General features: G+C 69.1%; 56 protein-coding genes and 2 pseudogenes (1 of these 58 cut by a window edge). 24 read left to right on the forward strand and 34 right to left on the reverse strand.

What is annotated here, in order from left to right; genetic code table 11:
• Positions 1–46 precede the first annotated feature (46 nt).
• Positions 47–1117 (forward strand): 3-hydroxy-9,10-secoandrosta-1,3,5(10)-triene-9,17-dione monooxygenase oxygenase subunit, encoded by a 1071-nt coding sequence (gene hsaA, locus ACIBTU_RS20230; RefSeq protein ID WP_399127727.1) that lies wholly within the window; start codon positions 47–49, stop codon positions 1115–1117.
• 470 nt (positions 1118–1587) lie between these two features.
• Positions 1588–2142, forward strand: coding sequence for a transposase (locus ACIBTU_RS20235; RefSeq protein ID WP_399127644.1), 555 nt, complete (start codon positions 1588–1590; stop codon positions 2140–2142).
• 336 nt (positions 2143–2478) lie between these two features.
• Here the strand turns inward: ACIBTU_RS20235 and ACIBTU_RS20240 are convergent, their stop codons facing one another.
• Entirely contained in the window at positions 2479–3000 is a 522-nt protein-coding gene (locus ACIBTU_RS20240; RefSeq protein ID WP_399127728.1) for a DUF6069 family protein, read from the reverse strand.
• 388 nt (positions 3001–3388) lie between these two features.
• On the opposite strand from ACIBTU_RS20240, the gene ACIBTU_RS20245 reads away from it, so the two are divergent.
• Entirely contained in the window at positions 3389–3988 is a 600-nt protein-coding gene (locus ACIBTU_RS20245; RefSeq protein ID WP_399127645.1) for a chaplin, read from the forward strand.
• Positions 3989–4278: 290 nt separating this feature from the next.
• Here ACIBTU_RS20245 and ACIBTU_RS20250 read toward each other — a convergent pair whose 3' ends face one another.
• Positions 4279–4455 carry a hypothetical protein gene (locus tag ACIBTU_RS20250; RefSeq protein WP_399127646.1) on the reverse strand — a complete coding sequence of 59 codons (177 nt, stop codon included), beginning with the start codon at positions 4453–4455 and terminating at the stop codon, positions 4279–4281.
• A gap of 754 nt (positions 4456–5209) precedes the next feature.
• On the opposite strand from ACIBTU_RS20250, the gene ACIBTU_RS20255 reads away from it, so the two are divergent.
• The 3 genes from ACIBTU_RS20255 to zwf all read left to right on the forward strand — a co-directional run bounded on the left by ACIBTU_RS20255 (position 5210) and on the right by zwf (position 9256).
• Positions 5210–5359, forward strand: coding sequence for a pyridoxamine 5'-phosphate oxidase family protein (locus ACIBTU_RS20255; RefSeq protein WP_399127729.1), 150 nt, complete (start codon positions 5210–5212; stop codon positions 5357–5359).
• Positions 5360–6295: 936 nt separating this feature from the next.
• Entirely contained in the window at positions 6296–7762 is a 1467-nt protein-coding gene (locus ACIBTU_RS20260) for a sugar porter family MFS transporter (RefSeq protein ID WP_399127647.1), read from the forward strand.
• Positions 7763–7801: 39 nt separating this feature from the next.
• Complete coding sequence (zwf, locus tag ACIBTU_RS20265) at positions 7802–9256, forward strand: glucose-6-phosphate dehydrogenase (RefSeq protein WP_399127648.1); 1455 nt, start codon at positions 7802–7804, stop codon at positions 9254–9256.
• A gap of 28 nt (positions 9257–9284) precedes the next feature.
• Here the strand turns inward: zwf and ACIBTU_RS20270 are convergent, their stop codons facing one another.
• Positions 9285–10241, reverse strand: coding sequence for an aldose 1-epimerase family protein (locus tag ACIBTU_RS20270; RefSeq protein WP_399127730.1), 957 nt, complete (start codon positions 10239–10241; stop codon positions 9285–9287).
• Between the two features lie 87 nt (positions 10242–10328).
• On the opposite strand from ACIBTU_RS20270, the gene ACIBTU_RS20275 reads away from it, so the two are divergent.
• Together ACIBTU_RS20275 and ACIBTU_RS20280 are read left to right on the forward strand one after the other, a co-directional pair.
• Complete coding sequence (locus ACIBTU_RS20275) at positions 10329–11432, forward strand: aromatic acid exporter family protein (RefSeq protein WP_399127649.1); 1104 nt, start codon at positions 10329–10331, stop codon at positions 11430–11432.
• Positions 11433–11753: 321 nt separating this feature from the next.
• Positions 11754–12590: a L,D-transpeptidase gene (locus tag ACIBTU_RS20280; protein ID WP_399127650.1), complete on the forward strand. Its 837-nt coding sequence runs from the start codon at positions 11754–11756 to the stop codon at positions 12588–12590.
• A 79-nt stretch (positions 12591–12669) separates the two neighbouring features.
• On the opposite strand, the gene ACIBTU_RS20285 is transcribed toward ACIBTU_RS20280, so the two are convergent.
• The gene (locus ACIBTU_RS20285) at positions 12670–13905 is read right to left on the reverse strand and encodes a choice-of-anchor P family protein (protein WP_399127651.1); all 1236 of its coding nucleotides are present in this window, start codon (positions 13903–13905) and stop codon (positions 12670–12672) included.
• 913 nt (positions 13906–14818) lie between these two features.
• The gene (locus tag ACIBTU_RS20290) at positions 14819–15322 is read right to left on the reverse strand and encodes a hypothetical protein (RefSeq protein WP_399127652.1); all 504 of its coding nucleotides are present in this window, start codon (positions 15320–15322) and stop codon (positions 14819–14821) included.
• Positions 15323–15802: 480 nt separating this feature from the next.
• Between ACIBTU_RS20290 and ACIBTU_RS20295 the strand changes: the two are divergent.
• Positions 15803–16538 (forward strand): annotated as a pseudogene (locus tag ACIBTU_RS20295) (DUF2637 domain-containing protein); the annotation flags it as partial.
• Between the two features lie 1433 nt (positions 16539–17971).
• Positions 17972–18415 (forward strand): hypothetical protein, encoded by a 444-nt coding sequence (locus ACIBTU_RS20300; RefSeq protein ID WP_399127653.1) that lies wholly within the window; start codon positions 17972–17974, stop codon positions 18413–18415.
• 1 nt (position 18416) lies between these two features.
• Here ACIBTU_RS20300 and ACIBTU_RS20305 read toward each other — a convergent pair whose 3' ends face one another.
• The 12 genes from ACIBTU_RS20305 to ACIBTU_RS20360 all read right to left on the reverse strand — a co-directional run bounded on the left by ACIBTU_RS20305 (position 18417) and on the right by ACIBTU_RS20360 (position 28668).
• Complete coding sequence (locus ACIBTU_RS20305; protein ID WP_399127654.1) at positions 18417–20402, reverse strand: hypothetical protein; 1986 nt, start codon at positions 20400–20402, stop codon at positions 18417–18419.
• 65 nt (positions 20403–20467) lie between these two features.
• Positions 20468–21883, reverse strand: coding sequence for a hypothetical protein (locus ACIBTU_RS20310; RefSeq protein ID WP_399127655.1), 1416 nt, complete (start codon positions 21881–21883; stop codon positions 20468–20470).
• A gap of 83 nt (positions 21884–21966) precedes the next feature.
• Positions 21967–22365, reverse strand: coding sequence for a hypothetical protein (locus ACIBTU_RS20315; RefSeq protein WP_399127656.1), 399 nt, complete (start codon positions 22363–22365; stop codon positions 21967–21969).
• Positions 22366–22427: 62 nt separating this feature from the next.
• Entirely contained in the window at positions 22428–22889 is a 462-nt protein-coding gene (locus ACIBTU_RS20320) for a TadE/TadG family type IV pilus assembly protein (RefSeq protein WP_399127657.1), read from the reverse strand.
• On the reverse strand, positions 22886–23284 hold the full coding sequence (locus tag ACIBTU_RS20325; protein WP_399127658.1) for a TadE family protein: 399 nt from the start codon (positions 23282–23284) through the stop codon (positions 22886–22888). The genes ACIBTU_RS20320 and ACIBTU_RS20325 overlap by 4 nt, the downstream gene beginning before the upstream one ends.
• A 3-nt stretch (positions 23285–23287) precedes the next feature.
• Complete coding sequence (locus ACIBTU_RS20330) at positions 23288–23527, reverse strand: hypothetical protein (RefSeq protein WP_399127659.1); 240 nt, start codon at positions 23525–23527, stop codon at positions 23288–23290.
• Positions 23528–23559: 32 nt separating this feature from the next.
• Positions 23560–24450, reverse strand: coding sequence for a hypothetical protein (locus tag ACIBTU_RS20335; RefSeq protein WP_399127660.1), 891 nt, complete (start codon positions 24448–24450; stop codon positions 23560–23562).
• A complete protein-coding gene (locus tag ACIBTU_RS20340) occupies positions 24447–25361 on the reverse strand; it encodes a type II secretion system F family protein (protein ID WP_399127661.1) in 915 nt (304 codons plus the stop codon). Before ACIBTU_RS20340 ends, ACIBTU_RS20335 begins: the two co-directional genes overlap by 4 nt.
• Positions 25358–26833 (reverse strand): CpaF family protein, encoded by a 1476-nt coding sequence (locus tag ACIBTU_RS20345; protein ID WP_399127662.1) that lies wholly within the window; start codon positions 26831–26833, stop codon positions 25358–25360. Before ACIBTU_RS20345 ends, ACIBTU_RS20340 begins: the two co-directional genes overlap by 4 nt.
• 49 nt (positions 26834–26882) lie before the next feature.
• Complete coding sequence (locus ACIBTU_RS20350; protein WP_399127663.1) at positions 26883–27734, reverse strand: hypothetical protein; 852 nt, start codon at positions 27732–27734, stop codon at positions 26883–26885.
• On the reverse strand, positions 27734–28420 hold the full coding sequence (locus ACIBTU_RS20355; protein WP_399127664.1) for an SAF domain-containing protein: 687 nt from the start codon (positions 28418–28420) through the stop codon (positions 27734–27736). Before ACIBTU_RS20355 ends, ACIBTU_RS20350 begins: the two co-directional genes overlap by 1 nt.
• A gap of 35 nt (positions 28421–28455) precedes the next feature.
• Positions 28456–28668 (reverse strand): hypothetical protein, encoded by a 213-nt coding sequence (locus ACIBTU_RS20360; protein WP_399127665.1) that lies wholly within the window; start codon positions 28666–28668, stop codon positions 28456–28458.
• Positions 28669–28687: 19 nt separating this feature from the next.
• Here ACIBTU_RS20360 and ACIBTU_RS20365 point away from each other — a divergent pair, with 19 nt between their 5' ends.
• Positions 28688–28912: a hypothetical protein gene (locus tag ACIBTU_RS20365; RefSeq protein WP_399127666.1), complete on the forward strand. Its 225-nt coding sequence runs from the start codon at positions 28688–28690 to the stop codon at positions 28910–28912.
• 358 nt (positions 28913–29270) lie between these two features.
• Here ACIBTU_RS20365 and ACIBTU_RS20370 read toward each other — a convergent pair whose 3' ends face one another.
• From ACIBTU_RS20370 to ACIBTU_RS20415, 10 genes are all read right to left on the reverse strand, one after another.
• Positions 29271–29912, reverse strand: a complete 642-nt coding sequence (locus ACIBTU_RS20370) for a hypothetical protein (protein WP_399127667.1) — start codon at positions 29910–29912, stop codon at positions 29271–29273.
• Positions 29913–30214: 302 nt separating this feature from the next.
• Positions 30215–32848 carry an ATP/GTP-binding protein gene (locus tag ACIBTU_RS20375; RefSeq protein ID WP_399127668.1) on the reverse strand — a complete coding sequence of 878 codons (2634 nt, stop codon included), beginning with the start codon at positions 32846–32848 and terminating at the stop codon, positions 30215–30217.
• Positions 32818–33501, reverse strand: a complete 684-nt coding sequence (locus tag ACIBTU_RS20380; RefSeq protein WP_399127669.1) for a hypothetical protein — start codon at positions 33499–33501, stop codon at positions 32818–32820. The genes ACIBTU_RS20375 and ACIBTU_RS20380 overlap by 31 nt, the downstream gene beginning before the upstream one ends.
• A complete protein-coding gene (locus tag ACIBTU_RS20385) occupies positions 33498–34589 on the reverse strand; it encodes an NlpC/P60 family protein (protein ID WP_399127670.1) in 1092 nt (363 codons plus the stop codon). Before ACIBTU_RS20385 ends, ACIBTU_RS20380 begins: the two co-directional genes overlap by 4 nt.
• 86 nt (positions 34590–34675) lie before the next feature.
• Positions 34676–37486 (reverse strand): hypothetical protein, encoded by a 2811-nt coding sequence (locus ACIBTU_RS20390; protein ID WP_399127671.1) that lies wholly within the window; start codon positions 37484–37486, stop codon positions 34676–34678.
• Positions 37486–37884 carry a hypothetical protein gene (locus ACIBTU_RS20395; protein WP_399127672.1) on the reverse strand — a complete coding sequence of 133 codons (399 nt, stop codon included), beginning with the start codon at positions 37882–37884 and terminating at the stop codon, positions 37486–37488. Before ACIBTU_RS20395 ends, ACIBTU_RS20390 begins: the two co-directional genes overlap by 1 nt.
• The gene (locus ACIBTU_RS20400; RefSeq protein WP_399127673.1) at positions 37881–40592 is read right to left on the reverse strand and encodes an ATP-binding protein; all 2712 of its coding nucleotides are present in this window, start codon (positions 40590–40592) and stop codon (positions 37881–37883) included. Before ACIBTU_RS20400 ends, ACIBTU_RS20395 begins: the two co-directional genes overlap by 4 nt.
• Complete coding sequence (locus ACIBTU_RS20405) at positions 40592–41227, reverse strand: hypothetical protein (RefSeq protein ID WP_399127674.1); 636 nt, start codon at positions 41225–41227, stop codon at positions 40592–40594. Before ACIBTU_RS20405 ends, ACIBTU_RS20400 begins: the two co-directional genes overlap by 1 nt.
• Entirely contained in the window at positions 41224–41559 is a 336-nt protein-coding gene (locus ACIBTU_RS20410) for a hypothetical protein (RefSeq protein WP_399127675.1), read from the reverse strand. Before ACIBTU_RS20410 ends, ACIBTU_RS20405 begins: the two co-directional genes overlap by 4 nt.
• Positions 41559–42473: a conjugal transfer protein gene (locus ACIBTU_RS20415; RefSeq protein WP_399127676.1), complete on the reverse strand. Its 915-nt coding sequence runs from the start codon at positions 42471–42473 to the stop codon at positions 41559–41561. The genes ACIBTU_RS20410 and ACIBTU_RS20415 overlap by 1 nt, the downstream gene beginning before the upstream one ends.
• 1231 nt (positions 42474–43704) lie before the next feature.
• Between ACIBTU_RS20415 and ACIBTU_RS20420 the strand changes: the two genes are divergently transcribed.
• The 4 genes and pseudogenes from ACIBTU_RS20420 to ACIBTU_RS20435 form a co-directional block, all read left to right on the forward strand.
• Positions 43705–44796, forward strand: a complete 1092-nt coding sequence (locus tag ACIBTU_RS20420) for a hypothetical protein (RefSeq protein WP_399127677.1) — start codon at positions 43705–43707, stop codon at positions 44794–44796.
• A gap of 212 nt (positions 44797–45008) precedes the next feature.
• Positions 45009–45572 (forward strand): prepilin peptidase, encoded by a 564-nt coding sequence (locus ACIBTU_RS20425; protein ID WP_399127678.1) that lies wholly within the window; start codon positions 45009–45011, stop codon positions 45570–45572.
• A 62-nt stretch (positions 45573–45634) separates the two neighbouring features.
• Positions 45635–46069: a hypothetical protein gene (locus tag ACIBTU_RS20430; protein WP_399127679.1), complete on the forward strand. Its 435-nt coding sequence runs from the start codon at positions 45635–45637 to the stop codon at positions 46067–46069.
• Positions 46070–46094: 25 nt separating this feature from the next.
• Positions 46095–46535 (forward strand): annotated as a pseudogene (locus ACIBTU_RS20435) (HAD family hydrolase); the annotation flags it as partial.
• 56 nt (positions 46536–46591) lie between these two features.
• Here the strand turns inward: ACIBTU_RS20435 and ACIBTU_RS20440 are convergent.
• The 5 genes from ACIBTU_RS20440 to ACIBTU_RS20460 form a co-directional block, all read right to left on the reverse strand.
• The gene (locus ACIBTU_RS20440) at positions 46592–47116 is read right to left on the reverse strand and encodes a DUF1877 domain-containing protein (protein WP_399127680.1); all 525 of its coding nucleotides are present in this window, start codon (positions 47114–47116) and stop codon (positions 46592–46594) included.
• 83 nt (positions 47117–47199) lie between these two features.
• Complete coding sequence (locus tag ACIBTU_RS20445) at positions 47200–47448, reverse strand: hypothetical protein (protein WP_399127681.1); 249 nt, start codon at positions 47446–47448, stop codon at positions 47200–47202.
• Positions 47449–47776: 328 nt separating this feature from the next.
• Positions 47777–48178 (reverse strand): squamosa promoter-binding protein 15, encoded by a 402-nt coding sequence (locus ACIBTU_RS20450; RefSeq protein ID WP_399127682.1) that lies wholly within the window; start codon positions 48176–48178, stop codon positions 47777–47779.
• Between the two features lie 179 nt (positions 48179–48357).
• A complete protein-coding gene (locus tag ACIBTU_RS20455) occupies positions 48358–48933 on the reverse strand; it encodes a hypothetical protein (protein WP_399127683.1) in 576 nt (191 codons plus the stop codon).
• A 124-nt stretch (positions 48934–49057) separates the two neighbouring features.
• Positions 49058–49312: a hypothetical protein gene (locus tag ACIBTU_RS20460; protein WP_399127684.1), complete on the reverse strand. Its 255-nt coding sequence runs from the start codon at positions 49310–49312 to the stop codon at positions 49058–49060.
• Positions 49313–49627: 315 nt separating this feature from the next.
• Between ACIBTU_RS20460 and ACIBTU_RS20465 the strand changes: the two genes are divergently transcribed.
• Positions 49628–50236 (forward strand): hypothetical protein, encoded by a 609-nt coding sequence (locus ACIBTU_RS20465; RefSeq protein ID WP_399127685.1) that lies wholly within the window; start codon positions 49628–49630, stop codon positions 50234–50236.
• Between the two features lie 226 nt (positions 50237–50462).
• Entirely contained in the window at positions 50463–51014 is a 552-nt protein-coding gene (locus ACIBTU_RS20470) for a hypothetical protein (RefSeq protein WP_399127686.1), read from the forward strand.
• Here the strand turns inward: ACIBTU_RS20470 and ACIBTU_RS20475 are convergent.
• On the reverse strand, positions 50980–51903 hold the full coding sequence (locus tag ACIBTU_RS20475) for a class I SAM-dependent methyltransferase (RefSeq protein ID WP_399127687.1): 924 nt from the start codon (positions 51901–51903) through the stop codon (positions 50980–50982). The two genes, ACIBTU_RS20470 and ACIBTU_RS20475, sit on opposite strands and share 35 nt — an antisense overlap.
• A 58-nt stretch (positions 51904–51961) precedes the next feature.
• Here ACIBTU_RS20475 and ACIBTU_RS20480 point away from each other — a divergent pair, with 58 nt between their 5' ends.
• A complete protein-coding gene (locus tag ACIBTU_RS20480) occupies positions 51962–52690 on the forward strand; it encodes a GntR family transcriptional regulator (RefSeq protein WP_399127688.1) in 729 nt (242 codons plus the stop codon).
• A 273-nt stretch (positions 52691–52963) separates the two neighbouring features.
• On the opposite strand, the gene ACIBTU_RS20485 is transcribed toward ACIBTU_RS20480, so the two are convergent.
• Positions 52964–53734 carry a GntR family transcriptional regulator gene (locus ACIBTU_RS20485; protein ID WP_399127689.1) on the reverse strand — a complete coding sequence of 257 codons (771 nt, stop codon included), beginning with the start codon at positions 53732–53734 and terminating at the stop codon, positions 52964–52966.
• A 132-nt stretch (positions 53735–53866) separates the two neighbouring features.
• On the opposite strand from ACIBTU_RS20485, the gene ACIBTU_RS20490 reads away from it, so the two are divergent.
• The 6 genes from ACIBTU_RS20490 to ACIBTU_RS20515 all read left to right on the forward strand — a co-directional run.
• Complete coding sequence (locus tag ACIBTU_RS20490) at positions 53867–54187, forward strand: hypothetical protein (protein ID WP_399127690.1); 321 nt, start codon at positions 53867–53869, stop codon at positions 54185–54187.
• Positions 54188–54309: 122 nt separating this feature from the next.
• The gene (locus ACIBTU_RS20495; RefSeq protein WP_399127691.1) at positions 54310–54699 is read left to right on the forward strand and encodes an ATP-binding protein; all 390 of its coding nucleotides are present in this window, start codon (positions 54310–54312) and stop codon (positions 54697–54699) included.
• The gene (locus ACIBTU_RS20500; RefSeq protein WP_399127692.1) at positions 54696–55301 is read left to right on the forward strand and encodes a class I SAM-dependent methyltransferase; all 606 of its coding nucleotides are present in this window, start codon (positions 54696–54698) and stop codon (positions 55299–55301) included. Before ACIBTU_RS20495 ends, ACIBTU_RS20500 begins: the two co-directional genes overlap by 4 nt.
• Positions 55302–55333: 32 nt before the next feature.
• On the forward strand, positions 55334–55576 hold the full coding sequence (locus tag ACIBTU_RS20505; RefSeq protein WP_399127693.1) for a hypothetical protein: 243 nt from the start codon (positions 55334–55336) through the stop codon (positions 55574–55576).
• 9 nt (positions 55577–55585) lie between these two features.
• Complete coding sequence (locus ACIBTU_RS20510; RefSeq protein ID WP_399127694.1) at positions 55586–56227, forward strand: HAD family hydrolase; 642 nt, start codon at positions 55586–55588, stop codon at positions 56225–56227.
• Between the two features lie 107 nt (positions 56228–56334).
• Positions 56335–57127, forward strand: partial view of a helix-turn-helix domain-containing protein gene (locus ACIBTU_RS20515; RefSeq protein ID WP_399127695.1) — the 5' portion only. 383 nt of this gene lie beyond the right edge of the window; 793 of the gene's 1176 nt are visible here — the first part of the coding sequence; the start codon lies at positions 56335–56337; the stop codon falls past the right edge of the window.

Consider the following 57127-nt stretch of genomic DNA (forward strand, 5'->3'; position numbering starts at 1 on the left):
TCTCGGGGTGTTCCGTGTCTTTTTCTTCGTTCTTTTTTTTTTTTTGGTGTTGGGGGGGCCCCCCCCCCCCCGGGGGGGGGGGGGGCGGGCGCCGCCCCCCCCCCCCCCCCCCCCCGCCCTCTTCTTCGATGCCGTCCGGGAGATCGCTCAGGCATGCGGATCCACCGGCTGGACCGCCTCCGTTCTCGGCGTCCACGCCTGGCACCTCGCCCTGTACGCCCCGAAAGCGCAGGCTGAGGTCTGGGGCGACAACGGCGAGAAGGCAGCTACCCGCATCTGCTCCTCCTACGCCCCGACCGGCGAGGTCACCGTCGTCAAAGGCGGCTTTCGAATCTCAGGGCGCTGGCGCTTCTCCTCCGGGTGCGACCATTGCCAGTGGGCACTACTCGGTGGTCTGGTGACCAACGCAGAAGGCGTGCCCGTGGACATGCGCACCTTCCTGATTCCGTGTTCCGAGTACGCCATCGAAGACGTGTGGGACACCATCGGACTGCGCGGCACCGGATCCAACGACATTGTCGTGGACAACGTATTCGTGCCCGAGCACCGCGCCCTCAGCTTCGGACCGGTCACCGCCCTGGACGTTCCTGGACACGTGGTCAACCCCGAGCCCTTGTACCGACTTCCCTATGCCGCCATCTTCACCACGTCCATTTCCACATCCATCGCCGGTATCGCTCAGGCGGCCTATGACGCCTACCTGACCTCCGTCCGTGAACGCTTCACCTGTTCGCACGGCCAGAAGGTTGAGGAAGACCCTTTCGCGCACATGCGCATCGGCCGCGCCGGCAGTGACATCGACGCGAGCTGGCTGTTGCTCCGACGCAACATCACCGACCTGTACGCTTTGGCCCAGAGAGGCGAAGAGCCGCCGATGGCGCTCCGCGCCCGTACCCGTCGTGACCAGGTCCTTGCCACCGAGCGTTGCTCCGTTGCGGTGGATCTGCTCATGGAGAACTCGGGAGGCGACGCCATGCGTACCGGCCCTCACCCGGTCCAGCGGGCGTGGCGCGACCTGCATACCGGCCGTGCGCATGCCGCCAACGACCCCGAGCGGGCCCTGGTCATGTTCGGTCAGACCGGCCTCGGCCTCCGCGTCGATGACCCGATGCTCTGAATCGCTTACGCTTGGTGGCGGGTGGCACACGGGAACGGGCCCCCGCAGGGCCCCACATCGAAAGAAGCCAAAGGGCACGCGCCACTTGGCGAGCACTACGCCTGGCGGGAGATGCGTGGACGGCAGTCCTCGCAGCGGATCTGCGTCGAGCACGTTAACGCCGAATTGCGGCAGCGGTACCCGCTCCGCGCTACACCGGCTCAGGCGTTCGGCTCGCCGGCCGCACGCCCAGACCTTAATCGCGGACCGAGTCGTTAGACCCGTATGGTCGGCCCCGTCGTGATGGTGTTCCTGGGCTGACCGTGGCCTCGGCACTGCTGACGCGGCACTTGCGGAGAGTTCGGACGGCAGCAGAGCAGGTGCGGGTCACATCATCACGTCCGACACACCAACACGCTGCTCAACGGCGAGTCGGTGATGTGGTCCGCGCCAGGCGGTTTCGTTTAGATCAGTCGGTCGTTGGTCCGGGTGTGTCGTTGATTGATGCGCAGTGGGCGCGGATCGAGCCGTTATTCCCGGACCGGACGCCGAAGCGGGGTGGCCGGTGGCGCGACCACCGTGAGGTGATCGATGCGATCGCCTTCAAGTTCCAGACCGGCACTCAGTGGATTCACCTTCCGGAGCGGTACGGAAACTGGTGCGGCGTCTACAACCGGCTGCGGATGTGGGCGATCGACGGCACATGGGAACGGGTCTTCACCGTGCTGATGGCCCAGACCGATGCCGATGAGGACCTCAACTGGACGGTCTCGGTGGACTCCACGATCGTGCGCGCCCGCCAGTGCGTCCTCCACCCGTACCCCGAACTCGCGCAGAGCTGTGGCCAGGCCCAGGGTCCCCCGGAGGAGAAGCGCCCGCGGCAGGTCCGGCTCGGGCAGCCGGTACCGCGTCGCGTCGTCGGGTACCGTGGCGAGCCAACGGGCCGGCGTCGGGGGTCCGCGCTGCGGTTCGATTGCCCTGACCGCCGCTCGTTCAACGCGCACGACCGCGAGAAACTGTCATGCGACCCGAGCTCGAGCGCGTAGCAGCCGCGCCGTACGAGGCGGAGTACGCCGTCTAGGGTGACCTACGCTCGATGCTGGTGGGCCGGGCACGCGGCATGGCCCGCGAGCCGGGCTCACGTACAAGGACTGGCCCAGCCGGTATCTGGAGCCGGGGCACGGGTCGCTGGAGCACGCCATCGCCCTCCACAACGTGGCCGAGAACGTCTTCTCGTGCAGTGCCACTGCCTGCAGGGCGCCGCGGTGCCTCAGGGGGTCGTCGTACACGGATGGAGCGGGGCGTGTCGGCTATTCCCCATCATTGTGTCCGGCGAATGAGTGAGAGCCTCATCCGAGGCAAAGGGTGATCGGGGTGTGCACTCAGCGTCTGCCGGTGCGAACGGCGGCGCGGGCGACCGAGGACAACAGGGACCCGATGGCGACGCCGATGGCCAGGTAGACGGCCGCTGTGCCGCATGCGGCTGCCTGTGGCAGGTCACTCGTGAAGGGGAGCAAGACCATGACGGCCGTGACCAGCGCGATGATCCACGCGAAGAACCGGCCCGGCCATGGCGTTGCCGCGATGAGCAGGTGGAGCAGGGCCGTCGCGACCAGCGCTGCGAGCGCGGCCCCTCCCGCCAGTGCTCCGGTTGTCGCGTTGCCCATGGCGCCGTCGCTCTCGGGGGCGAACACTGCGATGCCCAGGACACCGCGGATCAACAGCAGGGCGACCACTGCCGTGAGCGCGGCCACGATGGCGGTCGTGATTCCGCCCGCCCACAACCGGCTCGCGTTGAGGCGAGGTGGGGGAGCGGGCGCAAGCGACTGCGGGGGGATAGATGTTCTGCTGCCGTACGCGGTGTCACGCGGCTCGTAGTCTCGCCGTTCGTATGGACTGTTCATGGGGTCCACGGCCGTCCCTTGCGCGAGAGGTTCGTTTCTTGGCTTGGCGGAGTTCCTCGTCGATGAGTGCGCCGGACATGTACAGGTCCGCGATCCGGATCGGCTTGTCGGCTACGCCCGTCCCAAGACTGCGGCGGGGACGGAATCTGAGGACGCAGAAGATCAGGCACCTGCCAGTACAGCGCGTGATCAGTGCTGAGTATGTTCTGCGTCCCTGGGGCGCGCATGTCGAGGAGGGGAGAGGAGAGGGGGCGGGGGAACGGAGGGACGGTTCTTCCGTGTGGCGCGGGGGCCCATTCAGCCTAATGGCCGTGACCCTGCCAGGCGGGAGGAGTTGAGGGGGCAACGCGGCCGCGCCTCGGACGGCCGATCTGGACAAGGAGTGTTGATGTCTCGCATCTCGAAGGCCGCAGCGGTCGTCGCAGGCACGGGCGCGGTCGTGTTGGGCGGAGCCGGATTCGCTGTCGCGGACGCGGGCGCGGACGCGGCTGCGATCGGTTCGCCTGGTGTGGGCTCCGGCAACGTGGCGCAGGCCCCGATTCACGTCCCGGTGAACTTCTGCGGCAATACGGTGAACGTCATCGGGGCACTGAACCCGGCCTTCGGCAACACGTGTGTGAACACCGACCAAGGCGCGCACGCGGACGCGGCTGCGATCGGTTCGCCTGGTGTGGGCTCCGGCAACGTGGCGCAGGCCCCGATTCACGTCCCGGTGAACTTCTGCGGGAACACCGGGAACCTGATCGGTGCCCTGAACCCGTCGTTCGGCAACAACTGCCTGAACGGTAGCGGCGACGCTGCGGGCGGCGGCGACACCGGTTCGGGCGACGGTTCGGGTGAGCCGGGCACCGGTTCGGGCGACGGTTTGGGTGAGCCGGGCACCGGTTCGGGTGACTCCGGGACTGGCATGGGTGATATTCCCTCCGGCCTCGGCGACATCGTGGACGGCTACGGCGCAGGTGACCTCGTGGACGGCTACGGGGGCTGACCTGTCAGAGCGGCATAAGAGCGGGAGAAGCGGACAGCACCGGCTTCGGACGGACAGCTCGACCGAAGGGTCCGCGAAGGTGCCACTGTGGGGTGGTCCAGTGATGGACTGGCCACCAACAGCTCCATCGCAGTTCGCCCGCAGACGGCATCAGCAGGGGATCGGCAGCTGCTGGGAGGCGATGGCCAGTTGGTTCCCCTTGCCCGCTCCGCCACGCTGACAGACCGAAGCGCTCTGCCGACCGACCTGGCGTCGGCAGAGCGCTTCGTGCTCGTCTGAGTGCCGAGCGGTCAGCCCACGTGCCAGCAGGCGGCGTCGAAGTGCGAAACGTGCACACTGCCCGCCGCGACATGGCCGCCGTCGAACCAGCAGCCGTGGACGTCCGCGGCCTGTGCGGAGGCGGGAGAAGAGGCCAGGAATCCGACAGCGAACAGACCGGCCAGAACGATCGAGATGCGCCGAAGCATGTTGCTCTCCTTCGAGTAGGGGCACTCGGCATGACTTTTCAGGACAGGTTGTCCCCACGCATCCCGGGAGACGCGAGCGGGTGGCTGTCCACGAGTGGCTCACCAAGCCAACGCCCTCATGCTGTTCCACGCGGCGAGGGCTACCGCAAGGGCTTCGTTCTTGGATGAGGTGTGCTCCATCGGCACACGGCGGCCGGCGCATGCATCGCTGGGACGCATGCGATGACGAGGGAAGTCCAGCGCCCCGCCCGAATCCGTCGGAGCACGCTGGCTGCCTTCGCCGGCGGCCTGTGGACCGCGTCCCTGGTGTCCGGTCCGGTTGGCTCCGTCAGCTGGACAGCCGGAGGCCACGGGCCGGCCGGGCCGGATCCGCGCCACCAGTGCGTCGCGCGGGTTGTGTAGCGTCACAGAGGTGTTGAGGTCCTTCGCCTGGGGCACCTGCACCCGCGAGGGGGCGACGGCTGCCCACTGCTTCCTCTGGGCGGCGGCATCATGGAGTGAGGGCAGTATCGGGAGCCCGGCAGGCAAGGAGCCCGTGATGGCTCTCTCTGGCCGCACTCACCTTCCTGCATACCACGAGCGACCTTGGCCGCCGTGCCGCATCCCGTCGTTCCCGGCTCGACTTCATGGTCTATCCGGCGGACGTGCTCGCCACGACGGTCGTGGAGCTGACGGGCTGCTCGACGGATTTCACACCCGGCGAAGCCGCCGACGGACACGGCGCGCGACTGACGACGAGCGTGAGTGCTGAGAGCTGCACGGCGCCCACGGCGTCGGCCGCATCGCTTTGGAGCGGCCGAGCGGGCCCGTCATCCACCCGATGAGCCACCCGGTCACCGACGGAGGGATCGTCTTCATGACCACGGCTGGCTCCCGCCGCGCGCAGGCGGCAGAGAACCGGTGAGGTGATCGCCTTCCAGGCCGACCGCCTCGATGAGGCGTTCGGGCGGGACTGGAGCGTACTTGCCGTCGGTACCGTCCTCGCGGTGTCGGCCCCGGAAGGCTGCCGAGGTGCCGGGCGAGGGCTCACCGCACCGACGGCATCGGATGCCAGGGAGATCTTCGTGACACTCGCGCCACACCGCGTGAGCGGTCAGCGTGTCTGGCCTCGACGCAGCGGCTCGACCGGCCCGGCGTAGATGTCCTCGGGATGCCCGACTGCGTGTGATCCCGGCCCGTTCGAGTCAGTGAACGTCTCACCCTGTCGGATCACCTGGTGCGCGCCCTCGCACAGTGACACCTATGGTCATTCGTGGGTGACGCTGGCAGGGACGGAGCCAGGGCCCCGCACGAGCGCAGGTGCGGGGCCCTTCCCCATGGTGCCTTCGTGGAGCTCACACCCGGCGCATCGAGAGCCAGCGGGCTCAGTACGGGCCGCTGCCCCGAATGGCAGGGTATGGATGTCTCCAGCCGCGCCCATTGTCCAGGTAAATGGTGCCTTGTTAGTTGAGGATTGTCGGTCGGTGTCGAGATCGGCCACAAATACGCCGGCGAACATGGTCGAGGAGCCCGCATTGGTGCAGGTCCGGGCCGAGGGCTCTGCAGGGGGCGCGGGCGATACGCCGGCACGCTTCCAGCCCCCGGCCGACATCCCCATCGCCTCGATCTCCCACCTCATCGGGTGGCGCCTCCCTGCGGTCCATCGCCAGCGGGTCGGCATCGCTCGAGCAGCTGTGGTGTACGTCAGCTCCTTCGCAAGTGAGTTGGAGTTGGTGGAGATCCACCACGTGGCGGCAGTGCGAGCAGGTGTCCGGAGTTTCACCCGAACAGCCCTGGTCGGTGTCGGAGTCCTCGCAGGTCAGTGAGGATGTCTCCGGGGGTCACCAGGGAAGGACACGACATGGTTCAGGGCTTTTCCAGGGAACCGGGGACCCACGGGCCCCTTACTGAGGTGCCCCCCGCAGGCTTGCGGAAGATCAAGCTGTGGGCGGTTGCCATCGCAGTGGGCGGGTTCCTGTTCGGTTTCGACACTGGTGTGGTTTCCGGTGCTCTGCTCTACGTCCGGAAGGACTTCGACCTCAACTCCTTCGAGCAGGGAAGCGTGGTGAGTGTCCTGCTCATCGGCGCCACCATCGGTGCCACGACTTCAGGCAAGATGGCGGACAGGCTCGGGCGGCGCCCGAGCCTCGGCTTGATCGGCGTCGTGTTCATCATCGGCACGGTCATTGTGACGGCCGCGAACGGCTACCCCGTGCTGCTGGCGGGCCGGATCGTCCTTGGCCTCGCCGTCGGCGCCGCCTCGGCCCTCGTCCCGGTGTACCTGTCGGAGATCTCGCCGACATCGATCCGCGGCCAGCTGCTCACCCTGAACCAGCTGTTGATCACCATCGGCATTCTGGTCGCCTATCTCGTCAACCTTGTCTTCTCGAGCAGTGGCAGCTGGCGCGCCATGTTCGCGATCGGAGCCATTCCGGCCGCGCTGCTCGTGATCTCCTCCCTCTGGCTGCTCCCCGAGTCACCGCAGTGGCTGCTCACGCATGGACGCAAGGAAAAGGCACACGAAGAGATCGCGTCGGTCACCGACGACGCCACCGCCGACCAGCTGATCCAGCGCGCCGAGCAGCGCATCGCGGACGAGCGCGCCAAGCAACAGGCGACGGCAGCGAACAAGGGGAGCGGGCGCAGGAAGCTGACGGCCCCTGACGTGCGGCCCGCCCTGATTGTCGGCCTGACTCTGGCCGCGGTGCAGCAGTTCGGCGGTATCAACACGATCATCTACTATGCCCCGACGATCATTCAGCAGACCGGTCTGAGCGCCTCCAACTCGATCTTCTACTCGGTCGCGATCGGTGTCATCAACCTGGCCATGACTCTGGTGGCCATCAAGCTGGTCGACCGGGTGGGCCGGCGCCCCATGGTCCTTGTCTCGCTGGGCCTGATGGCGGTCTCAGTCTTCCTGCTCGGCCTGGCCTTTGTGGTCGGCATGAACTCGGTGCTGACCCTGCTGTTCATGGTGATCTACATCGCCGCGTTCGCGGGCGGTCTCGGCCCAGTGTTCTGGACGCTCATCGGTGAGATCTTCCCGCCGTCCGTCCGAGCCGAGGGATCCAGCGCCTCGACAGCCGTCAACTGGATCTCCAACTTCATCGTCAGCCTCGCCTTCCTGCCGCTGGCCAGCGCCCTCGGCCAGGGCGAGACATTCTGGATCTTCGCCGCAATCTGTGTCCTGGCGTTCGTCTTCGTCAGCCGCTACGTGCCCGAGACCCGCGGTCGCGACGCCCAACAGATCGAGGCCGCCCTGCAGTCCCGCTTCGGGCACCCCACCGCAACCGAGACCGCCGACACCGAGCACGCCAAGACCCGGTAACAGCCCCGAGAGCCGAGTACCTGAGAAAGGACGCTCGCTGTGAGCGACATCCCCATCACCCCGCATGACCTCGAACAGTCCGACGCGCTCGTACTGTTCGGCATCTCCGGCGACCTCGCCAAGAAGATGCTGCTGCCCGCCCTCTACCGACTGACCGAGGCAGGCAAGCTCGGCGTTCCGGTCATCGGCGTGGCCGCGACCGACTGGGACGACGACGCGCTGCGCAAGCACGCACGAGACGCCGTGATCGGTGCAGGGGTCGACATCGACGAGGCGGTCTTCGCACGCTTCGCTGCTGGGCTGAGCATCGTCACAGGAGACTTCACCGACGACGACTTGTTCGCCCGACTCCACGATGCTGTGGGCAAGTTCGGATTCGTCACGCACTACCTGGCCATCCCGCCTTCGTTGTTCACGACCGTGGCCGCCGCCCTGGCCAAGGCGGGACTCAACCGCAACTCTCGGCTCGTCGTGGAGAAGCCTTTTGGCCACGACCTCGACTCCGCCCGCACCCTCGAGGACGACCTCGGCGCCTACTTCGACGCGAACCACCTGCTGCGCGTCGACCACTTCCTCGGAAACGAGGCAGTGGAGAGCCTGATGGTGTCCCGGTTCGCCAACACCCTGTTGGCCCCTCTGTGGCACCGCGACTACGTCGACAACGTGCAGATCACCCTCGCCGAGGACTTCGACGTCGCCGACCGTGGCTCCTTCTACGACGCCGTCGGCTGCCTGCGCGACGTCATCCAGAACCACCTGCTACAGGTTCTCGCGTACCTGGCCATGGACCCGCCGAGCAGCAACAGCGCGCTGGCCCAAGGACTGGAGAAGTGGCGCGTGCTCCACGCCGTCCGCGCCATGGACCCGGCCGACACCGTCCGAGGCCAGTACAAGGGCTACCTCGACGTCGACGGTGTCAAGCCTGACTCCACCACCGAGACCTACTTCGCCACCCGCCTCTACATCGACAACTGGCGCTGGTCCGGCGTCCCCTTCTATCTGCGCAGCGGAAAGGCACTCGCAGTGTCAGCCACAGAGGTCATCGTCGAACTACGCAAGCCCCCTCTGGAGCTGTTCCGCAGCGATACAGCAGACACTGATGGGGAACCACAGGAGGCCTGCGACCCGCCGAACGTCGTCCGCTTCCGCATCGATGGAGACATCGGCATCCGCGCCGACCTGCTCGTACGAGGCAGCGACGACGCCGGAAGCCCACCCGTCACCGTGCCCGTCGGCGTCGACTACTCGAACATTGTCGGACGCGTGCCGCTCCCGTACGAGAACATTCTCCACGGAGCTGTGGTCGGCGACCCCGAGTGCTTCGCCTTCTACCCGACCATCCTCGAGTGCTGGCGCATCGTGGCCCCCGTCCTCAAACCATCCCAGGCGCCGATCGTCTACGAACGCGGCAGCTGGGGCCCCCAGGCGGCCGAGCAGCTACCCGGAACTCAGGGCTGGCACCAGCCGGGCCCCCGCCTCTTCGACGACAAGTAGCCGCTACGGCCCTGGGGGGCGTGGCATCTCAGCCCGCCATGATCCCCCAGGCCCCGGTGTATGAGGCGCCGGGCTCCAGGCGGACGAGATCGGTCCCGCTGCTGAACGCGTTCGGCGGGCTGGTCATCGGTTCCACCCCGAGCCCGCGCCGCCGGTCCGCCTCCGGAACCCGGTCGGCCGTGTAGACCTCCAGCCACGGCTGCGCCTCGTCCAGCCAGAACGACGTTGTGCGTGTGGCACCTGTGAGGTGGACCCAGGCCCGGCCATTACTGTCACGTTCGAGGTCCGTGAACGCGATGTCGAGCCGCTGGTCGCCCAGCTTGCGGCCCTCGCGCAGGTCGTACGGTGTGTCCTGCACCGGCTGTGTCGGGCCGAGAGGGACCATGCGCTCGTCGACCGGCAGCACCAGGCGGCCTGGCAGCCGCACTGTGCAGTCGTCGATAGGCTCACCGACAGTGAGGTACGGATGTGCCCCGTGCGCGTACGGAGCCGTGCGGCGGCCCGCGTTGACTGCCGTCACCTGGACGGTCAGTCCGGAGGACGCTTCAAGCACGTACGTGACCTCCAGGGCGAGCCGGAACGGGTAGCCGGTCGAACCCAGGAGGCTGCAGCCCAGGGACACCCGATCGCTGCGCTGGGAAAGCGGGGTCCAGGACATCCAGCGAGTCAGACCGTGCAGAGCGCAGTCGAGGTCCGGCTCGGAGATGTCCAGTTGATAGGAGGAGCCGTCGAAGGTGTAGCGGCCGTGGTCGACACGATTGGGCCAGGGAACCAGGAGCTGGTTGAACGCGGCCGGGGCGCTCTCGTCCGCGTCGTATGACAGCACCAGTGGCTGTCCCGCGTACGCCAGCTCGCGCAGGCCGGCACCACACTCTGTGATCACGGCATGGTAACCGCCGGATTCGATGGTGAACTGTTCACCAGTCATGTCGTGGGTCATCGCGCCTTCATATCCCCTCGAAGATGGGCAGTGCGACCGCGCCATGACCTTGAGCACCGACTGGATGAACGCATTGCGGCAGGTGGACGCGATGCCGCTGCGCACTGTTCACCACGCCATGAGACTGTCCCCATGCGCAAGGTGTGGCAGCGGGTCTGGGGCAATCTATGGCCAGTGCTCCAGCAGTCCGTGGCCGCCGCGCTGTCGTGGTGGCTGGCACGGCAGATCTTCGACCACCACACGCCGCTGTTCGCCCCGATGGCCACACTCGTCGCCCTCAACACTCCGGTCGGCGGCCGGGGGACCAACGCGGTACGGGTCGTGTCCGGGGTCATCGCCGGCGTCATCGTCGGCGGGCTTGCCTTCCGCTTCCTCGGCAACAGCATCTTCTCCGTCGGCGTCGCCGTGCTGTGCGCGCTCGTCGTGGCGCTCGCCCTCGACGGCGAACGCATCACCATGGCCCAGGCCGCCATCGGCGCTGTCATCTCCGTCGCCTCCGGAGAACAGGCCGGAATCGACCGAGTGGAGGACGCACTCTTCGGCGCCGGCGTCGCTCTCGTCTTCAGCCAGGTCCTCTTCCCAGCCCACCCCCTCGCCCTGCTGCGCCGCGCCGAGGCCGACACACTGCAGGCCCTGAGCCGCTCCCTCGAACTGACCGCGACATCCCTGCGCAGGGCCCGCGACGACGACGAGGGCCGGTGGAAGGCCCAGCTGTGGGACGCGCTGCGCCCGGTGTACACCTCGCTCCACGACCTGGGCCACACCCGCGACGACGCCCTCGCGGCGGCCCGCCGCACTCCGCACTGGTCCTGGCGACAGGATCCCGTACGGCAGGAGACGGTTGCCGCAGGCCACTTGGATCTGTTGGGCAATAGTTGTCTCACTCTGATCCGTGTCACTGTGGCCCTCGGCGAGGAAGGCCGCCATGCCGTGGCGCCCACCGTTCGTGGTCTCTCAGGGGCGCTGGGCGCCCTGGTCGCCGCTCCTGGCAGTCCCGTTGCCCGCCTGCACGCGACGCAGTGGGTGCTCCACGTGGTCCAGGACCGCAGGGACCATCTCCCCGACGCGGTATGGGCGAGCGCCCAGCTGGTCGGCGAGGACATTCTCGTGTTCGCCGGCGCGGATGCCGGAGCGGCCCACCGCGCCGTGAACGACGGAGCGACCGAGATCCCCTTGGCCAACCCGCCCAGGCTCGACTGGCCGACCCTGAAGCGACGGCCGCGGCGCGAGTCCTGACGGACTGGCGAGGGATTCCCTCGTGCGCGGACCTTCAGGGTGGGCGAAACGTTCGCCGATCTCAATGGCACGAGGGCCGAGCCTGTGAGGAAGACGTAGCAGTCGCAAGTGGTAGCTGGATCGACAGCTGGGCCGCCCAGCTCTGGACAGGACGAACGAGGAAGTGTTTGCGCCGATGCGCGATGTCCGACTGGGCCATGCAGAGCAGTCGGCAAGGTGGGCCGGGCCATGGGCGAGTAGGACTGAAGACTGACGTCTGACCCGATGCCGGATCGGCGTCCGTCTAGCCCCGCTTGCCGGGAGAAGGAAACGGTGTGTGCCATGAAGTCGCCTATAACCTCCGCCATAGTCCTGCTGGCCGGCACCGCAGTGCTGGCCAGCCCGCTGATGAGCTCGCCCGCCGCGGCATCGTCCGGCACGGCGGCGCGCGACCAAGCTTGTACCGCTCCCTCCGGGCCCTATCAGTGGCAGTTGGAGAAGAAGCTGAAACTGGCGGAGGACGGAGTCCAGTCCACCGAGGACTGCATCGCGATCCGTGACCTCCAGCGCACGCTCGGCATCAAGCCGGCCGACGGCCGCGCTGACCTCAAGACGTACCGCACGCTGCTGGTCCACGAGGTCAGGAAGAACCCCAACGCCCAGGGCAAGTGCCCCGTCCGCTCCTACCGCGTGACATGCGTCGACCTGAACCGGCAGATCCTGTGGGTGCAGAAGAGCAAGAGGGTGATCTTCGCGCCGGTCCCCATCCGCAGTGGCAAGGACGGATACGAGACCCGCACCGGCTGGCACAAGATCTACCTCAAGCACGAGCGCCACTTCTCGACGCTCTACAACAACGCCCCGATGCCGTACTCGCAGTTCTTCGACGGGGGGCAGGCGTTCCACGGCACGAAGAACGACCTCTTCAAATCGGGGTCGCATGGCTGCGTGAACATGTATGAGTCCGACGCCAAGCGACTGTTCGAGCTCCTCGACATCGGTGACCGGGTCTATGTGTGGGGCACGAAGCCCGGCACCGGCGACCGGGCCATGCCGAGTAACGGCGTCCTGCCGGACGACGTTCTGATCGCGCAGGGCTTCGGGGCGGACGGCATCGCCGAGGACCCGTCGGTCGCGTCCGACCCGCTGCCAAATGAACTGGAGGCTGGGCTCGGCTAGAGCGCGGAGCAGCGAAGGTGGGCCCGTCCGGATCTGACGGGCCCACCTCCATGTCGTGTGACGTACCGTCTGCTGTGGATCAGCCCTTCTTGCCGAGCTCCGCAGGAATGGTGAACGTCGCGTTCACGTTCTTGTCCTTGACCGTGACGGACCTACACGGTGTCTTGGGCAGGCTGTAGCCGTCCGCCACGTCGATCACGCACAGACGGTACGTGTCGGCCTTCAGCTTCGGGAACGTGCACGAGCCCTTGCTGCTGCTGGTGGTGCAGGACGGGTCGGCGCCCACTGGCGTTTTGAGCTGAAACACGACGCCACCGATCCGCTGGCCATCACGATCGACCGAGACACCGGTGACGGAGCCCGTAGCCGGAGAGGGGGCAGGCGTGACCTTGGGGAGGGTGAACTTGACCTTGACGTTCTTGTCGGTGACCTTGATCGGTCCCTTGCATGTGGCCTTGGGAAGGGTGTAGCCGTCAGGGGCGTCGGTGACGCAGAGCCGGTACGAGTTCGCCTTCAACTTGGGGAAGGTGCACTGCCCCTGGGCGTTGGTGGTGCAGGTGGGGTCGGCGCCGTCGGGATTGTCCAGGCGGAGAGTCGTGCCGGCGACGGGTTTGCCGGCGGAGTCGACGCTGGTTCCCGTCACCGAGCCGGTGGCCGGAGCAGTGTCACCGCCACCCGGGCCGGTGTCGCTCGGCGGGTTGTTGCCGGTGCCCGTGGTGGGGTCAGCCTTGCCCGGTGTGCCTGCCTTGCAGGTTGCCGACGCGATGACGACAGTGCCGTCCAGCGGGGCCACCTGCAGGCGCATGGCGTTCACAGTCAGTGAGCCGTCGCGGTTCTTGATCTGCTCGTTGAGTACGACCTCACCGACACCCGGCAGGGCCACCTTGGTATTCGGCGCAGGAGAGGCGGGAAGCTCGACGGCCTCAGCGCCCCCCATGGCCTTGACGCTGGCTTCCAGGATCTTCACTGACCCAGTCGGTCCGGAGCCGGGTTTCGCGGTGCACTTGCTGGTTACGGCGTCTGTGGTGAGAGAAGCGGTGAGCAGGTTGAGGCGCGCACTCACGATCTTTGCCGCCGTTGCTCGAGTCCCCTTGGCCACGGACCCCGTGGCAGAGCTCGAGACGCCCATGACCTTGCCGAACTGGCCGAGGGACACCTCGCCGACAGCATTCTTGGCCGGGCCCGCAGGGTAGCGGGAGAGCGCCACCTGGCCCGTGTCGACCGGACCCAGCGATGCCGCGAGCCCGAAGGCGGAGTTGGGGCCGCACGTCGCGTGCGCCGTGCCGGCCGCCGCGGCCACTACGGTCGCGGCCATGGCAACTCCCACAGCGGCACGACCTGTCCTGCCCATCTTGACTGAGACCATCGTGATCCCTTCCACATCCCAGATCCCTGTACATCGGGCACAGCGCCCAACGCCGACCAGTAGTACCCGGGAGTGGAGGGAGTGGCGCGTCAGGTGAGTCATTCGGGCGTTGATTCCTTCATTTGCCGAATCCCTGTCGCTCATAAGGGCGTCTATCCGTGAACGCGTCGTACCTCGCGGCTCCCTGAATGGAGATCAGTTGCACGCTGCGCTCCGAGATCGGGCTCTGGAGACCAAACGTCGAAACGCTGTCGTGAGGGCACGACCCCCGCCGGCTCGCCGAACTCACCGCCGAGAAAGGATGAGTTAGGCCCACGCCTTCGTGCGGCGAACGACGGCCGGACCAACCGGGGCGCTGCCCGGTTGAAAGACTGCTCCACTGCTCTGCCGCCGCCTTGCGCGACCGGACTGGGACAGAAATCCCGCCGGGCGGCGGAATCACCGTGTTGCCGGCCGGTCGGTCAGCGGACCGAAGAAGATGAAGCGACCGCCAGGCGGAATTGACGTGTTCGGCAGGGTGGCGGGCGCGGGTGCTTGCTCTCATCGGGGGGATTGCCTAGGAATACGTGTCGTGTTCAGGCATCAAGGGGAGAGCTCGTCTGTGGCTCGTTGGTCCATGCTCCCAACGGGCCGCACACGAGCCCGAGGGAGCCGCCCCGCAGCGGCGGCCACTCCCCAGATTCGTGAGCCGCGGCAGGCTCCTCGCTCAAGCCGGCCCAGCAGCTGCCGGCGTTGCCCACTTGCCGCAGGGGCGTCGAAAATCTATTGCCCTCCACCGGGCGCAGAACGGCAGTCAGGCTGGGCCTGTCAGATTGAGAGCTGTTGCGGCTAGGCATGCTGTCACGTGCACCGGGGCGTGGACTCAGGGTTCACGGGAGCTCGGACACCGCATCACCCGAATGCGCCGTTCCAAAAAGCGGCCCGCCGTCGTTTGGAGGGTGTGCATATGGATGATCAATCCCTCAACACCGGCGTGCGCGCGGCAGGTTGCACCTGTGGCATGGGTGCCGCGGATTCTGCCAAGGACTTGTCTCTGACAGATCTGCTCGACACACTCGAGCGACTTCAGGACGACTTCGGCCAGAGGCTCACAGGGATCGCCCCGCCTGACGCTGCAGAGCTCGATGCCGGTCGAGACCTCGAAGCGGTCGATCTGTTGCAGCCGTTCGTGGAGGCCCGGCGTCACTTGGGAGCGGTCCTGAGCGAGGAACGGGTGTCCCAAACAGGCCATGATGGAGCTTCGCAAGGTCGAGCCGCTAACAGGAAACGTTTCTTCACGGTGCAGCGGGAAATTGCCTTGGACTCCTTCGAAGGACCGGTTCTGCTCCGCGTTCATCACCGGGCACAGCGGCGACCCGCCGAGCACGCCGTGGCCCCTGCCGCTCAGTGAACGGCGCCGCCTGAACGGGCAGGACCGGCTGAATACCGCGGAGGAAGTGCGCGCGAACGGACCCGACCCCGGATCGCCACCGCGGCGGGACCGTGGGCAGGGTCGCGGAGTCCGGTCCGGCCTTGTCCTGGTTGGTGCGCAGAGGCGAAGAGGGGATGCCCTTGTCGGCCAGGAGCCGGGCTGTCGATCGTGACGTGGCTGGTGACGGCGTCGGACTGGGTGGGCCAGCCGAAGAGGTGGTCTGGTCGGGCGTAGGTAACCATGTGTGACAACGCGGTAAGTGCCTTCAACGGCTCTGGTTTCAACGCCCGTCGACCACTATCTGTGTTCCTGTGGAGGGAACCGGGCAAGCAGTCTGACGTGGATCGGATCGAATCCTGATGCGACCGATGGGGCGCGTGAAATGGTGGTTGTGGCATCGAACTTGAGCGGGTGACGAGGACGGGGGGCTTCGGAGTGGCGGGGCCGGTGAAGCTGACACGGACGCACCGGATACTCGTGGGGGTGGCCGTCGCCGGTGCGGTGGTCATCGCGGGGATCGGTTTCGCCGGTTCGTACGCGGCCGTGCGTGAGCTGGCCATCAAGAAGGGCTTCGGGAACTTCTCGTACGTCTTCCCGATCGGTATCGACACGGGTATCTGTGTGCTGCTCGCGATGGATCTGCTGTTGACGTGGATCCGTATCCCGTTCCCTCTGCTGCGGCAGACGGCGTGGCTGCTGACGGCGGCGACAATCGCGTTCAACGGCGCGGCGGCGTGGCCGGATCCGCTGGGCACCGGTATGCACGCGGTGATTCCGGTGCTGTTCGTCGTCGCCGTCGAGGCCGCCCGTCATGCGATCGGCCGGATCGCGGACATCACGGCGGACAAGCACATGGAGGGCGTGCGGATCACGCGCTGGCTGCTGTCCCCGGTGCCCACGTTCCTGTTGTGGCGGCGGATGAAGGTGTGGGAGCTGCGTTCGTACGAGCAGGTGATCAAGCTGGAGCAGGAGCGGCTGGTGTATCAGGCGCGGCTGCGGTCGCGGTTCGGGCGGGCGTGGCGGCGCAAGGCTCCGGTGGAGTCGCTGATGCCGCTGAGGCTCGCGCGGTACGGGGTGCCGCTGGCGGAGACGGCTCCGGCCGGGCTCACGTCTGCAGGCATTGAGGTCCCCCGCGAGCTCCTGCCGGCGCCAGCCCCGTCCCCAGCCGAAGCGCTTGAGGTGGCCACTGTGCCGGATCTGGTTGTTCTGGAGCCCGCAGGCACGGCGACTGACCCCGCGTCGAACGTTGTGGAACAGGCCCGTCATGGGGAAGCCTGGACTCCAGGCTCGAAGACCCCGGAGCCCGTCTCCTACTTCCACGAGTTCCAGCAGTTCGTGGCCGAGTACGACGTCCTGCCGACACCCACGCAGTTCGCTCACTATCTGCGTGAGGCTCACGGCATCGTCCGCGCCGACGGAACCTCTCTGCCTGAGCAGCAGCTTGCCGCGCTTCTGATCGCCTACGTCGCCCGTGGCCAGGACGAGCAGGGGAGCGTCGAGCAGGACTTGCTTGAGGAGCAGGCTGTGGAGACAGCGTCGGCTGGGGAAGCGTCGCAGGAGGAGTGGGCGCGGTTCTACGAACAAGTCGCCCAGGCATACATCGCTGAGTTCGGCTCCAACCCGGACGCCGTGGCCTTCTCGGAGTACCTGCGTGAGCGGCATGGCCTAGACGCCCCGGAGGCTGACCTACTTCCGTCAGAGGTCGAGGCGCCCGCGCCGGTCGAAAGGCCCCAAGAGGGCGCACCGACGGATTCGCCCCTGCAGACGGACCTGGAACCGGCGGGGGAGCAGCTGGCGTTCAGCACGCCCCTCCCGTCTCAGCAGCAGCGGTCCGTTGTGGACATCCCCGTCGAGGCATCGGACCACGACACCGAGGCAGCAGAACCTGAGCCGCTGACCGTCCCGGACCAGTACTTCCTCGCCTACCAGCGTTACGTGGACCAGCACGGCAGAGAGCCGAAGGGAGCGGCAGCGTTCGAGGAACTGTCCCAGAGCCTCGCCCAGGACGGAATTCTCGGCACCCGCGGCCAGCTGGTCAGCCCGAGCACGCTACGCCGCTACGCACTCGAGCAGAGGATCTACCGCCGCTGGGCCGAGGAACGCGAACGGCTCGGCGAGGCCCCGGACCCCGTCGCGCTCCTGGGGCGCCTCGTGCAGGACGGCGTCACCGCGGCGAACCGCAAGCCCACCCTCGACGACATCCAGCGGGCGGAGCAACTTGCCTCCGGCTTCGAGCGCCGCTACCAGACACTGCGCAACCACCGGCCCACAGCGCAGTCCTGAGCCAGGTTGCGCAGCCGACCGAGAGGTCGCGGGCCCCCGCACGGCCCCCAGGGCCGCCGCCCGTCGAGTCTGCGCACCGCCACGTTTGCTGGCCCGATAGCCGCATTCCAGGGCACTGTACAAGTTGCGCAGTGCCCTGACCAGCACGTTTCCACGATCGAGACCGGAGAGTGCTGCGCAGAGTACGCAGCACTCCGTAAGGCGTTGCGCAGTTGCTGCACTCCTCTGTCCTGATTCGGAGGGGCGACAGGGGATTGCGCCCTACGGTGATCACACCACTGCGCAGCCTCTGCGCAACTCGTTCCGAGGATCCGAAGAACGATGACGCAGGCTGTCCGCATCGACTGCACGACGACCGTGACTCCCGTCGAGTTGCCCGCCGATGATTGCCACGGCGCTGTCCGGAGCATCGTCGGGGGAGCGGTGAACCAGGCGGTCTACCACCGGCGGGCCCTGCTCCACATCTACGACAGCTCTACCAGCGAGCACCCGCTGAACCTCGCAGCCTGGACACTGGCGAGTGCCTGGCGCGGGATGCCGCTGTATCCGCTGCACGGCACGATCGTGGTCACCGGTCGCGACGAATCCGGCGAGGTCTGCGACCTGGACGACGACCTTGCGCAGCAGGTTCGGGCCATTTCCGCGATGGTCCGCGAGACGGTCCAGGAGTGGAGGCGCCGCCCGCCGGCGTCCGATGAGGCGGCGGCGCAGGAACTGCTGTCCTACGCCGCCCGTGAGATCGCCGCCACTCCTGCCGGGGGATGAGTCAGCCGGCGTCGAGGAGTTCGTCGATGAGTGCCTTCGTCTCCCGGTCGGTCTGACCGGGGGGAAGGCTGCTCGTCATCTCTCGCCAGACCGCGATTGCCGTGCGGAGCCCGGTGTGGTTTCCGGCCGCTGCCTCGGCCCGCATCAGGTCCCGGTGGAGCCACTCGCAGTACGAGTCGACCGCGAGTCCGGCCCGGCACGCGGCCCGTGCGCTGGGGAGGTCCTGATACGGCCCATCCTGGGTGCGGTAGGCAGCGACCGTGTGCGCGACCGAGGTGATGTCGGCCTGCATCCGGGCACGGAGCCCGCTCATCCACGCCGCGCCGTGCGTCCCCAGCGGAATCCCCTCGACGAGCGCGAGCGCCCGCTCGAGGTAGTCCAGCCCGTCGGCGCCCCGGCTGAGCCCGAGTTCGGCGAACCGCTCGAACTCGTGCCAGTCACACCGCACCCCGTCCGACACCGCATAGGGGGCGTTCTTCCCCTTGCGCTGCGGCACGTACGGGTTCCCGTCCGGGTCTTCACCCAGCGCTATGCGCAGGTCCCGCAGCCGGGCGCTGAGTGTCCTTTGTGACCAGGGCTCAGGGTCTCCGAGGTCCTCGCAGAGCCGGTCGGGGCTGCTGCCCGGCTTCAATACCAGGTGCGCGGCCAGTTCCACGAGCCTGGGCGAGAGCTCCTGGTCGACGTTGTCGACGGCGAGGGTGCCCAACACCCGCAGGCGCGGTGCCGCATCCTCGGGCTCTGCCTCACTCAGCGCGCGGTCACCGGCAGTCTCTTCGGTGGGCGGAACCCGTTCGTGCTTTGTGAGGGAATGCACGGCAGGGATCCGGTACTTCGGGCCGATCGGAACCTCCGGCTGCACGGTCTCCGTCTCGTGGGACGGCACCGGGCGCAGGCCTGTCGCGCTCGGATCCGCGCTGGCGCCCAGCAGCGCCTGGAACACCACCGGCTGCCCAGGCTCCTTGCTGGCCGACGACTCGTCCTTGCCGACGTGCTCCGCGCTGTCGTCAGGCTCGCCCGGAACAGGCTGGGGAGCGGCCTGGACGGCTTGGACGGTGGGGCCTGGAACCTTGACGGGCTCTGGCGGCACGTGTTCCCACACACCTTCCGCCTTCTCGGCCGGTTCCTGGGCATGCCCTACTGCGTCGGCGAGCTCGTTCAGGGTTGCGGCGTCGAGGCGCTGCAGGACGATGTCCGCATCGACCTCGTCCACCCGTTGCGGCTGGTCAGTGCCTGCATCGATGACCTCGACCGGGAAGATGTTCGCGGCCGTGGCTGGGAGGATCAGGATGCAGGGGGTGTGATGCTGGCCGCGTTCCAGGGATTCGGCGAGCTGCCAGATGACGTCCTCGTCGGCCTCCGCAGCGCACATCACCACGTACGGGAGGCCGGCCTCTTCGGGATTCTGTATGGCCTCCAGGACCCGCTGGGCGAACTCGCCGGCCGCGAGTCTCGGGTCGGCCAGGTACTGGACGCCCAGCGCCCGCAGTCCCGCGGCCATCGCACCCATGCCGCAGGCGAGGACTTCCACGTGGTCTGCGTGGGGGCCTATGGCGAGCTCGGTGGCCATCGCCGCCATCACCTGTGCCCGTTCCTCGGCGCTGCCGTCGACGAGCAGGACCTGCCACGTACTCAGGTCGGCGAGCAGCAGTTCACCGCCCGGGGTGGCGCCGAGCGTGACCATCGCCGCGTAAGGCCACTCGACCGATGCGTCAGTCTCCCCCTCACCGTTGTCGAGCGATGCGCTGTGGGGGAGAGTCCACCACCCGGCCTCCACCGTCGTGAAGGGGGCCATCACATCCAGGCTGATGTCGTCAGGCAGGACCTGGACGCTGTCCGCGGTGATCCGTGCCGCCCGCAGCACCGGCGGCGCCCCGTCGGTCTCGTGTGAGGCCAGCAGGGCGAGAGCGGCATGCAGGCGCTCCACGCCCTCAGCGCCGTCGTGCGCCGCCTCCTCGAGGACGCTTTCGACCGGCTCCGGCTCGCTCACAGCAACCCGCTGACCGGGACGGCGTGCGCGCCACTGCCACAGCCGGCGCGCACCCAGGGACGCGGTCACGACCGCAGCGAGCAGCCCGAAAGCCTGCAGCCCAGTCTCAGCACTGACCGCAGGGTCTTCGGACGCGGGCTGCGTTTCGTCGGTGTTGTCAGCAGCCGGTTCGCTGGTGCGCTCGGCCGGAGCAGGAGACGACGGTCGAGCAGACTCTGAGGCCTCACCCGACGGCGAGTTCGTTCCGCCGTCGTGGCTGGGCTGGGAGGGCTTCGCCGACTCGCGAGGGCTGGCATCGCCGTGGCCGGCCCCGGCCTCACCGTCATCGCCCCCCTCGCGCTGGTTCGGTGAGCCGTCCGCAGGACGGTCCTTCCCGCTGCCAGACGGAGCCTGCTCCTTGCCGCTGTCGGAGTCGGGTTTGTCCTGGCCACCGTTGGAGGGTCCGGCCTCGTCCGTGCCGGAGCCGGCCCCCTTCTCCGGCTTCTCTTGCTTCTCCTGTTCTGCGGGGCGTTCGGTGCCGGGGTGCCGGGGTGCAGGGCTGCGGGGATGGTCACGCGCTGCCCAGGCACGATCCGGTCCGGGTCGTCTATCGACGGCAGGCCAGCTGGCTGCTCACCGCGACTGGCCTCGAACACCTCGGGCCAGTTGCCGGCGTCGCCGGTCTCCTCGCGGGCAATCTCGGAGATCGTGTCCCCGGACGCGACCACGCGCTTCTTGTCCTCGTGGGCGTCGGCGTGGGCTCGCACACTGCCCTCCTGATCAGTATCGGAGGCTCTGTTGTGCTCGCCGTCCGGCGCCCTGTGCTCGGCGTCGGGGGCGCTGATGGTGTCGATGCGGGGCACGTCGGCCGGCAGTTGGAGCACCCATCCGGGCTGGATCGGGGCGTCGGTGCGGAAGACGCTCCCGTCGACCATGGTCTGGCCCTCGTTGGCCTCGGCGATGTGGGTGTAGTCCTCGCCGTGCCCGTAGAGGTGCTCCGCGATCGACCACAGGCTCTCCGCCGGCCTGGTGTCGCGCACCGTGTATGTGTCCCGGGCCTCCGATTCGGCGGCAGCGGCCGTCGCCTTGGGTGAGGCGTGGGTGGTCTGACCGGGCACCGCGGCCGCGCTCGCCGGCACACTCGTCTGAGGTGATGCTTCGGCGGGGGAGGAGGCGGCCAGCGCGGTGCCGGTCGGCAGCAGCACGAGTAGCGATCCGACCAGGACGGCAGCGGCGCGCTGGCTCACCTGCAGACCCGGCAGACGAGGTGCCCGAACGCCGCGCAGTTGGGCGGGGATCTCGACCAGCAGGGAGAGGACGAAGCTGCCCCAGGCCAGCCAGCCGATCACGCAGACGGCCAGGAGAGCGAGGGCGCCAGTGTCCTGACGGTCCAGCAGGTGCCGGGCGGCGTCCCAGCCTGCGGGCGCGATCGCAGCGGTGGCCAGCCACAGCACCCACGGCAGTGCCACCACGGTCACCGCGAGCGCGACGAGCGCCCCCACGGCCTTCAACAGGACGCCGGCTGTCCGGTGCGGCCGCGCCCCGCGTCGGCTGGGGGGTGTGGTTGTGGGGGAGGGGGAGCGGTTCATCTCTGGTCGCCGTCCTCGGGCTGGGTCGTTCCGTAGAGGAGGGTCGCGGTGCTGGACACCGTGTGGTGGTAGGTGTGGGGCCAGAACTGCCCGCGGTAGGAGCCGGTCACCGTCACGGTGACGGTGCGGCCGCCGTCGGCGACGCGTACCGTTCCCCGCGCGCCGGAGCGGGCGAGGTAGGTGCGGGCCGCGGCGCTGGCATCGCCGGGGTCGACGCGCACGCCCTTCGACGGGATCAGCGAGTCCAGGTCGACGGCCTGCTGTGCGGCCCGGGCCGCCTCGATGGCGAGGGCGTCAGCGTTCTCCCGCGCGCGCAGTGCACCGAACGCGTCCACGGTCAGCAGGCCGGCGAGGAGGATCAGGGGGCCGGTGATGACCGCGATGAAGATGCTCACTCCGCCCCGGTCATCCAGAGGCAGCTGACGCCACCGGGACGACGCTCGGATCCGTCGGAACATCATGAGCGCCCCCTGTACGCGTCAACGACGGACGTGAACGATGACGTGACGGTGCGGACACCGGGCCCGCCGCCGATCAGGATCAGGTCTCCGACCGGCACCCGGCACGAGACCGTCACCGTGACCGCGGACACCTGCCCGACCGGCACGGCCAGCCCGGCCGTGTCGGCACGCACGCTCACGGCGGAGCAGGCCTGCTGCTCACCCGACAGGGCCTGCCGGGCCGCGCGCTGGGCCGCATCCTGGCCCTTGCCGGGGGTGCGCTCGAGGGAGGCTGCGCGGGCGGCGGCCTGGGCAGCGGCGTCGGTCTTCTGCCCGGCCAGCTGTAGGCGGGCGGCGGCGATGAACAGCAGCACCAGGGTGATCAGGATCGGCACGGTGATGGCCGCCTCGATCGCCGCGTTGCCCCGGTCCTCACGCAGCCTGGCCACCAGCCGCGTCCGCGGCTTCGGCTCGGTCACTGGTCGTCCACGCTCTTCCAGTCCTCGATCGGTCCCGTCACGGTCGCCCCGACAGTCAGGTGGAAGCCAGGCAGCATCGTCAGCGCCTGCCCGCTGACATGGACGCGCATCGTGTCCTGGCTGCTGCCCGCTGTGCTCACCTCCGTATTGGTGAGCATGTTCCCGGCCAGATCGTCGAGCGCCTGCCGCGCCCGCGCCGAACCTTTCGCCGGGGTTGCTTCGTAGAGGCGGCCGGCAGCGACGCCGGAACGGGCGGCGGTGTAAGCGATGTTGCGTGCGTAGGCCCACATCACGCCCTGGATCAGGATGAACGTGATGATGATGACGACCGGGAACAGCACCGCGTACTGGATGGGGGACGACCCCCGGTCGTCCCAACTTCTGCGCACGGGCACGGTTCAGCCGCCGAGGTCCACGTTGTCGACCTTGCCGCTCGCCCGAGTGCCCAGCGCCACGAGGGCGGCGACGACGGTGACAGCAATCCCGATGCCGGCGACCCACAGGATCACGGTGACGACCGGGTTGTCGCCCCGGTCCCCGCGCTCGTCGATCTCCTCGCGGGCCTCGGTGATACGCCGGTTGAGCGCGGCGGGAATACGCGCGAGCTTCATGCTCGCCTTCAGGTACAGGTCACTCATGACGGGATTTCCCCCTTCTTTAGGTCGGTGGTTCAGGTCTGGTTGAAGGCGTTGAGGACGGCCGGGAAGGCCATGGCGGCCATGACGAGGACACAGAGGACGGCCTGGGGGGCCTGCATTTTCTCGGTGTCCGCGTTCGCGCTGGAGGCTTCGGCGTTGAGCTGCTCGGTGCGCAGGCTCTCGGCGCGGTGGCGGACGGTGTCGTAGACGGAGGCGCCTTCCTGCGTCGACATCTGCACGAAGTCCGCAACGTCCGTGAGGACGGGGACCTCGAGGCGTTCGCCGAGCTCGCGGAGCGCGGACCACTGGCGGCCGCGCTCGATACGCGTCTGCATGAGCGTTTCCTGGATGCGGACGAACACCCAGCCGCGGCCGACGAACGCGGCCTGCTCCAGCGCCGTCTCGATCGCGATCCCGGACGCGAGGCGCAGCGCGACGAGCTCGAGGTAGACGGCGATGCCGTGCACCGCCTCCGCCCGCGCCTTGACCGCATCCCTCTTCACCATCAGATCGGGCACGAACCAGCACACGACAGCCAGCACGAGACCCACCAGCGCCGGCGCGTACAACGGCACGTTGATGCCGATCAGCGTCCACGCGGTGATGAACAGGCTGGGTGCGAAGAGCCCGAACACGGCCAGGAGCGCCTTGTTGAGAAGGAACTCCTCCGCGCTCTGCCCGAGCAGGTCCAAGTCCTTGCGAGGCGGAGTGACGGGCAGTTTCCGCACCAGCCACCGCCCGACCTGGCTCTGCGCCGACTCCTGCCGGCCGGCAGTCGCGGCCATGTGCGGGGTCGGATCGGGGTGCAGGCGCGACAGGGCCGGGCCAAGCTTCGGCGCGGCCGGCAGCAGCTCGTTGACGAGCAGCGCCAGGCCGCTGCCCCCGACCGCGCCGGACAGGAGCACCGTGGTCAGAGTGTTCACAGCACCCCCAGGGCGTCGGTCTCCGCGGGGCGCTCCGGCATCTTGACCGGGCTGCGCTTGTCCGGGACCAGCACCCGCGGGGTGTGGCCACGTAGCGCGAGGCGCCGAACCCAGATCAGGGTGGCGACGAACCCGCCGGCCAGGACCGCGAGCACCAGCTGGCCCATCACCGTGGCGTAGACGCCGGTGTACTGCGGCACGGTGAAGCCGAGCGCGATGATGCCCAGCGTGATCAGCGTGAGCGTCCGCACGGTGGTGCGGGTCTTCTGCCGGTCCGCCTCGATGCCCTGCCGCATCGTGACCTCCCGGCGCACCGATGCGGCCAGGTCCTCCATGGCCTGTGCCAGACCGGGTCCGGGGTCCTGGGAGGCGAGGATGAGCGCGGAGCACACCTTGTCGCCGGTCACGTCGTTGAAGCCGCGCGCGAAGTCCGCGAGAGCCTCGTGCGTGGGCCACTGCGCCTGAATCTTGTCCGCCAGCTCACCCACCTCGTCCGCCAGCGCGGCCGGCGCGTGCTTGCGCGACGCGATCAGCGACTTCTCCAGCGCATTACCGAGCCGCACCATCTCCGAGAGACGCTGGGCCCACTCGCCGAGCGCGTCCCGGCGGGCGATCTCCGCTTTCGTCATCGCCGGGCCGGACAGCAGCCACGGGCCGCCGATGATGACGCCCGCGACAAGGATCCCGGCCATCACCATGCCGGTGACCAGCCACACCACCAGCAGCGCCACCACGCCGACGCCGATCAGCACGCGACGCTGCGCAGCGAACCGCCGAGCCAGGGTGCTCCGCTCGCCCTGCCACGGCAGCGGCTTCTTCGGCTGCGTGGTACCCACGACACCGGCCACGGCCAGGACCAGCCCGACGCCGAGGAACGCTCCGCAGACGATCCACCACAGGGAGGCGATCACATCGACCCCCCGGGCAGATAAGCGAGAGCCTGCGAGGACAGGAGGCTCGAGGTCATGCCGGCCTTCTCCAGACGGCGCCGCTTGCGTTCACTGAGCGCCCCCTTCGGCACGGCCGGGCCGTCGATGTCGTCTGCCGGCCCGAACACTTCGTTGTACATCGGGCGTCCGTCGTGCCCGATACCGGTGATCTCCCAGATGTGGGACAGGTAGCGGCGTGGTGCGTCGCCGCTGTCGTCGACGGACAGGAAGACGAGGAAGTGGAGGCCGTTGGCGATCTGCCGGTAGGCGAGCTCCGGGGTGAAGTTCCCCTGCGCCAGCAGATACAGCTCCGCGACGCGGTCGAACACGGCGCTCGGCTCGGAGGCGTGGATGGTGCACATGTTGCCCGGCCGGTCCGACGTCATCGCCTGCATCATCGCCGTGATCTCGGACCCGCGGACCTCACCGACGATCGTCCGCGTCAGCGACATCCGCTTCGCCTTGATCATCAAATCCATCAGCGTGATCTCACCCGCGGCCGCCTGGTTCGGGCCGATCCGCTCACCGTTGGAGAACCGGGCCTCCATCGGCACCACATGCTGGTGATACGAAGGGTCGGCGAGACCCTCGAACGTTGTCTCCAGGGTGCCGAACCGCTCGTCCGGGTCGATGGCACGCAGCAATGCGCGCAGGGCAGTCGTCTTCCCCGCGGCCTGCTCACCGGCCACCATGATGTTGAACCGGCCCCGCACCGCGGCCATCAACAGGTCCGCGGCCTCCTCACCGACCGTCCCCATCTCTACCAGTTCACGCATGCTGATCTTGAGGTGGCGGTGGCGGCGGATCGTGACGTGCGTCGTCCCGCCGGTGATCTCCGGGCCCAGCGCCTGCAGACGGGAGCCGTCCGGCAGCCGCAGCTCGACACTGGGCGAGTGCGTGGAGAACGTCCGCCCGTTCTGGCCGGACGCCCGGATCAAGTCCCTGACCAGCTCCTGCAGTTCGTCCTCGGAGTCCGCGACCCGGTCCACCTGCACCGGCTTGCGCCGGCCCGCGTACTTCAGGAAGACCCGCTCGAAGCCCTCCAACCAGATGTCCTCGACCAGCGCGTCATCCAGATACCGCTGCAGACGACCGGCCCGGAAACACATGTCGAACGCGAGCGCGGCCAGGTCCCGCTCCACCGAACCGCTGACCGCACCACCGGTCGTCAGCCCCTGGCCATCGGCCCAGATCGCCACCTGCTCATTGATCAGCTGACGGCCCCGCTGCTCCTGCGCCTGCTGGGACGGCCACGCCGCCTGACCATTCGAGGTGCGGGACTTGCCTTCCTTGCTGAGCTGGTCCAAGACGACCCGCTTGATCTCCCGCGCCGCACGATGGTCCACCACAACCGGCGCGGGAGCCGACGGCACCAGACCGGGCTGCCCGGCAGCGATCCTGCCGCCTGGAATGCTGCTCGCATTCTGACCACCCTGGACTCCCACGGGCACCATCCCGGAGTGGGGGCGGCGCTGCGGCGGGGGAGGACCGTTGTAGACGGGTTCAGCGCGCACGGCGCACCTCCTCCAACCGCTGACGCACCGGCGAGTACAGCACCTTGCGACGGCTCGCCACATGCTGACGGATCGGCGTGACCGCGTCCGCGGCCGCCTTCAACAGCGGCGACTTCGCGAACTTCGCCCGCTCCGCCGCCCCGTCGGACAGAACAGCAGCCTCCGCCGGCCGGTACGGCAGCACCGCCACCACCGGAGCCTCCAGCTCCTGCTCCACCTCACGCCGCCCGTACGAACCCTCACCCACCAGCAGAAGACCCAGCGCAGGCGCGGGACGGCTCTGATCGCCCTGCAGCACCTGCTTCAACACACCGATGCGGCCCTTGGCCGCACTCATGCTCCGCAACGTGCCCCGCACCACCATCAACACCAGATCCGCCCGCTGCGCCAGCACCCGCGACGGACCGAACGCCCCACTGCGGCCCAGGTCGATCAGCACGTCATGCGCATGCTGCGGCATCCGGTCGATCCCCACAAACAACTCGGCCAGCTGCGCCCACTCCGGCACCAGACTCGCCGCCTGCGTGTGCACACTCAGCCCCGGCAGCAGGACATGCCGCCCATCGTTGGCCTGGGTGTCGTCGGACAGCCGCACCAGCTGTCGCCAGAACGCGTCCTGCAACGACTGGTCCCCGCGCAGAGACACCGCCAGATTCCGCAGGCCCACGTCCGCCGCCAGATGACCCTGGAGCGCCCCAGCGAGCACAGAACCGCCGTCCGGATCGCATTCGGCGAACAGCACCCGCCGATCCTCCTCGGCCGGCCAACTGCGCTGCAGCGCCAGACCGGTGGTCGTGACCCCGGGCGAGCCCGGAAGCCCGACCAGCGCGACGACTGCCATCAGCCACCCGCCCCGTTCACAGCCAGCGCCACATCACCGGCCGCCGCCTGCGCGGCGAGCCGGGGCCCCTGCGCCTTGGGCACGGCAACGTCGACAACCCGCTCGCCGGTCGACTCGCGGGCCTCACCCACCCGCACCACGCGGGCCTGCACCGACCCCGGCTCCGCCTTGGCCGCATCAGCACCCGGGTCGTCGCTGGTGAACACCACCTGCACCTGATCCCCGGGACGCAGCATCGAATCGGGCAGCTGGCCCGGCTTCAGCGCGATACCGACGAGCTGCTCGTCCGCCTTGACCAGGGTCTTGCGGGTGACTTCCTTGGGGTGCAGGAGTGATCCGGCCTGCAGCGTCGACACCGCGCGCATGCCCACGACCTCGTCGCGCTGCTGGATACCGATCACCTTCATCGACGGGTCAATGGCCACGGAGGCTTCACGCAGGTCGGAGTCCTTGATGACGCTGCCCGCCGGGATGTCGTGCGCGACCTCGATGATCGGCTGACGCTGCCCGTTCTCCGTCCAGTACCACCAGTTGCCCACCGCGCACACCGCGATACACGCCACCGCCAGGGCCAGCATGCCCGGCCGCCGCCGACGCGCCTGCCACTTCGACTGCACACCCACCACGGGCGCCGCCGTCGGCGCCTGCACGGGCCCGGCCTGCGGCGGCACTTCCGTCCTGCTCACGATCTACCTCTCTCAGTTCAAGCGCGCGGCACGTGTCAGCTGCCCACGGACTGCAACTCACCCACGGTGAACGAAACATTCGTCTGCCGGGTAGTGGGGATCTGCCCCTGCTCGCCGGTGCTGGCCTCCCACGTCACGTCCCAGTACGCGGTCGCCGTCACCTTGCACTTCTCGCCCGGCTCCCGCGTGGAAGGCTGCTGGTAGACGTGGCCGCAGTCCGGCGACTCCACGCCCTTACGCGTGTTCACGAAAGGCGTTCCGGGCCCGGTGCAGGTGACCGACTCGCCATCGCCCATGGACCACACGATCTTGGACACCTCGGCCTTCGCCGTGACCGTCACACCGCCCGCCGACGCCGATGCAGTGTTCGGCCCGAAGGTCGTCGGGCTCGGCGTCACCCACATCCACATCGGTACACCGACCGTGTACTTCGCGCCTGCACGCGGACTCGCCACCTTCGGACCGACCAGCTTCATCTTGTCCACGGCCTGAGCCGCTACCACGGCAGGATCTACGTCTGGAACGTCCTCACCAGCAGGCACCCCAACGTGCGTGACAGCATCGCCACACGTGCGCTGGTAGACGGTTACGCCTTCCCCCTTGTAGGCCATGCTGTCGGGCGGTGGCTGAGGGTCGAGCCTCTTCAAGGTGCACTTCGAGGGTTTGCCGCTGCCCTTCTTATGGGATGCAGCGTTCTCAGATCCTCCCGATGAGGAATGTCCGGTCTGACCGTCTCCGACGGCGCCACACGTGATGAACCTGCCCATCTGTCCACACCTGCCCCCGCCCATCGGAGCAGCCGTAGCGTCAACCACCGGACCGGCTACGAGTAGGGCGCTGAACGCGCTTGTCAGCAGGACGTTCCGGAAGTTTCGAGCTGCACGATCTTCCACGTCTTCCCCCACTTCTCGGCCTGGACTTTGGTCAGGTACTTGGAGACACGGTTCTCGGGCATGTCGACCGGCTTGCCGGTCTTCTCGTACACGTACTTCCAGTCAGAGGTGTCGAGGCAGTCGGTCAGGCTGGCCCATGGCACCTTCTTGTCTGGCTTCAGGCCGGTGACGGACACGTCGTGAGTAGGGGAACCCTTCGCGACGATGCCCTTCTTCTGAAGCGTCTCAAGATCGGTCTCAGTGTCGGCAAGGGCATAGCCCGCGGTGTACTTGCGCATCTGAGTGCCCTTGATACTGCCTTGGCCGTAGGCTTTCACCTGCTCATCCCACAGTCGATCGTAGGTATCGAGCACGGCCTGCTTCTCGGCTGCGTTCGGGTCCGTCTCGCTCGGACTCGGCGTGGAACTGGACTCATTGACTGGCTTGTCGGAGCGCGTTGGCTCGAGAGTGGCCTCGGGGCCCTTCTTGTCATCACCACCAGAGCAGGCGCTGAGGACAGCCATAGCGAGAGCGGTGGCCGCGACAGCAAAGCCGATTGAACGTCCGCTTTTTCGATTGTGAAGCCTGGCATATGTCGTGCGGTGTGCTGCTCGGGTCATGACTATCTCCCCGTAAGGCCTGCGGCGACCCGCCAAGCTCCGCAGGCGCGTGGTCGGTGCGCCGGGGAGCGGGCCAGCCCCTGCGAGCTGCTGCGGTGACTCTCTGATCTTCCTGTACGTGCTGGTCAGATTACGCAACGGCGGCCCCACGGGTACATGCCTTCCTCTACGGTTTCGTCATTTCTGTAGCCGAGTTGATGCACTCGGCGATCAACGCGCTTGCTTTATCGACTTGTTGCCGTCGCGAACGCGTCAATTCCCCTTCTTCGGGGGCAGTTGAGAGATTTGCCCGATTGGCGTGATCACAGGAAGCGACCGGTCTGACCAGCAGAGGCCCCTCCGCTTGCTGAGGACGCCGGCTTCGCGAGGCTGGTGGACTTGAGCTGGGTTCGGACGCGGCGCAGCTGTCCGGCGGCATGCTTGACCTGCTTTTCCAGAGGAGCGCCGCCGGAGGCCTTGTGTGCAGCTGCCACCAGGTCAGCAACGTCTTTGCGAGGGCGGGCGAGGGCCTTGAGGTCGTCGTCGAGGTGGATGCCGTGGATGCGAACGGGACCGACGTGCCGGCCGCCGATCGTGAACCGGGCGTAGTGCTGGTAGTGGGGGAGGGCTGCCACCTGGTCGGCGCTGGGGCGTTCGCCCCATTCCTCGGTCATGACGGAGATGACCTTGCGGGAGCCGGTGGTGGTGGACAGCGTGGAGGAGTTCTGCAGGAGTGCGTCGCGGACGGCCTGCGGCAGGCGGGTCAGGGACTGGGACATGCCGTGGACGCGGACGCCGGACTTGCGCAGGTCCTCGAACATCGCGGCGACCGCGTCGGGGGCGGTGCCGGCGATGGTGATGAGTTCGTCGAGGTAGGCGCGGAACGGTGCGCGTTGGTCGCGCGGGGTGTCGCGGCGGGAGCGGCCGGCGCGCAGGAGTTCGTGAGCGATCAGCGAGGAGACGAGTCGGTCGGTGGGCCCGTTCCCGGCGGTGCACACCCAGATGATGCGGCGCCGGTCCATGGCGGCCCGCAGGTCGAATCGGCTGATGGGTTGGCCGAGGAAGGCGTGGTAGGTGGGGTTGTCGGCAAGGCGGGCGAGCGGGTTGAGGAGGATGCCGAACGCGTCGACGCTCAGGGTGGGGAAGACGGTGTCCCACCAGGCGGCGGTGTCTTCGCTGAGCAGGTCGCGTACCGCGGTGAGGGCTTCGCGGCGGAAGTCGGGGTCGGTGAGCAGAGCCCGGATGTGGAAGATGGTCGCCTGGGCGCGGGGCTTCTTGGCATCGCAGGCGCGTTCGTTGACCGCGGCCAGGACCTGGACGCAGGCGGTCAGGATCGTCAAGGCGCGTGGGGCGCTCGAGTCGTCCCAGTTCATGCCTGCGGACAGTCCGTCGACGACGGATGCGACGACGGTGTGGCGGGCCCTGCCCCGGCTCATGTCGAGCAGGTTCCAGGCGCCGACGGGCTGGCTGTCGCCTGCGGGGTTGAGGTCGATGACCTGGATGCGCTTGATGATGTCGGGATGGGCGAGGTAGCGGGCGGCGCGGTCCCACGAGTCGCGGTGCGGGTCGACGTAGAGGAGGCCGCCGCCGGCGTGGGCGACCATGATGGCCTGGGCGAGGGCCCGTTCGGTCTTCCCGGCGCCGGTCTTGCCCAGCCCGATCTCGAACACCGTCTCCTCCTCCCGGGTCGCGACCATGCGGCGGGAGCCGTCGGCCTCCAGCACGGAGCCCTGCAGGACCAGTTCGTCGATGTGCTCCACGTCGAAGGTCGGGAGCTGGGCCGCCAGGAGCGGCAGCCGGCAGTGCGCGGTGGGCGGCTTCAGCAGCCCGGCCAGCTCAGTGAGGTTCGCCAGGTTCGTGTGGCCGGGCGCGCACTGCCCGCTGGCCCACCGCTGCTCCCAACGCTTGAGGAACGGCCACCGGTCGGCGCCCCAGAACCAGCCCAGCAGCCGCAGCCCGCGCGGCGCCCACCGCGCGTCATGCCCGAACACCTTGAACGCGGCGCTGGTCTGAGCGAGCAGTGCACGGGCGCGGCCCTCGTCGTCGGAGGCACAGCGGATCAGGATCTGCACCCGCGCGAGGTCGGTCCCCGTTGCGAGCCGGCCCAGAGCGTCGTCGCGGTCGATGCGCCGGGCTGAGGGCACCACCACCTGCGGCGCCTGGTGCTGCTGTCCCCCGACGACCGCGCGCAGCGAGTCGAGGCCCGCGGCCGCTTCGCGCTGCGTATGGTGCAAGGCGGCCGCGGCCTCGCGCTGCTCCTGGCTGCGGCGGCGCTGCAGCATCCGCGTCTGCTGCAGGCGCAGGGGCAGACGCGGGGCGCTCTGCACGTCGACGCAGATCTCGACGAGATCGCCGAGGTCGGTCTTGAGCGCGGACACGGCGTCGACGATGGGCTGCAGCGGGTCCGGGCTCAACGGGACTTCGCGCAGCCCGGTGACGGGGTTGCCGCGCAGGATGAGCTCGCCGCGCACCACGAAGTCGCGTCGGTCGTCGGCCGGTGGGGCCTTCGGGTCGGGTGGGGCGATGGTGACGGCTTCGCCGTAGGGGCTGGTGCGCAGGTACTTCGCGGCCGGGGCCGGTCCCTCGAGTTGGTAGGCGAGGGGGTGGTGTTCGTCGGAGCGCATGCGGATCCGCACCGCGCGGCAGCGTTTGGGTGCCCACCAGGGAAGGGCGTTCGCGGCGTGCAGCAGGGTGATGCCCTGGCGCAGGATGTGCTCGGCGTCCGGGTCGAAGTAGGGGGCTGGCGTCATCGTCAGCGTGCACCGCTCCAGAGATGCCCGCTGGGCCAGGCGCCGCACGACGGCCTCCCAGGCCATCCATGCGGCCAGGATCAGAATGAGGGCCAGATACCAGTGGCCGAGCAGCCACTCAGCGGCATGTCCGAGACCGAGGACGACGTCGTACAGGCCGGGCAGGGCGAGCGGGTTCATGAGGTGGCCGGGGGCAGGGGTGTCCATGCGGATCGGTCCTTGGTCGGCGGGGTGAAGGGGATGTCGGTGATGCGGCCGTCGGTGTAGGAGCCGCCGCGGTCGGCTCCCGCCCACACCAGGTGCACGACCGCCCGGCTGGGGGCGGTGTCCTTGCGGGCGATGACGGCCTGGATACGGATGCGGGTGAACGCCGGCGCGACAGCCGCGGTGGCAGGTCGTGCGTCGGGGAAGGCGGTGGGGTAGCGGTCCTGGCCCAGCCCCGTGATGTCGGCGAGGAGCACCTTGCGTCCCTGGATGAGCAGTTGCTTGGCCACGTTGGGCGGTAGGTCTGCGGGCCATGCCGACTCGAGCAGCTGCTGGACGGCGCGGTCCCCGGCTGGCCCCTCACCGCGCGGCGGCAGTTCACCGGCCGGCCGCTGCGACGCGGACGGCGACGCCGCGGCCGCGGTCGCCGCGGAGCCTGGCACGGCCCCGGCGGGGGAGGACACCTCGGGGGCAGACCGTGCGCTGCCAGTAGCCTTCGCCGGCGCAGGACGGGGAGCCTGCGCACCGTCCCCGTTCAGGACCGAGGCGACCAGAGGCCAGCCGATGACGGCGAAGACGAGGGTGAGAAAGAGCAGGAGCCAGGGGAACTTCGGCCGCGGCCCGTCCGCCGACGGGCTCGGTGATGAGAGCTTCACAGCAGCCTGGCCCCTCCTGCGTAGCCGGTCATGGCGTCGACCGAGTCGATGCGTACGGATACTCCTGGCCGGGGCGCGTTGATCATCTGTCCGCCGCCCAGATAGATGCCGACGTGGTAGATCGACGCGTCGCGCCCCGGGGCGTAGCCGAAGAAGACGAGGTCGCCGGGGCGTAGGGCGGAGGGTCCGCGGGCGGCGGAGATCCGCTGCCCGTGTCCGGCCTGGGCCGCCGCGGTGCGTGGCAGCGTCACGCCGATGCGGGCGAAGGCGTAGGTGGTGAGTCCGGAGCAGTCGAAGCCGGTGATGTGGGTGCCGGACTTGCCGCTCGGCGAGCAGCAGGTGCCCTTGGAGGGCCCGTTGGCGTTGCCGCCGCCCCATGAGTACGGCACCCTGCGCTGGTCGAGCGCCGCCTCGAGGACGGTGCGTGCCTTGCCCCGCACGCCCTTCAGGTCCGCCGCGCTGCCGGACGAGGAGGCTGCTGCGGCGGTGTACTGATTGATCCACTTCGTGACGTTGGCGACGTACTCGTTGCTGTGGTTGTACTGGAAGGTCGCCGCACGCAGCTGCGAGGACTCCTTGAGGTTGCGGCCTCGGCCGCACAGGTAGGACGCGGCGCCGAGGGCGGCGTCGTCGGCGTTGTGCGGGTCACGCACACCGTCCTGGTTGCCGTCCTGACCGGTCGAATCCCAGGTGGCGGGCATGAACTGGAACGGGCCGACCGCGCGTTCACCGGCCGCGGTGCCGTCCCACTTCCCGTGGTCGGTGTCACCGAACACGGATGTGTTGCCGCCGGCTCCGGAGCCGTTGAGGAGCACCCCGTAGATCCGGGGGCGGATGTTCCCGTTCTCGCTGATCTTGCGTCCGGTGGCGTGGTTCGACTCGACCTTCGCGATCCCGGCCAGCACCGGCCACCGCATGCCCCGGCACTTCGGCACCACGCCACCGATGCGCTGCACCGCGTTCTTGTAGGCCTGGAGCATGCGCGGCGGGATGTCCGCGCTCGTGCCCGATTCCGCGACGCCGACGTCCTGGTTCTGCTGGTCGGTGAGCAGCGACAGCCGGCCCGCCGCGCCGGACAGCGGTGCCATGCAGCATGCAGACAGGGCCAGGAGCACGATGCCGAGCACCGCCCACTTGATCCACCGCCGCGGCCGCTTCCGTGTGGAGGGCGTCTTCACTCGTCCTCGCCCCCGTCGTGGTGGCGGGGCCCGTTGAGCAGGTTGTTCTCCTGGATCCGGCGGAACATCTCCCGCGCTTCACTCCGGGAGCCGGTCGACGATCCGAGCCCGCCGCTCAGCCGGGGCTGAGGCCGTGTCACTCGCCCCGTGCTGCCGGCCGGGGCAGGACCTGCCGCCGGACCGGACGACGGTGCTGCTGAACCCGACCCACCGCCGGACTCGGGGGAGAGGGAGGCGGACGGAGTTCGGGTGCTCGGGCCGGCCGGTCGCGGGCGGGGCCCGTATACGGCGGGCCCGGAGGGCACGGTCGCCTGCGCCCACGACACCGACGGCCCCGAAGCCGCGCCCGCCGTAGTCGCGGCCACGGACGTGCTCGTGGACGAGAGCGCAGAGCCGGCTGTCGCCGAGGCGCGCGGCGTACTGGTGGTGTGGGACGCGGGGGCGCTGAGGCGGCGGCCGCTGGGTGTCAGGTGGGCCGAGGCGGTCTGGAGCATGCTGCCCCAGGCCTGTCCGTCCTGGCGCAGGGTGTTGGACCACACCCGCAGCTGCTGGCGGGTGTCCTGCGTGGCGTTCGACGTCCCGGACCGCATCGTGCGGGCCGTGGCGGCCAGTCCCATCGTGGCGCCGTAGAGGGCGCGGCCGCCGGTGTGGGTGACGCGGTAGGCGCGCAGCCGCACCAGCCGGTTGTGGGCGCGGGTGGACAGGAGGGTGCGGTCGTCGTTCTGGTCGTGCAGGACCTCGCCGGTCGACGGGTTGACGATCTGCCCGTCCGCGTTGCGGTAGCGGTCCGAAGGCCCGCCCGCCTGCGGCCCGTTCGGGTTGATCCGCCCACCTGGTCCGCCCGCGCTGCCGTTGCCGTTGGGGCCGTGGCCGTTTTCGGCCTGAGCGTCGTCCGGGTCGGAGCCGCCGGCTGTGGGCTTGCGCCGTTTGGCGAGCTTGGCGTCGTCGGGTCGTTTGCCGACCAGGGCGGACCAGGCGCCGCCCGCGGCAATGCGTGCACCGGCGACGGCGAGTCCGATGGGTGCGAGTCCGCGGGACACTTCGGCGTTGGCGTCCGCGAGGAGTCGGCCGGGATCGCCGGGCATGCCCGTGCCGTCGAGGAGGCCGCGCCCGACGCCCTGCAGCAGGCTCCCGGTTCCCATGCCGAGGCCGGTCAGGCCGCGGCCGCGCAGAGATCCGCCGCCCAGTGCGCCGCTGCTGGCGCCGTTGCCGATGCTCATGGCGAGGGCGGCGCCGAGCTGGGAGTCGCCGGCCAGGTGGCTGCCGCCGATGTTCGCGTACCGCATCCGCAGGGTCAGGCGCTGGCCGAACGAGGTGATCAGCACGAGCAGGCGGCGGTGGAAGGCGACACCGACCACGGCCAGCACATCGATCAGCAGCAGGCGTTCGGCGAGCAGGTCGGGACCGTCGGTCAGAATCACGTCCATCGTGATGCCGACCGCCGGGATGAACGTGGCGATTGCGAGGATGGCGGCCATGGAGATCCCGAACAAGGCGATCCACTTCCACACGACCGTGCGGCTCGGGCCGGGCAGCATCCCCCACACGAACGCCACACCGCCGCCGGCCGCGGCCCCGGCGCACACGGCGGAGATCCCGAGCAGAACCATGGCGGCCGACAGCAGCAGCGCGCAGATCAGCAGCGCCGCGATGAACACCATCACCACCGACGCGACGCGCCACCAGCTGGGCTTGGCCGCGTAGTCGGCGCATTCCTTGCCGACCGGCCCCGCCTTCTTCAGATCCTTCAGGAAGGCGGCGAACTCCTGGTCGTCCTCGGACAGCACCGGGGCGACGGCGTCGAGGAGCTCTCCGCCCGGGGTCAGCTCCGGCAACGTGTCCGGACCCTTGTCGCTCGGCTCACGCTCGCAGTACGCCTTGGCTGGGCCCTTGATGAGGTCGCAGTAGTCCTCGCCCTCCCTCTTCTTCTTGTCCTTCTGCTCGCCGTAGCCGCCGGCCACCCATTTCAGGTGCACGGCGTACGCCTTGCGGTCGGCCCGCTTGCCAGGGTCGAGAATCCGCCCGTACTGGAGCAGCATGAACGGCTTGACCACCAGCGAGTTGGTGACCGCGTCCTGGATCGGCCGCGCGATCCGCTTCGCATCAGGGCTGGCGTTCAGGCCCATGCACTTCTGCTCGGCGAACCCGGCCATCCCTGCGCAGGGGCCGTTGTCCGCGACCTTGCCGCCCCAGGTGTGGGAGTTGACGGTCAGCTGTGCGACATCGGCGGCGGCCGACTGCGCCTGGAGGACGGGTCCTTCCTTGCCGAGCAGGAAGTTCGGGGTGACGAACACGGAGGCGGCGAGCGCGCCGATCACCAGCGTCAGGAAGATCTCCCCGAAGCCCTTCACGTATTTGCCGCGCATCACCAGGACGAGCCCGAACACGAACGCCCACGCCAGCAGCGCGGCCTTGAGACCGAGGTCGTCGACGACGGCCTCGGTGTAGGCCTCGGAGAGGTGCTGCGCGGGCTTGGTCAGCAGCTTGAGCAGCGGGAAGCGGTAGGCGACCTCGATGGCCCAGCAGGCGAGGCCGGCCAGGGCCTGGACCACGGTGAACAGCCCGCCGAGCACGGCGACCTGCATGTTGCCCGGGAATGCGAACACGCTGCCGCTCTGCGCGCCGAGCTCGTACCCCTCGAGGGAGACCCCTTCGGAGGTGTTCAGCTGCAGTGGGGAGAGCAGTCCGCCGGAGCCGGTGGCCGAGTCGGCGGCCTGGGCGACGGAGGTGTTGACGGTGAGGAACACGATCACGAGCAGCGTGGTGAAGGCGGCAGCGCGGAGCGTGCCGCGGTCCGGGCGCCGCATCACAGCCCCCGACGCCGGCGCCGCAGCACGAACAGGACGGTCAGGCCAGTGGCGACGACGCCGAGCGGCCAGGAGTCGGCCAGGCTCAGACCTGGCTTGGCGTCGGGCGCCGGAGCGCCCAGGCAGTAGGCGTGGGCCGGGCCGACGATCGCGTCGCACACATCCGGCTCGGACGAGGTGGCCTGCGCGGCAGGGACGGCGTCGGGGGCCGGGACCGCGTCCGCGGGGCGGGTGCTGCTGGGGGAGGCGGCGAAGGCTTCGCCGGTCTGCGGCCACCAGGCGTCCGGCAGGCTGGGGGAGGCGATCACGAACGCGAGCGCGGCCAGCAACAGCGCGATGGTCATGGCCGTCGCGGCCCAGGCGGCGAGGAGCCGTCGCTTCGATCCGATGGTGGTCATGACGACACCTCCTGGTGGTCGGCGGGCTGAGGCTGGGGTGGGGTCTGCTTGTCGCCGGGGGTGGTGCGGATGTGGTCGGCGATCCGCTTGACGGCGGGGATGTGGACCTTGATGCGGCCGGTGTTCTGCCGGGGCCCGGTCAGGAACATCTCGCCGGCCCGCTCCGGGACGCCGACGGGGGAGAAGTTCTGCACCGTGCGCACCAGCTCGTTGTCGCGGCTGTCGAGACCGATGAACTCCAGCCCACGGCGTGCGGACTCGCGATCGGCGGTGCGGGCGAGGGCCTTGTAGGCGAAGAGGTTGCGGTCGGGGCCGAGTTCCTTGGCGTCGTGCGCGCCGGCGAACAGACCGGCGAAGTGCTTGCGGCCGTCGTGGAGAATCTCGTGCACCAGCGCGAGGCCTTCGGCGGAGCTGGTCAGCCAGTACATCTCGTCGGTGACCACGCCGCAGAAGCGGGACAGGTCGCTGAAGGCGGCCTCGCGGGCCATCGCCGCGATCAGATACAGCACCGCCCTGCCGATCAGCGCCTCGAGCGGCTGCTGGGCGAGGATCTCGGGCTTCTCGAACGCCTCCTTCGGCGGCAGCGTCAGCCCGGTGGTGGTGATAACGATCAGGTCCGCGTCCACGCCGTCCAGGCGGGCCACCGGCAGGTTGGGGTCGAAGACCATCGCGGCAAGCGGACTGGTCGTGACCAGACGCAGCATCCCCACCAAAGACTTCGCCAGCCCCGCCTGCTCGTCATCGGTGTCGGCCGCGGTGGCGGCGAGGATGTCGACAACGCGCGACATCGACGGCTCGGTCCCGGCAGCGGCCTGCTCGACAGCCTGGTAGAGCAGCCCGCCTTCGGCGCTCATGGCGCCGATCCCGAGCTGCAGGGTGAGGTAGTTGAGCGCGTACTGGCGGCCCTGCGGGCCAGGGAACAGGCGCAGCGGGTCGATGGACAGTTCGGCGCGGGCGGCGTCGATGATCTGGTGTCGGCCGGGTGCGGAGCCGCGGGCGAACCGTGCCCATTCCCGTCCTGGGGTGCGGTCGATGCAGATCGCGCGGCCGCCGCGGTCGATGGTGGCGGCCTCGACACTCTTCTCCAGGACACTCTTGCCGCCGCCCAGGTCCCCGACGACGGCCAACGACGCGGAGGCGTCGTGCTTGGGGGCGTCGGAGACGTTGATGAGGACGGGGCGGGTGGTGCCGCAGTCCAGGTCCTGGCCCAGCAGCATCCCGCTGGGGTCGCCGGTCTCGGTGCGGGTGAACGCGCCGCACATCGCCCAGTCCTCGGCGACCTGGTGCTGGGTGAACTCCTGCAGAGCGAACGGCCGCACACTGCCCGGCAGCCCGAACGCGAACAGCTCCTGCTGCAGGCCGGTCGGGCGCAGCAGCCGGTAGTTCACCCCCGACAGCAGCTTCTCCAGCGCCCGCGCCCGCGCGTCACACAGCTCGGGGGTCGGCGCCCACACGGTCAGCACGGTCACCGACTGGACCTCGACCTCGGTCGAGTTCCTGGCCATCCGCTTGTCCATCTCCCTGAGGTCGCGGGCGGCCTCGGGGAGATCGGTAGGCAGGCCGGTGGGGCGGGCGTCGTACTGGTCGACCTGGTCGACGAGCTCGGTCCGCTTGTTCTGGATCTTCCGACGGGCCTCCTCCGCGCTGACCAGGTTCAGGCTGACGGTGAAGTCGACCGGGAAGTCGAGCGCCTCCAACTGCGCGAACAGATCCGCCGCCCCCAGGGAGACAGCCGGCGGGGCCTCGGCCAGCGCGAGGTGAGCCTGATAGCCGGTGCCCTCCGTCGTCTCGACCTGCAGCCAGCTGCGCCGCAGCGGAGAGACCGACGCCCGCCACCACTGCCGACCCGTCAACTTCGAACCAGAGCGGGCCCACCCTTGGTGCTTGCGCCCGGCCAAGAGCGCGCGCCAGCTCGAGGCCCGGCCCCCGGCCGGGCTGGGCTTCGTGGACGGGTAGGGGCGGCCGCCCTCCTCGAGGCGCACCTGCCCGAGATCCGCGTAGCTGGGCGAGACCAGCACCCCGTCCCGCACCCGGCCCGCGTACAGCGGGCTGTCGGAGGCCTCGGACAGCAGCGGTTCACGCTGACCTCGGTGCAGCGCGTGCTGCACCAGCCACACCACCTCGGCCGGGACCGCCGGACGGAACGGGACCGCGGCCGCCATCTGCGCCTCGACCTGCGCCGCCTTCTCCCGCATCCGGGCCAGGTCGCCGTCGCTGACCGGGGACGGGGAAAGCCCCAACACGTCCGCCAGTTCACCGAATGCCCCCGCTCCCGCGGTACGCGCCGGGCCGCGCCGAGCGCTGGTCTCGTCCGACAGGGGAACGGCCAGCCACAGGGTGCGGCGGTGCATCTCGGCGCCGTCCAGCACGTCGAGTGCTGCCTCGACGTGCTCCACCCACGGCCGGGCCGCGGGCTGCAGGTCACCGTGCTCGTCGTGCAGGCCCTCCAGCATCCGCCACGCGATCTCCGCAGGGTCGACCTGTGCACACACGCCGAACAGGCGGGGCTCGCCCGACAGCGAGCGCACCAGCTGGGTCACGCGCTGCAGCTGCTCCTCGCGCACCGACTGCGGCATGTAGGCGCCGACGGCCGCCTCGGTGCTGTGCCCCTCCTCTCCTGCTTCCGGGTACAGGCGGTAGATCGCCCAGGTGCTGCCCTCGCTGGAGACCAGCACGTGGCCCGCGATGTGACGGATCGGAACACGCATCAGCTCTGCTCCTTCGCAGCGAGAAGTGCGGCCTGGACGGGAGACAGCGACCGGCGTGCCGCCGGCGCCGGGCGGGCGGCAGGATGCCGCCGTCGCGACGGGCTGGCGTTCTTGGCACGGAGCGGCCTGTCCGGCCCGACCGGGCGCGGGCCACGGCCGGTGGCGGGCGCCGCGTTGGTGCGGCGCGCGGCCCGCTCCGGCTCCGCCGCCGGAATCGGGGCCGTGGCGGGGACTGTGCCTGGGATGGTGAGGGACTGGAGGGAGAAGGAGCCGGTGAGCGCCTGCGGGCGCCGGTCGCGGGCCGCCCGTCCCGCGATCCGCCCGCCCGCGGGCTGCGCGGCCCGGGCGATGACGCCGAGAGCTGCGCCGACCGGAGTGCGCCCGGCGACCTTGTGGCGGCGGCACACGAAGATCGCAGCCGCCCAGCCGACGACCGGCACCGGCCCCAGGAGCGACCACCACAGGGATGCGGTCTTCACCAGCAGCAGGCCACCGCCGGACATGACCGCGATCTGCACCGCGTTGAACGGCCCGAACGGGATCCTCCAGTCGGCGAACTTCCCGATCACCCACGGCAGACGGCGCGCCGACGTGTAGAACCGGGCGGTGCGCACCTGCTCGGCCGCGGCACTCACAGTGCACCGCCGTCGAGGCCGGGTACCCGCACACCGGGAGCGATCTCACCGCGGGCCGGTCCGTAGCGGGTGGCGGTGGGGGCGGCGCCGTTGGTGACCTCGTCCTCGACCTTCTTCGCCCCGTCCTCCCGCGCCCCGTACAGGCCCAGCGCCAGCATCATCAGGAGCAGAGCACCGACACCGGCCTTGAGGCTGAAGCGGGTCACCAGCACGTACAGGACGATCACAGCGAGCGCGACCTTGAGGCCCTTGTCCGCCCAGACGGCGAACATGTCGATCCAGTTGTTGCCGAGGTCCTCCAGCGCCCCGGCCAGAACCAGCGAGTTGCCCATCACTTGGTCTCACCGCCGCCCGAGGTGAGTGCGGCGATCTCCCACCGGCCACCACGCGCCGACAGCGTCAGCTCGTAGGACAGTGGCCACACCCCCGCCGGGGTGTGCGCGTTGGCGTTTGCCTGGACGTGGACGCGGGTGCCGTCCGCGGGGACCTGTTCGCCGGCGGCGGTCGCCTCGCGGGCGGTGACCGTCTCGGGGTCGACCTGTTCGGCGACTGCCGGAGTCACGGCGGACAGCTTGGTGGTGGGGGCGAGATAGCGGTCGACGTCGCCGCCACCCGACAGGTACGCGCCGAGGAAGTCCCCGACCGTGTCGGCCAGCGGACCGTCCGGAACCTCGACCTTGTACGGCGACAGCGCCGTATTCGCGGCCGAGGGCGCGGCCACCAGCGCGGGCGGCCCGGTCACCGTGACAGCCTCGCCCGAGCGGGACGCGGCCGCAGGGACGGCGAAGTAGCGCACCGCATCCCGGTACCGGGCGGCGACCGTCACCGACCACTGGCCACCGGCACGCTGCATGCTGCGCACCGCGGTCACCTGCTCCAGCCCCTTGCCCGCATCCGCCTTGTCGGTGTCCGGCTCGGGCAGGGCAACGTCCGGACCGAGCTGCAGGGCCCGCAGCGCAGCGCTGCTGTCGGGCACGTTCGCGTCGGAGCGCAGCCACGCGTCGACGAACTCGGCGACGTAGCCGCCCGGGTCCGCCGGAGCCGCGGCCGCGGCGGTTCGTACCGGGGTGGGGGAGGCCTGGGCGACGACCGTGGCCGACGGCTGGGACAGGACGAGCACGAGCGCGGCGGGGCCGGCGATCAGGCACGCCCACGCCCCGGCCCGGCCCAGCCGGATCGTGCGGCGCGTGCGGGCCAGGTCGACACCGGCGAGTGTCGGCGGCGCCTCACGAGTTGCAGCTGGCATCAGCGATCTCCAAGGAGGGAGAGGGAAACGAGTTGATGCCATGACCAAACCCGGCAGCGTGCACCGCTTCGCGCACCAGTTCCGGGCCTGGGGATCTCGGATCCGTCACGATCAGACCGGTGCATCTATTGGTGCGCAGACCGGTGCACGTTTCCGCGAACGCGCACCGGGGCCACTGCGCACAGACGCCGGCGCAGCCCTGCGCACCCGCCGGTGAGGGGCACGGCAGGTGCGCAGCCGGCACACGGTCAGGCGGGACTGGCCACACACCAGGGCACTGCCGTTGTGCACCGAGCGTGACCGTGAACGCCCGTGCCCGCGGCACTGCGCAGTTCCCGGCCGAGCAGTGCACAACCTGCTCTGGGCGCGCGGACGGACTGCGCAGAGCACGGTGCGCCGCACTGCGCACCTGGGGAATCCGACTGCGCAGGCCTTGCGCACGCCAGCTGCGCAGTCGCCGGGCAGGCATGCGGGTGCGCACCGGACCAGACCCTGGCGCGCGACTGCGCAGTCGCCGAACTTGAGGCGAGATCAGGGTGGTGCGCAGCCGTGGGATGCGGGCCGGTGCGCGTTTCGCCGAGGCTCACCAAACGCGCACCGGCCCCAGAGAGCCCCCGACTCAGAACGTGCACCGGTGCCGCGGAGTCCCTCCTGGAGTCCGAGCCTCCCTGTTCTTCCTCGTAAGCTAGTGACCTGCGGCAGTGCACGTTTCAGTGAGTCCACTGGTGCGCGTTTTCCACCGGCTGACAGAACACGCACCAGTCGCTCCACCCGGCCTCAGCGCTCAGGCACCGGCCGCCGATCCACGCCGCCACAGGGACGATCTGACGGCGCCTCGGGATCGGAGGGACTGCCCGCTGCGCAGCAGCCGGCCGGTGTGCAGTTACCGCGACAGAGCACCCGCGGCGCTGCACAAGTGCACTGCGCACCACCACACCTGAGCCGTGCTGCGCACCGCTCAGACCACCGGCGGGCAGCGACTGCGCAACCTCTCGTGCTGCCCTTGGAAGACCGGACTTTGCCTCGGTGCGCAGTTCCTGGGCGCACCGGGGGAACGGAATGCGCACCAGCACGCGCACCACTGCACAGCCTCACGGACCGTGACGCAACCGTGTCCTCCACCGCCTCGTTCGGTACGCGGACCGGTGCACGCCGGCGGGTCAACTCCTCCATGAACTCAAGATCCGCAAGCCCCGACGGTGCTGCGGGTCCCGGACGGACGGAGTCGACAGTGAGCACAGCGCAGCGCGGGTACGGGGGAATGATCCGGCGCGGCCCGATGGCCATCGACGTGATCGGCGCGCACTACACCACTGTCTTCAACCAGGCGATCCGGGACCACAGGTTGTCCCGCCGCGCCCGCGGTCTCCTCGTCGAGCTCCTCAGCCACCGCGACGGATACGGCATCTCGCTCGCCATGCTCATCAAGGCCGGCCCCGAAGGACGAGACGCTCTGCGCTCCGCACTGCGGGAGCTGGAGACCTTCGGCTACCTCGTGCGCGAACGAGCCCGGGCCGCGGGCGGTCAGCTCGGTGAGACCCGCTACTTCATCACGGACATGCCCGCCGGAACCGAGCTCGTCGGACTGCCCGCACAGGCTGTCGACGACGCCTCAGCACCCATGTCGAGCAGGCCAGCGCGTTCTCGCAGGTCAGCACCAGAGTCGGAAAATCCGTCCCTGGAGGGGCCGTCACAAACCCGCAGGTCAGAACCAAGGTCGGATTTCCCTACGTTGGCTGAGCCTACGTTGGTGAATCGCCCCCATAAGAAGAACAACCTCAAGAAGACCAACCAGCAGAACACCAACCCCCTCCCTCCCTCCGCGTCGCGCACGCCCGAAAGCACGGGAGGAGGGACGGACGGGGCGGCGGCCGCCCGGGGTGAGCAGACACTGTTGTCGATCGCCCGTCACCACCCCGAGCTCCACGCCGCGCTCGCGACCGGAAGCACCCTCGCCGACCAGGCCCCGCTCGTCGGCCGCCTACTGGTCGGGGGCGTCAGCCGCGAGCAGATCCGCGAAACACTTACCGGACGCCCCTATCCGCCGCCGCAGGAACGCACCCACTCCCTCGCAGCCCTCGTCGCCGCCCGCCTCAACCAGCTCGCACTCCTGGCCGCCGCAGCCGACCAGACCCACACACCCCCGCCGGCGCGCACGCCCGGCACCCCACCCAAGGCCGGGCCCCGCCTGCCTGTGATCGACGTGGCCGTCCGGCGCCACGAGTGCGAGGGACAGGACGGCATGTGCGGCGTCCCCGTCGACGCACCCGGCGAACTTTGTGCCCGCTGCGCCCGCCCGGCTCCGGCAGAAGACGAGGCGTGATCCACAATGAGGGCGGATCCGCGACCGGGGGAGGGGCGTTGCTGACTGCGGTGATCGGGTTCGCTGTCATCTGGGGTGCGGCGAGTGGGTGGTGCCTCCTGGCGCCGCTTCACCGTCTCTGTGTCCCGACCGGTGATCCCTGGCGTGCGACGTGCCCCGACGGCCACGCGCTGCCGGTGGGAGCCCGCGGCTGGCTCGTACCGTGGTGCACCGTGGGCCGTCACCACTACCCCAGCCGCACCCAGACAACAGCCGTGCCGACGATCGTCGCCGGCTTGTGCCTCCTGGTCGCCCTCGCCACCGGCACACGGCCCGAACTCCTGGCCTGGGCAGCTCTCGTTCCGGCCGGAGTCCTGCTCGCCCTGGTCGACGGCCGCGTGCACCGGCTGCCCGACGTCCTCACGCTCCCCATGGCCGCTGCTGCCCTTCTCCTGCTCGGCGCGGCCAGCCTCCTGCCCCAGGCAGGCGGCACCTGGACCGGCTCTCTCCTGGGCGCGCTCGCCCTCGGAGCAGCGTTCCTGCTCATGTTCCTGGCCAGCCCCCGCGCGATGGGGTTCGGCGACGTCAAACTCGCCCTCACCCTCGGCGCCGTCCTCGGCTGGTACGGCTGGCGCGTCCTCGTACTCGGCGTCTTCGCCGGCTACCTCATCGCTGCCGCGCACGGACTCCTGCTAATCGTGCGCCGCAGGGCGACCGGCCGCACCGCGATTCCCTTCGGCCCGCCCCTCCTGCTCGGCGCCCTGCTGGGCACCGTCGCGGGCACTCTTCTGGCCTGAGTCGGGCCAGCAGGGGCCTCTTGCGCCGAAGAGGTGGCCCTTCCTGCCGGTACGGTCGCTGCGTGGAGCCGAAGCAGTGGAACGAGTGCCCGGTGCACGGGGCCGGAGTGCGTCCTGATTACCTGGTCGGGCGGCATCTCGAACGTGTCCTCGCGTCGTGGCACTTCTACGGCACGGAGCCCCGGACCGGCCCGCTGGATGTGTGGCTGATCGACAGCGAGGGCGACGTCACCCACGTGACGACGGGTTCGGACTGGTGCCTGATCGTAGAGACATCGGCCCCTCATGAGGGGTACGACATGGCGGAGGCCGGCCGCGTCGAAGTGGCGCCAATTGACAGCGAGTTCCCGATCGCAGCCCATTTCGGCGAGACGATCCTGTCAGTACACGACGAAGCAGACCCAGGCGCCGGCCGGCTCGCGCTTGAGCTCACCTTCGACTCCGGCCGTGTCCGGTGCGACACCTGGTCCGGAGACATGCGACTGTCCAGCAAGTGATCAGAGAGCCCGCGCCAGGTGTGATCACGGCGTCTCAGCCCCCTTTGGCAGCCGTGTGCACCCTGCTGAGCCCCTGATGCCAGCGCAATCCGGCGTCGACCTGCATGCCGCCTACCAAGCTCGAGAGGCAGCCAGCCGTGGGGAGCACCTCGACGAGACCGACCTGTACGAGGACGTGCGACCTGCCCTGTCCGTGCTCCGCGATGCCGGGACTCGCGTCATCATCGCGGGCAACCAGACAGTGAAAGCTGCCGGACTGCTCCGCGTACTCGACCTGCCCGCCGACCTGACCGCGACGTCCGGTGAATGGAATGCCGCCAAGCCGTCACCCGCGTTCTTCGAGCGGCTTGTCGCCGAGGCCGGCGTGCCCGCCGACGAGATTCTCTACATGGGCGACCACCCGCAGAACGACGTGTTCCCCGCACGGGCAGCCGGGCTGCGCACAGCCCACCTGAGGCACGGCCCCTGAGGCTGTGAACGACGGCGATGCCCGCCGTGGTCCGCTGTCGATGAGGTTTGGGGTCAGTCCCACCAGAGCACGACGAGAAGCTGCCGCTGGGCGGCATCAAGGTAGAACTCGCGCAGGGCATTGAAGTGCCTCAGCAGGTACTTCTTCGGACCGCCGACGATCCTGCCTGCTGAGGGGCCGATCGCATCAGCCGCATCGACATCGTCGGCCGGAAGGCTGGCCAAGACAGCAGAGATGTCGATCTGTCCCAGCAGTTCGGCGAGGCAAGCCACTTGGGTCTCGGACAGAGCTGTCGGTGGTGGTCCGAAGGGGGCAATGTCGTGCGGGTGTGTGTTGAGGAAGTCAAGGTCGATCTCGGTGTCGCCCTTCGTGGCCCGCTGGAGGGCGTTGAGGTGGACGCCGTCGAGCTCTGCCAGGTCGCAGACGCGTTCCAGCAGCCTCGGTGCCCAGTCCAGGTCCAGAACGTCCTGTGCCGGTGGATCCCAGTTGGGATCTCCCTCGGGTGATGTTGTGGCGGACGTGCGGCAGGCGGCGAGATATGCCGCCTCGACACGGGCGAGTTGCTGGGTGACGGCCATGAAGGCAGTATTTCGACGACGTCCAGCGGTTTTCCTACTTGGTCGGGCGCCTGCCATCCTCGTCGGCGGGGTGCTTCGGGCGCCTATTGGGGCGGTAGGGCCAGAGCTTTCGCCAACGCCACCGCTCGCTCGCTGAGGCGGCCGAACCAGCGGGCTGTGTGCCCCAGGCACAGACCCTCCAACCCCAGCAGCTGGCTCCCGGCCGCCACCCGCGTACCCACCTCGATGCAGCAGCGCTCGATGAACTCACGATCATCGTCGTTCAGCACGACGCCGACCAGGGCCGCCGCCGACGCTTCGTACGAGACCTCGCCGAGCGCGCGTTCAAGCACGCCCGCGATGACGTCGCGGGCCAGAGCAGGCGGATTCGCAAACGTTCGATGGGCGTGCTCCTCTCGCAGAGGTTACGCCGTGCACTCAACCATGCACCGTGAAGCCCTTACCGCGGCGACCACAGCCGGCGGGTCTATCGTGCCGCCAGTGAGCGCCGTCTGGCCCGGCAGTCGAAACCGTCCGCGAGTGACAGCGGCGCCGTTCGGGTGTCGATGGCGCCAACGGACGGATCCGTTCGTAGAGGTCGTCCGGAGCGGGATCGCCGAGTAGAAAAGCAACGGCGCGTCATGTTCAACGAGCCGCTCGGGTTGCCCCACCAGTCCTCATTCAACGTTGGTAGAAGCCCTCGTCCTCCTCGCTCGGCTGGAGCGGTGCGAACTGCCGCATCTCGCTGCCTCGGATCATCCACATACGGAAGAACCCCTCCTCCTGATCCATCACCAGGAGCTGCACAAGGTTTGGCTCGCGCCATGGCGTGTCGAGCACACGCTGCCTGAGGGCGTCGAGGTCGGCATGATTCAAGGCACCCGCCCACACTTCGCACTCGGGGTGCTTCCAGCCACCCCATTGATGGGACTCACGGTTGGTGATCGGCTTCAGGAATCCGACGCCATGAACCTCCGGTTGAGCACGACGTGGGGCATCCGTCCGCAACCACCCACTCAGCGCCGCCACCCCTGCACTGTCGGCCATGTCAACCGAGATCATCACGTTCGCCACCCAACTCATGGCGTTCGTTGTACAGCAGCAGCCAGCATCCCTGAAGCCCGCAACGTCACCGAGCGCTGCTTCAGCCGGCTCGAGAGTCCCGTGCCATCACGACGCGGTTCGGTAAACGCAACGCCCCATGATGGACCGGACTCCACCCCGCAACGCTCGTCCTCTGGCTCCGCGGACAAGCCGGATGATCACGGCCAGTGGACTGCACTCAGCCCGTTGCCGAGATCCTTCACCACTGCTGCAGCAAGAACACCCGGGACGGCGCCGAGCCAGTCCGTCCGGAACAGCACTCGGTCCGGGCGCGCGCCGATCGGCAGTCGGCCGTACAGGACCAGCGCGTCATCGTCCTCGTCCGCCGTTTCGCCGCCCACATCGACGAGCAGTGCGACGGTCTTGTCCAACTCTCGTCGGATCAGCCGTTGAATCGCGTCGGCGGCTTGCTCGCGCTCGTTCTCGGCCAACCCGCCGAGCTCGAAGGTGAGGACCTGGGTGTCCGGCGCCACGTACCTGACATCGCACACCACGTCCGTGTCGGCCGACAGCCAGAACTGCAGGCAGAGCGGGCCGACTGACAGGCCGACAAGCTTGTGGATGCGCCCGACAGGCAGCCTCACCTGTTCCCCCGCGACGTCCAGAAGCATCCCGCAGCCCAGCTTCGGGTGCTCGACGCTCAGCCCGGACTGCGCCAAGTGGTCGGTGGCCGAGCGGAACTCGGACTCGTCCATCCGGCCCTCGAGGTACCAGGACAGGTAGGTCTTCAACACCGCCGACACTCCTCGTCGTCACGGGCCGCCACGGGGGAGACGTGACGCCGCACCACGGTGGCCACCCTCCATCGACAAGCATCCGGCACGCTGAGCCCACGGGTGATCATTTATCAGACAAGACCTAGTCACCCGAGAAGGCAATGCGCAGGTCCTTGTCCGCGCGGCAGCGCAGGCCCCACGCCAGTAGCGTCGAAACAGCCTGACTCTCGGCATCTCCCAACCGAGTAAGATCTGAACCTTCTAGCTCCCGCACCAGGCGCTCCACCGACGCACCGCGCAGCAGGGTGTCCCCGTAAGGATCGACGTCAGCAAGGGTGGGCAACCGATGCCGGCCCAGTGTGTCCAGGGCTGCCCAGAGCTCGCCATCGACGACCATCCGCTCAAGTGTCCCGACTGGGGGAGGCGGCCCTGACTTCCGCCCGGTCCGAGCGGTGGAGACCCCACGCCGTAGCTCGATGACGAGTGCCATCACGCCTCCTTGCCTGCCTCTAAGGACCATCGATGCTATCGACATCGGCTCGCTGTCTGTGCGGAAGAACAGCGCAGGTGCCTCGTGGGTCTGCCCAGCAACCCCAACCTCGGCCAGCTCCACTGTCAGCCATCGGAGACCTCACGCATAGCTGGGCGGCGGCGCGCCCTCGACGCCCATGTTGGACAGGGGCGTGTCAGTGGCTGGTGGCAGGATCCGGGTGTGGTGATCAAGGGATACGACGACGGCCCGCTGGTTGCGGGCGAGTCACTGCTGGCCCGACGGGGCTTTTGGTCGAACTACCTCATGATGTGCGGAGATGGATCCAGTCCCGTTCCGGAGTGGTTCGGCGACGACGGTGCCGATACCGATGCCTTGTCCGAAGTCCTCTTCGACCCCGAACGCTGGCCTGTGTTCCGAGTACCGACCGAAGACGGTCCCGGAGCTGTGGTGATCTACCGCAACCTGGTCGGCGACTACGGCATCGACTACCTCCTCACCCAGCCAGGCCGGAGCCACGCCCAGCAGATTGCCAGCTGGGAAGGAGAACTGTCCGGGGCCGGGCTGACCTGGCACGAACTGCTCCGCCTGGCAGAAAGCCCGTCCCCGGCAGAAGGCGTCGAGGACCCAGCCGCGCGCCTCCTGCTGATCCTTCCTCTCCTTGCCGACTTGGAGCTGCCAGAGTCGGCGTCAGCAAGGCTCGCAGCCGCCCTCACTTCGGTCGGAGCGCCGCATGACAGCGCCTTAAGCACAGCGGAGCATCTGCTGACCTGCCTGGCGAGAAGATCGCACCACGATCCAACATGGGGATCGCCACTGAGCGGCAGCTGAGGGACTGGAAGCTCGGGCCTCACTCGTCCTGGGACCGGCGAGCGTGAAGTTGTGGTGATGCCGTTGGCCTGAGCCCGCCGGTGCCGTGCCGACTGCGAGCTGCGAATCGCCTGCTTGGGTGATTAGACCGTCCCTTTCAGAACCTTGGATCGTTGCCGGCCTTCGGTAAGTTCGTGAGTGATGTCTTGTGGAGGAGGCTGTCAGTCCCTGTTCGTAGGATCACGGCATGCCTGATGCCTTCACCGTCTTGTGGACCCACGAAACGTGCCGTGCGCTGCGCAAGGCAGGGCGTGTGGGTGAGCGACCGCCGGTCGCGTTCAGCGGCGTTCACTCCTCTCTGCCCGCGTGGTCGGGTGCCCGTGCCGGGGACGAGGTGCACGCGCTGCATGTCAAGCAGCGCGAGGTGTTCGTGGTGAGTCAGATGCGAGTGCTGGACATGGAGCGCCGCGACTGCTGCGGCACAGCACCCGCCACCTGGGAGGACCCCGCGTATCCCGGGCACGCCGACTGGTCGATGCTCGGCGCGGACGGATGCGGGGCCCAGGCGGTGCACGTGGAGGCGACGCCCGTACGTTTCGATGTACCCGTCGCCGGTGAACTGCTTTCCACCCTGACCTGGCGAAACCGGCGCGGGCAGACCCGCGGACTGAAGCACGTGGTGGATGGTCGCCTTGAGAGTGCGGTCAGCCTCCACGGCTTCTACCGTTTGACGCCCGAGGCTGCCGACTCGCTGACGGAAGTCGTCAGAGCCCACGCCCGTCGTCTCTCTGGTCGGTGAGACGAGTCGGCGGGCGAGACGTCAGTTGCCCGCCCTCGTGCCGCACCTCCCTTCCGGGTAGCCGGGCGCACTCGTGGGCTGTGGCGATCGCGAGCAAGTGAGAGCTGGCGGCGAGGAGTTCGGGATGCTCGTCGGCGAGCCGGGCGGCAGTCAGCGCGGCGCGGAACATGGCGGATTCCTGTACGGACTCCTTGCTGTGTTCCTCAGCGCCCTTGAGGACGGCCCAGGCCGGTCCTTCGACACTGTGGACGCGAACATCAGCGAAGCCGGCAGCCGTCACCTCTTCGGCGAGTCCGTCCGGCGTGTGGAAGTAGGCCGCTGTGAAGCCCTTCCTGCCGGGCTCGTGGATGCCGGTCGTGAGAATGTCCTCCACGGCGTCGGCAACTCGGTCGTTGTCGAGCATGGTGGTGGCGACGTGTTCGAACAGGGAGGCGTAGCGGCCGATGGCCGCGGCCGCCACGGTCCCGCCGGGCCGCACGGTTCTGCCGGCCTCGGCCAGGGCCTGCTTGCGGTCGGCGGGATCGAGCAGGTGATACAGCGGGCCGAGCAGCAGCACGGCGTCGTAACTGTGGTCAGCCGCGGTGAGCTTGCGGGCGTCGCCGAGTTCAGCGGTGGCGCCGGTCGTGGCTGCCTGTTCGACGTGGCGCGGCACCGGGTCGACGACGTGCACGGCGTATCCGGCCTCCGTAAGCCAGCGGGCGTGGATGCCCGGCCCGCCCCCGACGTCGAGGATCCGCGCGGGCGCGGGGGGAAGGTAGCGGCGCAGAAGCTCCTGGGTGCGGACCAGCTCGAGGAGACCGTCGGCGCTGCGGGTCAGCCGGACGGACTCGTCGACGGTCTCGCTGTAGAACGCGAGGATCTCGGGTGCGAGTTGCGGTTCACCTGGCATGGCGAGAATGGTCTAACCTGACCGGTCCACCTGTCCAGCATGCACACCGGGAGAGCTCGTGGCCGTCCTCAAGTACGAACTGATCGCGGACTCGCTGCGGCAGCGCATCGCGGATGGCGACTTCGGTCCGGACGACCTGCTGCCCTCGCAGCGGGACCTCAGCCATGAGTGGGACGTGTCGCGGGCGACTGTCATCAAGGCCTACGACCTCCTGATCAACGACGGTCTCGTCGTTGCCCGTCAGGGGCAGGGCTTCAGGATTGTCCCGGCCCCGGTCGCGCGCCCTGCCGGCGGCCGCAAGGCAGGCACCACGCGCGCCGCGGGAGGCCGCAGCTACCGGATCATCGGGACTCCTGAGCGAGCCGTGCCGCCGCCCCGGATCACGGCCGCGCTCGGACTGGCAGACGGCGCCGAGGCGCTGCGCCGTGAGCGGCTGGTCGAGATGGTCGACGGCTCCCCGTACTCGTTCGTCGCAGCCTGGTTCCCGACGGACATCGCCGAGCGCTGCCCGAAGCTGTCGGGCACCAAGCAGATCGTCGAGGGCACCACGCGCTACGTGACCCGGATGACGGGACGTACTCCGGCCCAGGGCACGGACGTGACGTCGGTGCGGCTGGGAACTGCGCAGGAAGCCGAACTGCTCGAGAGGGAAGTGCCCTTCCCGGTCGTCGAGGTCCTGCACGCGGCGTACGACAAGGACGGGCGGGTGCTGGTCGTCGAGCGGGGCATCACTCCCGGCGATCTCTTCGAGGCGAGCGAGACCTACCCCATGACCGGCGGACGGTAGCAGCCAACCGCGTCGTCTGGCTCAGCCCTTTCGAGGGGAACGCCTTCGACTCACTTGACTGGACCGGTGGACCGGTCCAGTCTGTGAGGTCCGTAACTCACGCTCTGCAGACGGCTGTTGACTGGCCGGCCGAACGGGCGCCTGAGGAGCCACCATGTGACGAGGTCTCCCATGACGAAGCGCGCAGCGCGACCGCCGGTCACCAGATATGGAGGGCCCGGTGTGCTCGCGTGTCTGCGTGCCCGCGGCAGGCCGGCGGGCGGTGTCTCCGCCTCACCTTCCGGGGGCGTCGATGCCGAACTCGTAGGCGACTTCCCACCGCACGTCGGGGACGACGATGTCGGCGGTCTCGACGGGCCGGCCGTCGGCGTCGAAGTAGGTGCGCTCGATCAGCAGGACCAGGTCGCCGACGCTGATGCCGAGCAGGTTCGCCTGTGCCTGGGTGGCCCGCCCCGGCCGGGGGAGCTCGACGGCCCGCTCGACCGTGATGCCGATCGAGCGCATGCGCTCGACGACGCCGCGCCCGGCGAACGGGCCCATCTCGGGCAGTACGATCGGGGTCTGTCCGGTGATGGCCATGGGCTCCCAGCTGACCGACGTCTGAACGGGCCGGCCGTCGGCGAGGAACTCGTAGTCGGTCCGCACGCACGGATCGCCGGGGGAGATGCCGAGCCGGTGGGCGATCTCGTCCGGGGCGGGGGTGCGGGCCTGGGAGTGGGACTCCCAGGTGCCGGTGATGCCGTGGTCGGCCATGTCGGCGCGGAAGGGGCTGGTGCGCCGCTGCTCGCGGTGGCGGGAGCGGACCATGCGCAGGCGTTCGCGCGGCCGGCGCACGAACGTGCCCGATCCGCTGCGGCCCTCGAGGAAGCCCTCGATGATGAGGCGTTCCTGGGCCTTCTGGATGACGTTGGTGCCGACGTCGTAGTGGCGGGCGAGGTCGGGGCGGCCGGGCAGCTTGTCGCCGATCTGCCACTCGCCGGACTTGATGCGGCGGCGCAGGTCGCCGGCGACCCGCTGGTAGGGCGGCTGCTCGTCGTGCCCCATGCGGATTCTCCCAACGTCGTCGTGAACAACTCTCCGCGGATGTGGTGCAACCCGATTGACAAGCTAATGCATCAGCTCCAAGCTAATGCATTAGATCTACGGTACGTGATGTCTCATGTACGGGGGAGAGCAGTGAACTCGCCGACCGACCGCGCAGCCCGCCTTGAGACGCTCCTCCAGAGCGTCCTGGCAACCAGCACCCACGTCGAGATAGCGCCGTCGACCGTCCGCGTCACCGCTCCCGTTCCCGACGACCTCGACGAACACGCGCGACGCACCCTGCTGCGGCAACTTGACGCACACGCAGACCGGTTCGGCCACGAGACCACCCGGGACGGCGCCGTCCTGTGGGTGGAAATCGATACCGAGCACCGAGCCATCCCCATGCCACGCGGCCGGGCAGTCCACGACGACGCCGAGCCTCACGAAGACCACAAGGAGGAATGCACATGAGTAGCCGGACGACTCCCATCCAGTGGCCGCTCTTCGCCCCGCGCGTCCGGCCCGTACCCGCTCGCGCACCCCGGGCCCAGACCAGCGGCAGGCCCGGGCCCCTGCCCGGCAGCAGTGCCTGCATGACGCTGCCCTGCAGCTCAATCGACAGCCCGCGCCGCGCACGCGAGTTCACCGCCGACATGCTTCGCGCGCACTGCGTCCCTCGCAGCGTCATCGACGACCTCCGTCTCGTCACCAGCGAACTCGTCACGAACTGCGTGCAGCACGCCTGCGGGGATGTGGTGGTCCGCGTCTCGGTCTCTGAGGACGAGGCGGTCGTGTCCGCCACGGACCACGGAATCTCCTCCGCGTTCACCGTCGAAAGCGTCAGCCCCGACAGCGAACGCGGGCGCGGGCTGGCGTTGGTCGATGCCCTCACCGACCGCCTCGAGATCCGACTGGGCCGCGCGTCCACCGAAGTGCTGGCCGCCCGCAGGATCAGTGCTGACGGACCGGAGGTATCCGCATGACGGTCGCGAAACAGACTCGCACCAGCACCTACTGGGACGACGCCTACGCGGACGGCGCCGCGTTCCGCCGCGTCACCTCGTTCGAGGCGCAGATGTTCCGCGCCTATGTGGCACCGGAGCCCGGCATGCGGGCGGTCGACGTCGGCTGCGGTCAGGGGGACCTGGCTGCCCGCATGGCCGACTGGGGCCTGGACGTCACCGGCATGGATTTCTCGCCGTTCGTCATCGAACGCGCCCGCCGCCTGCACGGAGCGTCCGAGCATCTCACGTTCCGCGTGCACGACTTCAACGCAGACGCGATCCCGCAGACCCTCCTGAGCCCGGGCTCGGTCGACATCGTCGCCTGCCGGCTCTCTCTGCCGTTCCTCGACCGAGAGCGTTTCCTCATCGACGTGAAGCGCTGGCTCGCACCCCGGGGCGTCCTGCACATCACCACCGCCGTCCACGAACGAACTCCGCCCAAACACCGCCACCGCGGACTCACCCAGCGCGAGATCGAGGTGCTCAAACAGGGCTGGTCCTCCGCGACCCGCTACGACCTGGAAAACGACGGCCGCATCACCTGCCTCGTCCTGCGCGGCCCGAACCGCGATGCCCACTGACGTCCGGCGACACCTGACCAAAGGACGCGACCATGGCCAACGCGCCGCACGCTCCCTCACCCGACGACCTCGCCAGCGAGCTGCATGGCGCGCGCCGCACCGGCACCCCATGCCCGACCCTGTCCAGCCGGTTCACCGCCCTGGCCCTCGACGACGCGTACGCCATCCAGATGGCCACCGAGAGGCGCAAGCAAGCCGCCGGACTCCGCACCGTCGGCCACAAGGGCGGCCCGCAGCCACGACGTCTCTGGAGGACCCGCTTCTCCCATCGATAGGGTCACGTGATGATCCGTACCTTCGCATTCGACGTCGGCGAGACCCTCGTACGGGACGACCGCTACTGGGCGTCGTGGGCCGACTGGCTGAACGTCCCGCGCCACACCCTGTCCGCCCTCGTCGGCGCCGTCGTCGCCCGCGGCCAGGACAACGCGGAGGCGCTCCGATTGCTGCAGCCTGGCATCGACCTGCGCTCCGCCTACCAAGCTCGAGAGGAAGCCGGCCGTGGCGAGTACCTCGATGAGACCGACGTGTATGAGGACGTGCGACCGGCTCTGTCCGCGCTCCGCGATGCCGGGGCCCGGGTCATCATCGCGGGGAACCAGACGGTGAAGGCTGCAGGGCTGCTCCGTGGACTCGACCTGCCCGCCGACCTGATCGCGACATCCGGTGAATGGAATGCTGCCAAGCCGTCACCCGCGTTCTTCGAGCGGCTCGTCGCCGAGGCCGGCGTGCCCGCCGAGGAGATTCTGTACGTGGGCGACCACCCGCAGAACGACGTGTTCCCCGCACGGGCAGCCGGTCTGCGCACGGCTCACCTGCGGCGCGGCCCCTGGGGTTACCTGTGGGCCGACGACCCCACGGTCGTTGATGCAGCGGACCACCGGATCGATTCGCTGATGCAGCTCGTGCCTCTTGCTGCACATTGATTCGGCAGCGAACAGTCCCACCTACGGGTAACAGGTCGGGCTGTATTCGCCCCTCACCGTGATCGCCTGGGTACGGTTCGAAGTGGATGCCTTGAACTGGAGTCGGTATGACCGCATTTGACGCCGTCACGCTGGGGAAGCGGATTGCCGCCACCCGCAAATCGAAGAAGCTTCGGCAGAGCGACCTCGCCCGCGAATCGTTCGTGTCGCTGCCCATGGTCAAAGCGATCGAGCAAGGAAAGCGGTACCCGAGCGATACGACTCTCGAAGCGATCGCCGCCGCCCTTGGTGTAGACCCGACCCGCCTGCTCGACACGCACACTGGTACGGAGACCCGCGTGCATGCGGCCCTGCCTGCGATCTCTGCGAGCCTCGCCGCCTACGACGTGCCCCTCGCACCGCCGCGCCGGACCCTCGACGAGCTGCGCACCGTCGTCGGTGAGGCTGTGAACTGGCGTCTTGCTGCCCAGTACGGGCGCATCGCGCAGCACGCCCCGGCGCTGCTCGAGGACACCATCGCCGCCTTTCATTCTGCTCAGGACAAGCGGGAAGCGGCCCGACTCGTCGTTGCCGCGGCCCGGTCCGTGGATGCGGTTGCCTACAAGTTCGGCGCTCGAGATCTCTCCGCCCGTCTCGTCGAGTTGATGAGGTGGGCCGTCCCCCACGCTGAAGATCCACTTCTTTCTGCGTCGGTCGCGTACGTCCGCACGGAAGTGTTCTTTACCGCCCGCGCCCACAGGGCGGGCACTCACGCGCTTGAGGCTGCAGTGAACGCCGCCCCGGCAGCGCGCGACGAGGAGACTGCCGCGGCGCGCGGCGCACTTCACATGCGGGCTGCGGTCATCGCGGGGCGCGACGGCGACGCCGACGCCGCCCGCGGCCACCTTGCGCATGCTCGCC

This window comes from Streptomyces sp. NPDC050145, from assembly GCF_044460245.1.
In the GTDB taxonomy this organism is placed as follows: domain Bacteria; phylum Actinomycetota; class Actinomycetes; order Streptomycetales; family Streptomycetaceae; genus Streptomyces.

Bases quoted from the DNA above. Each gene is read 5' to 3' on its own strand.
- ACIBTU_RS20390 (WP_399127671.1), bottom strand. From the start codon at position 37,486: ATGCGGCGCCCGGACCGCGGCACGCTCCGCGCTGCCGCCTTCACCACG.
- ACIBTU_RS20275 (WP_399127649.1), top strand. From the start codon at position 10,329: ATGCGCAAGGTGTGGCAGCGGGTCTGGGGCAATCTATGGCCAGTGCTC.
- ACIBTU_RS20240 (WP_399127728.1), bottom strand. From the start codon at position 3,000: ATGAACAGTCCATACGAACGGCGAGACTACGAGCCGCGTGACACCGCG.
- ACIBTU_RS20475 (WP_399127687.1), bottom strand. From the start codon at position 51,903: ATGCCAGGTGAACCGCAACTCGCACCCGAGATCCTCGCGTTCTACAGC.
- ACIBTU_RS20250 (WP_399127646.1), bottom strand. From the start codon at position 4,455: ATGCTTCGGCGCATCTCGATCGTTCTGGCCGGTCTGTTCGCTGTCGGA.
- ACIBTU_RS20450 (WP_399127682.1), bottom strand. From the start codon at position 48,178: ATGAGTTGGGTGGCGAACGTGATGATCTCGGTTGACATGGCCGACAGT.
- ACIBTU_RS20505 (WP_399127693.1), top strand. From the start codon at position 55,334: ATGGCCAACGCGCCGCACGCTCCCTCACCCGACGACCTCGCCAGCGAG.
- ACIBTU_RS20500 (WP_399127692.1), top strand. From the start codon at position 54,696: ATGACGGTCGCGAAACAGACTCGCACCAGCACCTACTGGGACGACGCC.
- ACIBTU_RS20460 (WP_399127684.1), bottom strand. From the start codon at position 49,312: ATGGTCGTCGATGGCGAGCTCTGGGCAGCCCTGGACACACTGGGCCGG.
- ACIBTU_RS20410 (WP_399127675.1), bottom strand. From the start codon at position 41,559: ATGGGCAACTCGCTGGTTCTGGCCGGGGCGCTGGAGGACCTCGGCAAC.
- ACIBTU_RS20470 (WP_399127686.1), top strand. From the start codon at position 50,463: ATGCCTGATGCCTTCACCGTCTTGTGGACCCACGAAACGTGCCGTGCG.
- ACIBTU_RS20350 (WP_399127663.1), bottom strand. From the start codon at position 27,734: ATGGCAGTCGTCGCGCTGGTCGGGCTTCCGGGCTCGCCCGGGGTCACG.
- ACIBTU_RS20495 (WP_399127691.1), top strand. From the start codon at position 54,310: ATGACGCTGCCCTGCAGCTCAATCGACAGCCCGCGCCGCGCACGCGAG.
- ACIBTU_RS20300 (WP_399127653.1), top strand. From the start codon at position 17,972: ATGACGCAGGCTGTCCGCATCGACTGCACGACGACCGTGACTCCCGTC.
- ACIBTU_RS20345 (WP_399127662.1), bottom strand. From the start codon at position 26,833: ATGGTGCCCGTGGGAGTCCAGGGTGGTCAGAATGCGAGCAGCATTCCA.
- ACIBTU_RS20260 (WP_399127647.1), top strand. From the start codon at position 6,296: ATGGTTCAGGGCTTTTCCAGGGAACCGGGGACCCACGGGCCCCTTACT.
- ACIBTU_RS20485 (WP_399127689.1), bottom strand. From the start codon at position 53,734: ATGGGGCACGACGAGCAGCCGCCCTACCAGCGGGTCGCCGGCGACCTG.
- ACIBTU_RS20415 (WP_399127676.1), bottom strand. From the start codon at position 42,473: ATGCCAGCTGCAACTCGTGAGGCGCCGCCGACACTCGCCGGTGTCGAC.
- ACIBTU_RS20285 (WP_399127651.1), bottom strand. From the start codon at position 13,905: ATGGCCGCGACCGTAGTGGCCGCGGCGGCCGGCACGGCGCACGCGACG.
- ACIBTU_RS20400 (WP_399127673.1), bottom strand. From the start codon at position 40,592: ATGCGTGTTCCGATCCGTCACATCGCGGGCCACGTGCTGGTCTCCAGC.
- ACIBTU_RS20510 (WP_399127694.1), top strand. From the start codon at position 55,586: ATGATCCGTACCTTCGCATTCGACGTCGGCGAGACCCTCGTACGGGAC.
- ACIBTU_RS20440 (WP_399127680.1), bottom strand. From the start codon at position 47,116: ATGGCCGTCACCCAGCAACTCGCCCGTGTCGAGGCGGCATATCTCGCC.
- ACIBTU_RS20270 (WP_399127730.1), bottom strand. From the start codon at position 10,241: ATGGCGCGGTCGCACTGCCCATCTTCGAGGGGATATGAAGGCGCGATG.
- ACIBTU_RS20245 (WP_399127645.1), top strand. From the start codon at position 3,389: ATGTCTCGCATCTCGAAGGCCGCAGCGGTCGTCGCAGGCACGGGCGCG.
- ACIBTU_RS20330 (WP_399127659.1), bottom strand. From the start codon at position 23,527: ATGAGTGACCTGTACCTGAAGGCGAGCATGAAGCTCGCGCGTATTCCC.
- ACIBTU_RS20375 (WP_399127668.1), bottom strand. From the start codon at position 32,848: ATGGACACCCCTGCCCCCGGCCACCTCATGAACCCGCTCGCCCTGCCC.
- ACIBTU_RS20370 (WP_399127667.1), bottom strand. From the start codon at position 29,912: ATGACCCGAGCAGCACACCGCACGACATATGCCAGGCTTCACAATCGA.
- ACIBTU_RS20395 (WP_399127672.1), bottom strand. From the start codon at position 37,884: ATGACCACCATCGGATCGAAGCGACGGCTCCTCGCCGCCTGGGCCGCG.
- ACIBTU_RS20385 (WP_399127670.1), bottom strand. From the start codon at position 34,589: ATGGCACCGCTGTCCGGCGCGGCGGGCCGGCTGTCGCTGCTCACCGAC.
- ACIBTU_RS20280 (WP_399127650.1), top strand. From the start codon at position 11,754: ATGAAGTCGCCTATAACCTCCGCCATAGTCCTGCTGGCCGGCACCGCA.